The organism is Halobacillus rhizosphaerae (genome assembly GCF_046719735.1).
In the GTDB taxonomy this organism is placed as follows: Bacteria; Bacillota; Bacilli; order Bacillales; family Halobacillaceae; genus Halobacillus_B; species Halobacillus_B rhizosphaerae.
Genome location: NZ_JAUTWQ010000008.1, coordinates 223,891 through 271,791 on the forward strand (window position 1 = coordinate 223,891; position 47,901 = coordinate 271,791).

Consider the following 47,901-nt stretch of genomic DNA (forward strand, 5'->3'; position numbering starts at 1 on the left):
AGAATATTCCTTCTTATCGTGTTATGGAAAAGATAGGGATGAGAAGAGAAGGCTATTTTAAAAAATGTATACCGCATGGAGATCAATGGTGGGATGAGTATTATTACTCGATCTTAGAGGAAGAGTGGGAATGAACCACTGATGAAGAAATTCTGCTGGACTTCTTAAGGAGAGGAGCCGAATGAGAATGCTGTTTCAAAATGAAAAGCTTACCGTACGCCAATTAGAGGAAAAAGATTCTTCCTTATTAGCCAAATGGCTGTCTGATCCAGAGGTTCTTGAGTTTTATGAAGGAAGGGATAACCCATTTGATTTAGAGAAAGTTCAAAACAAATTCTTTGCTTCAGCGGGTCAAACCAGCATGTGTATGGTCGAATATGTGGGAAAAGAAATCGGTTATATTCAATTCTATGAATTAGATGCAGATACAAAAAAGAAATATGGAATTTACACGGAGAACACTTATGGCACTGATCAATTTATTGGAGAGACGGATTATTGGAACAAAGGCATTGGAACCCTGCTGATTTCTAGTATGGTTAGTTACTTAATTGAACATAAAAAAGCAAGTCGCATAGTGATGGATCCTCAAACACAAAATACTCGAGCCATAACATGCTACGAGAAATGCGGCTTTAAGAAAGTGAAACTCCTTCCCAATCATGAATTTCATGAGGGAAAATATCAAGATTGCTGGCTGATGGAGTTTTCGAGACTATCCATCAGTTCTAAACGGAAGGAAGGTGAAAGCTCATGAATTTAGGGACACCAATTGCGACAGGAAACACAGCTGAAGTTTATCGCTGCGAAAACAGAGCCATCAAAGTATTTCACGATCATTTGCCCGATACAGAAGCTGAAAAGGAAGCACGGAAACAGCATGTAGCCTTTGTGAACGGTCTTCCAGTTCCTGAAGTACTGGAAGTGACGGAGATAGCAGGAAGACCAGCGATCATTATGGAATATATAGAAGGAACAACGCTTGGGGAGTTGCTATGTAACAACAAGAGAGATGCCGAATTTTATATGAATCTATCCGTTGAAATGCAGCGCACTGTTCATCAGATAAAAGCTGATTCCATCGAATCCATGTCTGGAAAGTTAGTACGCCAAATCGAATCTGCCCCGCTCGTGGAAGATAGACAGAAGAATGCCTTAATAAAGGCGGTACATGCCATCTCATACGAGCCAAAGTTATGTCATGGAGATTTTCACTTATTTAACTTAATGAAGCTCAAGGATTAACTCACCATTATCGATTGGGTAGATGCCAGTGCCGGAGATATCCGAGCCGACGTTTATCGTACGTACCTTCTCTACTCTCAGTTTTCAGAGGATTGGGCAGACCTTTATCTGCGACTTTACTGTGAGCAAAGCGGATTTCAGAAAGAAGCAATTTTTCAATGGGGACCGATCATCGCAGCGGCAAGATTATCAGAGAACGTGGCCACAGAGCATCCCCAACGTCTGTTAAAGATTATCCAATCATTTCAGTAAAGTCATTGTCCCCTTAGAGTTCCTTGGTCAATTTTTTTAGAAAATGAAAATAAATATCGGCTAGAATTAGGCCAAGTAAATAGGCGATAAATGTATAGAAGATATTCCAGTGATCATCGTACTTTACTTTATTGAATATCACAGCCAATTTCTCTGAGCCAGTTAGAAATATGAGAAATCCTAAGTAAACGATCCAGCGCTTCCACTGCTTAATATAGATTATAAACGTAAATAGAACTGCCATAGCAGGATTAAAGCCAAAATCAATATTAATGGAATTAAAGATGAGATAATTGGTTTCAGGGTAAAGCGTCCAGAACTTCAATGCCATGCCGATTTGATTTAATGTGATCGATAGTAAAGCCACAAAAGGAGCCACCGTTAAAAATAATAAAGGAGTTCTGCGGCAGAAGATAATTGCAATTATCCAAGGAATGAGTAATCCTACAGTTAAATTAAAAAGAATGGGAATCACCACTTTTTGTGCATTTATTGTTATTACTTATTATCATCTGATATAGTAATTTAATGATAAGTAAAAAATGTAAATAAAATAAAGGTTTAAAAAATTTTTCCTTTTCTATAGGTTGATGTATATTTTACTTTCATCGGGCGAATACTTTTAGCAATTCTATTTTTTCAGGAAGAAAGGAGCCTTCCTATGACGGATAAATATCTGATCTATTATCAGACCAAATCAGGCGTTGTTAAAAGAGAGCCGGTATTCGCTACTCACAAGGAAAAAGCGCGGGAAACCTATTTGAAAACGAATCCCAAAGCGAAAATCACTCATATTCTGCTTCATTAGTTATAACAAATCTTTATACGTATGCCGTAACGCAATCCCAGTTTCACAGGAATTGCGTTTTTTGTTGAGAAAAATGAAGCAAGTGAAGATGTGGAAAAAGTGGAAAAATTATGGTTATTTATATAAAATGATAAGGTGAACGGAATCTTCTTAAGCTAAGAGTGGGATAAGAAATAGGAGGGAGAAAAGTATTGAATCTATTTAGAAAAATAAATAAATTCCTTGCTATCGGGATTTTATGCGCTGTTTTTTATCACTTTTTTATCCATCCAATCGATTTATCGATAAATTATCTTTTAGCATGTATATTTTTATTATTTGGGGTAGAAATGGTCATAGAAAAAGAAAGAGATAAAAAATTAGGATATGCCTATCTGTTCACTTCCCTGATTCTTATTTCAGTTATCCTTGTGGATATCTTTAAAAATGTTTATTAACTGAGGTTCAATTAGAATAGCGAGGGTTTTTGTTTTTTTTGCCCATTGCTGTACTTTTCATTATTAATAAAAGTTATTTCTTAGCTAATTTATTGAAATAATTCGCAGCATACTGCTTGTTCCTCCTATGATCATTATCATTATTCAGACATCCTGTACAACTATGAACTTATACTGGAGGAGATAACTTGTTCCTTATAACAGTGGCTCAAGGTGGATTTAATACTGCAGATGCTATTATTCAGGTGGTCATGTTTCTAGTCATGCTCTTGATTCCTGCAGTTTTTGTATTCTTATTCTTGATGTTTAAGAAGCAGCGAGAAAAGACGAAACGATTGGAAGCGAAAGTAGATCAGCTGCTAAACCAGAAAAGTAAAAATACATAAATTTTGTAATGAAATAATGAATCGGAAGTTGGAAGCGACACTTAGGGGGTATCTTAAATGTAAAAAACGAGGACCATGGAAGGATGCCGCATAAGCGACCGACTATCCAATAGGCTATACTATTAAAGAACGCTACTATTAGGAGGGAATTGGATGATAAGTAAAGTGGGACAAGTCATGTTATATGTGAACAACCAGGATGAATCTTTAAGGTTTTGGAAAGAGCATTTAGGGTTTCATGTGATTTCGGATGAGAGTAACGCCGAAGGAATGAGATGGATAGAATTAGCCCCTACAGCGTCTTCAGAAACAAGTATTGTGCTTCATAACAAGGAATTAATTGCTCAAATGCAGCCTGAGTTAAATCTTGGGACCCCATCTTTAATGTTTTATGCAGCCGATCTCGATGCTTTGTATAATGACTTATCAAGTAAGGATGTAACGGTCGGGGAACTAGTGAATATGCCTGGAGGAAGAGTATTTAACTTTGCAGATCATGAAAATAACTACTTTGCAGTGATGGAAAAGAAATAAGCAGCGGCGGCAAGGAAGGAAATCCACATCATGCTGAATTAGTAAAAAATCGAACGGGTAGAATGATCCGCCCGCCATGGCACAAATTGAGGGCCGCAATTGCTCTTGATTTGTGTTTTTTTTTAGTTTATTGCTGTTTAATAATAAGGGGCCGGTTGTCGTCATAGTAGGATGTAACCTGCTTTTTTAGCAATTGGCGAGTAGGAGTTATGATATAAAGATGTTATACATACCAAAGGGGGATTTGCCGTGAAAGCCATTATTCAAAACGAATTTGGAAATGAAAATGTACTGATCTATACCGATATTGAACGACCGAAGCTTGAATCTGAGGAGATTTTAATTAAATTCGCTTACACTAGCGTAAATTATGCCGACATTAAGAAAAGAAAAGGGAACAAAGGAAAGGGAAAGTTCCCCTTCGTTCCAGGGTTAGATGCAGCAGGAATCGTGGAGGAAGTTTTTCCTGGTTCAAAATTTTCAATTGGCGAACGAGTCATTGCATTTCCAACTTCCGGATCTTACGCAGAATATGGTGCAGCACATGAATCGCTTGTGTACCGGATCCCTGACAGCCTCTCATTTGAGCAGGCGGCAGCCATGCCTACTGTATCGATCTTATCTTCTATGTTATTACATGAAATAGGGCAAGTGAAGGAAGCAGATACCATCGTGATCCATAGTGCAGCTGGCGGAGTTGGTTCCATGTTAGTTCAGCTTGCTAAATTGTTTGGTATTCATCAAATCATCGGGACTGTAGGCAGTCTTGAAAAGGAAGATTATGTGAAGTCTTTAGGTGCTGATATCGTATGCACTTATAATCAATTTTCCGAGGAAGTATTGGCTAAGACGAATCAACAGGGAGCCACGGTTATTTTTGACTCGGTAGCGGGAAATATCACGAGGAAGAGCCTGGACTGTTTAAGATTGTATGGAACGCTGGTCCAATTCGGAAATAGCAGCGGCGAGGCAGGATCATTTACTACAAGCGATGTTCACAGCAGCTGCCGAAATATTAAAGGTTTCAGTCTCGGAACAACCAGGAAACATCAGCCAGAGCGATTAGCACCTGTGGCTGCGAGAGTCATTGATTTATTTGCCTCAAATAAGGTAAAGCTGCCAATTGCTAAACAATTCGATTTAAGCAATGCATCTCATGCCCACAAATTAATGGAGAGCCGCAATTATACGGGAAAAATTCTGCTGAAATGTTCGTACGAATAGCGGCACGATAGGGTTGCTTTTTTTAGAGGGGGGAACACCTTAGAGAAAGTTAACTAAAAACTAGATCAAAGCGGGTGAGCCATGAGATTTCCTGAGAGAATTAAGAATTATATTGATCGCCAATATCGAAGCCCTAAAGGAATCATAGGATCGTATATCGGTGAAAAAATGGTCCGTCAGCATCAACCTGAAACTCTGTGGACGATCGAATTATTACAAATTCAAGCAGAGGATAAAGTGTTAGAACTGGGCTGCGGATCTGGTTCAGCTATGAAACGGATTCTGCAGAATACTGAGGCAGGTTATGCATCAGGAGTAGACCTGTCCAAAACGGTTATTCGCTCGGCGAAATTTAGAAATCGAAGAGCGTGGAACGAAGGGAAAGCGGATTTTACACTAGGGGATCTCAAAAACCTGCCTTACCCCGATAGACATTTTCACAAAGTGTACAGCATCCACACATTGTATTTTTGGGAAGATTTACTGAAGTCTTTAACAGAAATATACAGGGTGCTAAAGCCCGGAGCAATCTTCATCATCACACTTAGTGATGGAGCAGACGGAGAGGTATGGGAGGGCGTGAAGGAATTATTAGACGAATTTATTCCGATGGCGAAATCAACAGGATTTCTAGAAGTATCGTTAATTAGAGGATCCAATTCAAGACAGTACCATACCGTTGCTGTCACCGGGAAGAAACCTTCATGATTCCATTACTTTTCAAACCAAGGGGGGATAAGAATGAAAAAGAAACCGATCTATATAACGGCTGCTTTGATCCTTCTATTCATTTCATCGATCCCTCTCATCAATAATGTAACTCCGGAAGATAGCAGAAATTTTGTAGGTGTTCATTGGACTTCTCTTATCCCAGCGGCATTTCTAATGGCTTCAGTACCGGGAGCTAATCAAATTCTCTCTTTGCGTAACGGATTAAGAAAAGGAGCTAAAACAGCAATCATCGCAGTGAGCGGACGATTTACCGCTTTTGCATTGATGATCCTTGCCGTTTCTTTAGGACTGAACGCTATTCTACAAACCTCCACCCTCGTGTTTATGATCATTAAATGGGTTGGAGTCATCTATTTAGCCTGGCTCGGAATTAAGACGATTTTGTCCAGTCAAAAAGAATATGAAGATGAACGAATAGAAAGCAGTGGTTCAGAAGCCACTGAGGATCCACCAAAGGCATGGCAATATGTTAAACAAGAATTTATGGTTGCCGCTGCCAATCCTAAAGCACTACTGTTGTTCACCGTCTTTCTGCCCCAATTTATCTCTTCCGATTCTGGCGGATTCGGCAGGCAGATTTTAGTGGTAGGTGCCGTTTATATTTTGATTGAATTTATTTGTGCCACGGCTTATGCCATGATAGGCGGCCGGCTTAAAAGTATTGGTTTAAGCAGCAAAGTGAAAAAGAATTTAGATCGTATGACTGGCGGAATCATGTTGGGGCTTGCGGTCTGGTTAGCTACGGAAAAAAGCGAGTAATCGATGTGGACATTGAAAAAAAGGAGATAGTGCAGCAGAGACAGAACTGAATAAACAGTCTGTCTTTTTCTTTGACTACTGTGATTCGAATGTATGGAGTGATGTTGCTTTTGTTCTACCATTTATATCCTTAAGATTTTAGTCTATATTTTAGAAATTGGTTGTTACCCTTAATATTAACCGCGAAGGGGAGGCGGAGACATGATTGATTACCGGATAAAAGCGAAACGAGGAAGTTCAGAGAAAATTGGCGAACTGATGTCAATGCTAGAGCATACCCGAGCAGTTACGTTAGAAGAACTTAAAGGATTAAGACAAGAGGATTTAGATTATCTAGCAGATGAAGGAGCGAATACAATTGGTGCGCTATTATTGCATATCGCTTCCATTGAATTTGTTCACCAAGTGATATCTTTTGAAAATCGTGACTTAAATAAAGCAGAATTTCAGAAGTGGAAAACGGCGCTTGAACTTGGAGAACCCGCCAGAAGTACGATTAGAGATTATCCGCTTGAGTACTATTTAAATGAACTCGCTCAGGTCAGACAACAAACCATCATCCAGTTAGAAAAGTATGACGACGATTGGTTAATGGAAGAGGAACAGTGGGAAAACGGGGTTCCTAATAATAATTATTACCTTTGGTTTCACGTCTTGGAAGACGAGATCAATCACCGTGGGCAGATAAGATCCATCAAACGTCTTCTTTCCAAAAGGTAAAAATCCATGATGAATGGGAGATGTAATGACATGGAAATGCGAGAAGAGATTAAATTTATTCCTATGACCAGAGACCACATAAAAGATGTAAATGCCACGAACGATTCGTTTCCTATCTTCGGAAAAATCGTACCCAGTTTCCAGGATGGAAAGTGGTACATTGAGGAGTTACTGTTCAAAGAGACCCGTGAAACCCGCTTTCCTGATGACCAGCTAGATTGGGAGAATTACATGAATAGTGAAGATAAAGTCATTTTATTAGCCTTCCTCGATGATCAATGCATCGGTCAAATTAGAATCATTAGAGATTTCACTCGGTTCGGCTACATCGAGAACATTGCCGTTAAGAAAAATTTCAGAAAGCAGGGTCTTGGGCAGCAGTTACTAGCAGAAGCAGAAGATTGGGCCAAGCAGAAACAGCTGATCGGTCTGTCATTAGAAACGCAGGACGATAATTTAGGGGCATGCAGGTTTTATATCAAGCATGGATTCAAGCTGGGCGGCGTCGATATTTACAGGCATTTATTCAATGACAATATTGATAAGGCATTATTTTGGTACAAACCTTTTGATGGTCCATGGTCTAAATGAGAGGAAGTCGAATATGAAGCAAATCATAGCTTTAGGAGGCGGAGGATTCTCGGAAGAACCGGAGAACCCATTATTAGATGCTTATATTCTAAAGCAATCAGGAAAATCGAATCCAAAAATTTGTTATATTCCAACTGCCAGCGGAGACTCAGATGAATGTATCTCCTGGTTTTATCATTTTTTTGAACAGCAGCTTTGCCAGCCATCTCACTTATCCTTATTTAAACCCCCATCAAGAGATCTTGAAAACTTTCTATTAGAAAAGGATATTCTTTATGTTGGCGGAGGAAACACAAGGAATTTATTAATTTTATGGAAGGAATGGGGATTGGATACGATCATCAGGAAGGCATGGGAGCAAGGGATTATTTTAGCCGGAATTAGTGCAGGCTCCATTTGCTGGTTTGAACAAGGAGTAACGGATTCTTATGGCGGGGAATTAGAGCCATTAAGCTGCTTAGGATTTTTGAAGGGAAGCAACTGTCCCCACTATGACGGAGAAGAAGCCAGAAGACCCACTTACCATCAATTATTAACAGCCTGCCAAATTAATCCCGGAATCGCCGTCGATGATGGAGCTGCTGTCCACTTCATCGATCAGCAAATAATTAACGTAGTGAGCTCACGACCTAAGGCAAAGGCTTATAGGGTTTACTTTGATAGGCAAGTGAAGGAAGTGGAGCTGGAAACGTTGTACCTTGGAGCCAAGTAAACAATAGACCAACCAATACATTAGTACCTGGTTTTATTTGGAAAAAGAAAGTACAATTGAATTACCAAAAAATTGGGAGGGTTGTCTTTGAGTACCTTCGCAGCTTTAATCGTCATCGTTTTAGCGGTAATCGTGGACTTCTTTTGGCTGGATGCAGATCGAAAACGATGGGGATGGATGAAGCATTGGACGAAATTTCAGAAAGGACTATTCTTTTCTGGATTTATCGTCGTTACAATTTTAATTTACGCAGGTTTCAGTCTGGAATTTTTATGAAGATCCAATTCCCTACTAAGGGGCTTACCTTTTAAAAAGGTGAGCTTCTTTTTTTTAGATTTATCCAGTAAGTTGATTACTTTTCTCGATAGGAGAGGCGAAATGTCAGAGGAAATACGAATGTTATAATGAATCAAATGCCAGGTAAAGTGAGGTTGGAAGGTTGAAGAATCAAGTTGTACACACCACAGTATTTTCTTTAGAAAACGGCGGGGGAAATCCGTGTCCGGTTGTTTTAAACGCGGATCTATTAACCACGAATACTATGCAAAGCATGACAAAGGAATTTGGCCACGAATCAGCTTTTGTCCTACAGTCCTCTCGTTCAGATTGTGATATAAAGCTTCGTTTCTTTGTTCCTTTACATGAGATGGAAATGTGTATCCATGCGACCATTGGCAGCATCACAGTTCTTGTTAATCAAGAGATTATTAAATACTCCCCGATTATGGTAGAGACGTTGATAGGACCTGTGAAGGTTGAGTGGGAAGTAAAAGGAACAAACCTGGATATTAGTGTTGAACAATTCTCCCCGCAATTTATGAATGAAACTCCGGATAAAAATGATTTATGTAAAGCATTAAATATCGAGATCGATGAAATTCTTGAATTCCCTATCCAATCCGTTTCCACTTCACGATACAAATTGATGATCCCCTTGAAAAGCGTTGAAACGCTTAATAACCTTAATCCTAATTTTGAATATCTTTGGGAGTTGTGTGATCAATTCCGAACGACTGGGTTCTATCCGTTTGCAATAGAGCCAAACAGTAAGAATTGTGTTCAGGCACGGCAATTTCCGAAAAGAGCGGGATATGACGAAGATCCGGCAACGGGTGTAGCAGCATCTGCATTAGGAGCATATTTAGCAGAAAATAAATATTTTTCCCAGTTAATGGAAGGCTGGAATCGCTATAGGATTATTCAAGGTGTGGCTATGGGGCGGCCAAGTATCATTCAATCCGAAATATTTATACAAAATAACCAGATTATTAAAACCCTTGTGAAAGGCAATGCAAAAGTAGTCTGATCTAACCTAAGAAAGATGGTATGGAAAATCGTGAGTATAACTACTTGGTTTACCACATGTTGGATAGGAGAATCATTGAAGGTGGTTATTTAATGTATGGACTGATTGCTGCATTTGATCAAACAACGGAAAGCTTTATCAAGAACGTATGGAAAGAACTCAAAGAAAAGTCGATTTCATCGTACGCGTATGAAGTAGAAGACAGAATACCTCACATTACATTGGCAAGCTATAACCAATTAAATCGAAGAGACTTTTTCGATCAAATGGACGAGACCTATCGATATCAATCTGTGATTGATGTTAACTTTAAATCAATTGGTTCTTTTCTTAAATCCGGAGCATTGTATTATAGCCCAACGGTTACCAAAGGTTTGTATGAACTTCATTCAAACCATCACAAGGACTTTGAACGTTTTCAAGACGATCCAAATTCTCTTTACTTACCTGATCATTGGATCCCACACTGCACCATAGCCAATAGATTATCTCAGGAAAAATTACAAGAAGCTTTTCATTATTGTTCAAAAAGACATTCCGCCCTATTTGGAAAGATCGTGAAGGTGGCTTTAATCGAGGTTACGGAAAAACACACCGCACCTATCATTTATTCCAAAAAATTAATAGAGTAAGTCTTCTGTATTCTCAATAAGGGGGGAGAATTTCCATGAACATAAAAGGTATTAACCATTTTCTTTTTTCTGTATCCAACTTGGAGAATTCCATTCATTTTTATGAGCAGGTGTTAAATGCCAAATTACTAGTTAAAGGCAATACCACAGCCTATTTCGATGTTAATGGTCTTTGGCTTGCGCTGAATGAAGAAACAGAGGTTCCCCGGAATGAAATATCACAATCCTATACTCATATTGCTTTTTCAATAGACGAAAGTGATTTTGACCAAGCATATCAGGAGTTAAAAGACTTGAAGGTAAATATTTTATCAGGGCGGAACAGAGACAGCCGGGATAAGAAATCGATTTATTTTACTGATCCTGACGGCCATAAGTTTGAGTTTCACACGGGTACCTTGCAAGATCGTATGAATTACTACAAAGAAGCGAAACCTTATATGGATTTTTATGATTAGACAGAAGGGTGTGAATTGAGAAAGTGAGAGTAGTATTTGAACTCCTTCGTATTATTGTAATCGTCGGGTTTCTTGGCGCCTTAGGTTCAACAATACTGGCAAAGATTTATGCTGTTAATGGAGCTGCTGAAACCTATTCGTGGTTGGGAGCCATAGGAATAGTGATCTTACTCTTTGTGTTATATAGAAACAAGCTTCAATTTACAGGCTGGTATAAAGGGAAGAGGGGACATAAATTGAAGAAAAAGCTTACTTTCATCCTTACATTGACCTCTATTCTATTTATTATGTCCCCTTTTTTATTGGGATTAATAAATTGAGATACTTCCCAATATGACGAGCTAATTCATTTCAAAGTGGAGGAGGAAGAAGAGCGAGAAAAGTGAAATTTAAAGAGGGGAGTTTGTTATGGAAGAATCCATTCATTATAAATTCTGGACGATTTGTATGATCCAGGACCAAGAAGAAGTGTTATTGCTTAATAGGCAGCACGATCATCTAAAGGGTTATATTCCTCCGGGAGGAAAAGTGGAATTTCCTGAAAGCTTTGTAGATGCGGCGATTCGAGAGGTGAAAGAGGAGACGGGATTAGAGGTGAGCAACCTTGTATACAAAGGGCTATATGAATTTGTGAATCTCGAAAAAGGGGATCGATATATGATCTTTAATTACATAACTAAAGACTACCGTGGTGAGCTGCTTCAAAACCCGCCTGAAGGAAATCCAGTTTGGGTGAATGTAGAGGAAGCAGAGCAGCTGCCGATGCAAGCCTCCACTCAAATCAGCTTCCCTTATTTTTTTGAAGAAGGTACCTTTGAAATACAGATTATATGGGATAACGAAAAGAATCAAGAAGGAGAAGTTTTCATAAAAAGAACGTAGCTTTACATAAGAAGGAGTGTTAGAAAATGCAAGTGAAATTAGTGGAAATGACTTCAGAGGAATTCCAGAACTTTATAAGTTTTGAGATGGAACATTATGCGGACGAACATATAAAATCGGGGAATTGGAAACCGGAAGAGGCAATGGACAAGGCCAAAGCAGAATTTGAAACACTCCTGCCCGATGGAAAAGACACAGAAAATAATCATCTATATACCATACGAAATGGAGACAAGGAAGTTGGCGTGATTTGGCTCGCGCAAACATCTGCGGAGAAAGGTTTCATCTACAGTATTACCATCTGGGAGGAGAACCAGGGCAAAGGATTTGGCAGAAAGGCGATGGAGGAACTTGAAACCTTAGCCAGGGAATTGGGAATAAAACATCTTGGTCTTCATGTGTTTGCTCATAACACCATTGCCCGCGATTTATATGAAAAGTTAGGGTATAAAGAGAAGAATATAAAAATGGAAAAAACGTTGTAAATGATAGTTAGATTGCATAGCAAGGGTGTAACATACTTTAATATCACAAAATAATATAAATGCCTGTTCAATCATAAATAAGAGACGGGATATAAGAAAATGCCCCAATCTAAAGACGAATCATAGAGAGAAGGGGCGAGGTATACCCTGAATGGCCGCTCCAGAAATACACTCCGCTTTTCGCGGGCGGCTGGTTTGCCTCCTCGTGCTTTCGCACTTCGGGGTCAAACCTATGTCTTCCTCCCGCAAAATCTCCGTGTATTTCCTTCGCTTGAGCGGCTAATTCTCCCTTTTATTCTGCTTTGTTCATCTGTGGAAATGACTAATAAAACGGGAGTCATACTATTTGTGGAAACGCCTAGAAACCTTTAATAATACAGGACGAAAAATAATCCGAACGATGGTCCACCATCGTTCGGATTTTATTATGGAGGGAAACTTCTCCCAGGCTTTTTTGCTAGGATTTCATTAGTAAATAAATAAAATAACTCCCGCCGACCACCGATACGACCAGTCCAACAGGGATTTCTGATGGAGACAGGATATTTCTTCCGATTGTATCGGCAAGGAGCAGCAGCAGCGCTCCCATCATTGCTGTGATGGGAATAAGAGCTCCGTGCATCGGACCGACGATTCTCCTTGCCAAATGGGGCACCACTAGACCAACAAAGGCAATTCCTCCACCCACTGATACGCTGGCTCCGGCAAGAGCAACAGCAATGAAAAGAAGAATTCTCCGTTCTTTTTCTACGTGTGCTCCCAACCCTGCGGCGATATCATCGCCGAGATGGAGGGAGTTGAGGGTGCCTGCTTTCATAATCGCCATCGGAATGAGAATAAGAATCCAGGGGAGCAGAGCGAGTACATACGTCCAGTCCGTACCGGAGATATTTCCTGACAGCCAAACGGTTGCCCGCAGAAAATCTTTTGGATCCATTTTCAGTTGGAAAATAATGATTAACGCGGCAAACGCACTATTAATACCGATCCCTACAAGTACAAGACGCATCGGCGAAATGCCGTTCCGCCATGATATGGCATAAATTAAGATCGCAGCCACCGAGGAGCCTAATAAGGAGGCAATCGGCAAGAGAAAGACAGAGAAGTCTGATACGGCACTAACGGCTCCCTGAAAAAAGAAAATGTAAAGAACGACTGAAAATCCTGCACCTGCGTTAATTCCAATGATTCCTGGATCAGCCAGACCGTTCTGGGTGACACTTTGAAGGATAGCGCCAGATACAGCCATCCCTGCTCCGATAAGTAAGGCAATAAACATTCGCGGCAGTCTGAAAGAGAACAGGACCATATGACTTTGGCTGCTGCCGTTTCCAGTCATGGTTTGAAATACTTCAGAAGGAGAAATGTGCATGACTCCTAAATTTAAGCTTACAAGCATCGTTACGATAATAGCGATGATTAGGCCAATAACCATTGTCCAATTTTTCTTGTAACTGGTCATGCGGCATTCCTCCCATCATTACGGGCTAAATAAAGGAAAAAGGGGACACCGATGAGAGCTGTCACCGTACCTACTGGCGTTTCAAACGGAGGATTAATCATACGAGAAACGGTGTCCGCGATGATCAGCAGAATTCCACCCAGAATACCTGAGCAAGGAATGATAACCCGGTAATCGGAACCTACGAGAAATCGGGTGATATGGGGAATGACGAGGCCGATGAATCCAATGGTTCCGGAGACAGACACGGCCGCACCGGTTAACAGGAGTACCACGATTGTCCCTGTCAGTTTAGTTACCCAGGTTTTTTGACCAAGACTTCTCGCTACATCTTCTCCTAAGCTGAGAGCGGATATGGACTTGGATAGCAACAGAGCAATCAAGGTTCCCAAAATAGCCACCGGTGCAAGTAATTTAATGTGAACCCATTGAATACTTGATAAGCCCCCGGCATACCAAAAGCTAAGGTCTTTGGCGATATTGAAATGAATTGTAATGGCAGTGGAAATAGAAGTGAACAAAGCGGTCACAGCTGTTCCCGCAAGAGCAAGCTTCACCGGTGTAAGGCCGGACTTTGAAATCGATCCGACAAGAAAAACGATGCCTGTACCTAAACCAGCCCCTCCAAAGGCCCACATCATCATCGTGAAGCTGGAAGCGGATGGCATGATCGCAAGCGCTATGGCCATAGTGAACATCGCTCCCGCCGTGACTCCCATAATAGAAGGAGAGGCAAGCGCATTGCGAGTCATTCCCTGCATAATGGCTCCAGACATAGCGAGCGCGGAACCGATTAAAGCAGCTGCCAGCGCTCTAGGGATCCGGAGGTTAACGATAATCTGATGAGAAGAAGAAGAGGGATTATATGCCGTTAAGCTTTTCCAAATCGTCTCCAGATGGATGTCAGCCGCGCCATACATGATGGAAATCGCCATGAATAGCGCCAAGACAAAGAGACCTGTGGTAAGGATCACTGTGGCCAAAATGGTTTGTTTGTTTTTTGACGTTTTATTTGCTGACCGGCGCGGCATCGGCTGCACTCCTCTGTTGAAAAAATAGATGTATAGATAAATAGTTTACGTTTAATTGAAAAACATTATCATTGTATTATACATCCGCAGATTAGGCAATCACCGGCGCACATGACGAAGCTGTAATGAAAATGAAAAGTGCTTGTAATTGAAAATGATAATTGTTATCATCTAGTAAGTTAGTAAGTTACACAACGATTTTTTAGGAGGAGACTAAATGAAATCATTCAAGTTGTTTTACATAGCAGTTGCTTTGCTAACACTATTATTTATGGCTGCTTGTGGTAACGATGAAGGAAGCAAAAGTAAAGATAACGAAAGCCAAGATACTGAAGAAACTGGAAGCAGTGAGAACGGGGAACGGACGGTTACGGATGCTATGGGACATGAAGTGACGATCCCGGAAGAGCCGAAGCGAGTGATTGCATCTTACTTAGAGGACTATCTGGTGGCTCTCGATATTACTCCTGTTGCCCAGTGGTCGGTTTCCGATGGATCTTCTGTCCAAGGGTATCTGCAGGATTCACTTAAGGATGTTCCAACTTTGCCGCATGATCTTCCACTAGAAACGGTTGCTAGCTTTGAACCTGATCTTTTATTGATAGATTCAGCTGGTATGGTTGAAGGAAACAAATACGATCAATACTCTAAGATCGCACCGACGTATGTGGTGGGTGAAGCGGAGAACAACGACTGGAGAGATGAACTGAAGCGTGTAGGCGAAGTCTTCGGTAAGGAAGAGGAAGCAGACCAGGTTCTAAAGGATTACGAGCAGAAAGCGGAAGAAACGAAGCAGCAAGTCCAAGAATCTATCGGCGATGAATCAGTTGCAGCGATCTGGCTTGTCGGAGATACCTTTTATGTAGTAAATGATCAATTATCTGCCGGGGACGTATTGTACAATGACCTTGGGCTGACTAAACCGAACGTCGTGAAAGAAATTGCCGATAAATCAACTGCCAATTGGTCTGAAATCTCTCTAGAGAAATTAGCGGAGCTCGATGCCGATCATATCTTCCTGATTAACAGTGATGGCGATGGCGCTAAGAAGCTGCAGGATAATATTTGGCAAAACATCCCGGCTGTGAAAAACGGAAATATATACGAATATTCTGCTGATAAAACCAGCTGGCTCTACACAGGCCCTGTGGCTAATACAAAGATGCTTGAAGATATCCAAGAAAAGTTAGTGAAATAAATAGGACAAGAATGGTTACCCTGTTAAGCAAAAAACCTCCAATTACCGGTGATTGACATCCGGAAATTGGAGGTTTTTTTTATCCTATATTATGGGTCCAAGCTTTGGTTTCCTTGTTATTAAAGCCTTTGGTCAGAAGGAGTCACTCATCTGCCTGCCCGTACCATTAGGAGATCGTATAGCGACATATTTTTGCAATAATTAGATAAAAGGAAACCTTTGTCTATTTCATTCGTACTATGAATAAGGGAAATATTAGAAGGTCGAGTCGATCGGCCATGAAACTTGTTAGAAAGGCGGATCTATAAATGAAAGTAACGGTTTTGTTTTCGACAATAAGCGGCATTATTATTTGGCTGTTGGTGTGGACAAGCAGTTTGATTTTTAATTTTTCCTTTGAGGATTGGGCATTTTTTATCGGGATTGGCCTATCTGCTCTGTTATTATTCTTCAACAGCTCAGGGGGGCTGCATACGAGAATGACGAATTTCGGCACAGACATCCAACATGGACGGCAGCAGGAAGTCGTTTGGAAGCTGGATGTTGGTGTGATATTCTACGGTTCATTACTATTTACCGCGGTATCCCTGGTCATTATGGTCATCAGTTATCGTAGTTATTTCTAAGGACATTGTATTCTGGATCAAGCTGAGTTGATGACTGTTTAGAAAAATTTTAATCTTTTGGAAGCGGGTGGTTATTTTGGAACAAGTATTACGGGAATATGGATCTTCCTCAAATAATTGGATCTTTTTGATTCTGGGAGGGTTCATTTTACTAGGCGGGATTATCTTCCTGATTGTAATATCCAAGCGGAAAGACGGATGGCGCAAGAATCAAACCGATCTCTTTCGATACACTTCTTGGGGGTGTCTGTTGTTAGGCGCTATGATTGGGGTCTATGGCTTATTAAATGGAGAAATGACGAACTCTCAGGAGGACAGCATGATGAGAAATTGGTCTAGTGAAAGAGGGTATACGGTAGACAATTTCGGTAAGGTAGAAAATCGTCCGGAAGAAAATATTATTAAAGTCCGGTCAGGTGCATCAGTAGAAGAAAAAGAAGTCGACCACGTTATCAAAGGCTGTGACGAAGTAGTCTATGCTGAATTTACCAACGAAGAAGTATGGTTATGTGAGAAAAAGTAATTCTCCCAAAATGAATGGCCCCTTAGATGAAACTTCTTGTTTACCAAGACGCGCTCTTCTGTACAGAGGAGAACAGAGCTCTCCAATGATTGCCTCATTCTATGATAAAATGAAGCCATACTAACCAACCGATATGGATGCACGTCCTTTCATAATGGAAAAAAGGATCGAGAGTACATGGAAATCAAAGTAAATCAAAAAATCATACAAGAATTGTGCGGAATTGTTTCCTTTAAAAAAGGTACTACATATTATCGCTCAAATAAAGTTACCTTCAGTCAATATCGTCCTCATTTCAGCGAAGCCACGGTTCATGGGGCAGAAGACTTTCACGTGACGATTTCAAAGAATACTGCCGGGGAGATCGATCGGAGATGCAGCTGCCCATCATTAGGAAATTTCCAAAAAGACTGCCAGCATATAGCGGCAGTCCTCATAGCGATTCGGGAGTTCCAAAAGCAAAAGATTTCACCTTTTGGCCAGCCTCAGCAACAATCAGAGGAAGGGGAGCTTACGGATCGTTTCATGACACTGTTCGGTGAAAAAAACGTTCAAACCAGCGGCCAGCAGCACTATTTTGAAAATAGAGAGGTGCTTGATCTCCAGTTCACCTGCAGATCGGCGGCGGTGGAGACTGGGCAGGACCTGCTGGAGATGGAGATTAAGCTGAATGGGAGAAACCTGCCGCACATTCGAGACTTTTTAAATGATGTAAAGCGCGGATTGCCTCATTTATTATCCGACCATTTCACTTATGATCCGGTGCTTCATTGTTTTTCCAACGAAGCGGATGAAATCATTCACCAACTCATTCAAGTGATGGATGATGAGAGAATCTTCTTAGAATCCAGCAGTTCCTCCTACACTACATCCCGTCACTCTTTATTGATTCCTCCCTCCTCCTGGATGAGGCTGGTTCCGTTATTGACGAAGCATCCACTCATCAAGCTTGAGCAGGGCGGCCGTTCTTATGAAAGTGTGCGAGTCGTGAAAGGCACGCCGCCGCTTCGATTTAAATTAGAGGAGAACGGCGAGAGCGATGCCCGTCTAACCATCAAAGGCTTCGATCAAATGCTTGTACTGCACGCCTATCGTTCTGTGTGGTGTGATGGGAAGGTGTTTCAGTTAGAAGGAGAAGATAGTGAGCGGTTATTCGCTTTGCAGCAGATGCTGCCAGCGGATGAGATGAACCATGTTCCCATTCCTCATGACCGTATCCAAGATTTTCTTGAAAAGATTGTCCCCGGACTAAAGAAAATCGGGCACGTCCAATTATCGAATGCCTTTTATCAGAAGTACTTAAAAACTCCTCTTAAGGCGAAGCTTTATTTAGATCGGCTGAAAAACCGGCTGCTGGCGGGACTCGAATTTCACTATGGGAACGTAGTGATTCAGCCTTTGGAGAACCGAGAGCTTCCCGCTGGCCCGATTGTAATTAGAGATATCGATAAGGAAGAAGAAATTCTACAGCTTATGGAAGACAGCGGGTTCTCAAAGACCGACGGCGGTTATTATATGCAAAATGATGCACTGGAATATGAATTTCTATATCACATTGTTCCCAAGCTGCAGCAAATGGTTCAGCTCTATGCTACAACGGCAGTGCGAAATCGAATCATCAGAAAGAATGCCCATCCCATTATAAAGGTTAAGCTGAATAAAAAAGAACGGACCAATTGGCTTGAGTTTAAGTTTGAAATGGACGGTATCTCTGACCAGCAGATGAAAGATCTTTTAGCAGCCATTGAAGAAAAGCGAAAATATTACCGCCTTCGTAATGGAAATCTCTTATCTCTTGAGACGAGGGAAATCGAAGAAATACAGCGTTTTCTAAATGAAGTTCCGGGACAGGAAGAAGACTTGGAGGCGAGCCTTCATCTCCCCGTTGAAAAGAGCTTTCCACTGCTGGATAAGGCTGATGAGAGCAAGGTTTTCTCGGTGGAAGAGTCCTTTCGCGAGTTTCTCAATCAAGTAAATCATCCGGGCAGCATAGACTTTAAGGTGCCAGAGTCCCTGGAACAGATTTTACGGGAGTATCAAAAGCACGGATATAAATGGATGAAAATGCTTGCCAGCTATGGGTTTGGCGGTGTGCTGGCAGATGACATGGGACTTGGGAAAACACTGCAAAGCATTTCGTTTATTGTTTCAGAGCTGGCAGAGATCCGCGAGCAGAAGCAACCAGTTCTTATCGTCTGCCCTTCCTCATTAACCCATAACTGGTTCCAGGAAATCGCGAAGTTTTCACCAGAAGTGAAAGCTGTGATCCTGGATGGGAACAAGTCAGATAGAACTCGATTACAGAAGAACAGCCAGAAAGAAGATGTGCTGATTACTTCCTATCCCCTGCTGAGAAGAGATATCCGATGGTATCAGAAGCAGACTTTTCACACGGTATTCTTTGATGAGGCTCAGGCATTTAAAAACCCTGTCACTCAAACCGCCCGTGCGGTGAAAAAACTCACTGCCAAGCACCGTTTTGGTCTGACGGGAACGCCGATAGAAAATGCGGTGGAAGAGCTGTGGTCGATTTATCATGTGATCTTTCCGCAGCTGCTTCAAGGACTGCAGGAATACAGCTTTTTGCCAAGAAAAATAATTGCCCGCCGCGTGCGGCCTTTCTTACTTCGCCGCAAAAAAGAAGATGTGCTTAAGGAGCTGCCTAAAAAACGGGAGTCCCTGGAAAGATCGGAGTTGCTTCCTGAACAGAAAGAGCTTTATGGAGCTTATTTGGCCAAGCTCAGAGAGGATACGCTGAAGCATCTTGACCAAGATACCATACGCAAAAACCGAATACGAATTTTAGCAGGGCTGACCCGTCTTCGGCAGATTTGCTGTCACCCGTCTCTATTTGTAGATGGCTACCAAGGAAGTTCAGCTAAATTTCAGCAGCTGCTTCATATTCTTGAAGAATCAAAAAGAGCCGGCAGAAGAGTCCTGATCTTCTCCCAGTTTACTAAAATGCTCAAGCTTATCGGCAGAGAGCTTGCCATGCAAGGGCAAACGTATTTCTATTTAGACGGTGAAACTCCTTCAGAAGAACGAGTGGAACTCTGCCATCGATTTAACCAAGGAGAAAAAGACATCTTTCTTATCTCCTTAAAAGCAGGCGGAACCGGACTTAATCTGACTGGCGCAGATACAGTCATTCTGTACGACCTATGGTGGAACCCTGCCGTAGAACAGCAGGCTGCCGATCGAACCCACCGTATTGGCCAGAATAAGACAGTCCAAGTTATCAAACTTGTTGCGCGCGGCACCATTGAGGAAAAAATGAACGAACTGCAAGCCAAAAAACGGACCTTGATCACAGAGCTTATTGATCCGGAAAAACAAATTTCAACGACCCTAACAGAAGAAGATATTCGGGAAATTTTACTAGATTAGTATGACTTTGTGTAATAATCGATGTGAAAAATCATCTTTGACGAAATTAACCGTCTCTTCTAACCTAAGGGATGTAAGTTGAAAATGTTTCCTGTAAATATGTCACCTTGAATATAAGTACACTCTCTTTTTCAGTTGCATAGGATACTTTTATAAACTGGAAAGGGATGGGTAAAATGTACTGTGTTCCTTATATGTATCCTTATCAAAATTTTAATTATGGAAATACCCCTATGTACACCTATGGAAGAAGATATTATGAATACGGGGCTCCAAATGAGTTAGTGCATGCAAACCAATTTCAATCTTTTCGATTTCCTGACAGCGATGGCCTTACTTTAAAAGATTATGGACCCAACCCTTTGGTTGTTAATATCAACGAAGCCACGAAGCAAAACGATACGTATCGGACAGCTTTATGGACAGGAACTCATATGCAAGTTACTTTAATGAGTATCAATGTAGGCGAAGATATCGGTCTTGAAATCCATCCTGACGTTGATCAATTTTTACGGATTGAACAAGGGCAGGGATTGGTTCAAATGGGTAAGAGTAAAGAAAATTTAAATTTCAGACGAAATGTTTATGATGATTCCGCGATCATGATACCTGCTGGAACGTGGCATAATGTAACCAACACGGGCAATGTTCCGCTTAAACTTTACTCCATCTATGCTCCACCTAACCATCCATTTGGGACGGTTCACAGGACCAAAGCCGATGCAATGGCTGCCGAAGAAGGGCACGACCACGGTAATGATGGAACCCCGCTTGTTGATGGAAAAACTCCAGATGAATGGGTCCAATTCACGGAATTTTTAGTGAAGAAAGGACTAGAAGATGTTAAAAGAGGGATAAATGCGACACACATCCTTCAAGAATTTATTCTTATGGGAGTGCTGACAGGGAAGGGGTATTCTCCAGAAAAAGCCTATGAAACAGTGGAAGAATGGGAACGGACAGGAGAATCCAAACTTCTTCAGCAAAGTAAAAATAGATAGCGAAAGAGTCAGAGGCAGTCCCCTCGAAATACAAAGGGTCTTGATGATTTGAGGATTTCCTTTATTGATAGATAAAGCAAACCCAAACCACTAATGAGAAACATTGGTTCGGGTTTGCTTGTACATAAATTTCTTTTATTACCTGCCTTTTTATAATCAACGATCAACTTAGGTTCTTAACGGTGAGTGCGAGAGGAGTGATGTCTCTCTGATGTTCTTCTGCGTGTTTCCTTCGTTTTATTTAAATGGTTTGGATCTTTACTTTCTGTGTGAATTTCCTCTTTTAGCGGATTTCGATTTTTGTACTCATCGTGGTTTGCATGAGTACTGTAATGTGAACGATGCTCGTTATCATGATGATGATCGCGTTCATGAACGTCATTAGAATTATGATCCTTTTCTTGATAATGGTCAGGATACATAGATTTGTTTTCGGTTTTATGCGACAGGAAGGTGCGATAAACTTTATCTTGTAATTTGTCTGTTGCTTCAACAATTACAATTATTTTTCCTTCTTTTAAATGGTTTTCATACTGTTTGGCGTCTCTCTCAGGCATTCCGACACCTACAAGAGCGCCGACGATCCCACCGCCTCCTGCTCCAACTCCAGCACCAGTAAGTGCAGCGGCAATTGGACCGGCCGCTGCGATTTGTCCGATTCCAGGGATGGCCAGAAGACCTAACCCAGCAATTAAACCGCCGATTCCACCTAAAGCTCCTCCGGATAAAGCTCCTAACCCCGCTCCTTTTCCAGCATTTTTACCGCGGCCTCCTTTGTTGGAAGTGACCGTTGTATCCATTTCTTCTTCTAAGACATGCACTTTACTTTTATCTTTAGCAAAAACAGACATGTCATTCGAACCATAGCCATGATGCTGCAATTCCGTTATGGCTCTCTCTGCATCTCCTACTTTAGAAAAAACGCCGCCAATAATTTGATGATTCATGAATTCATCCTCCTTAAATTATCTCACAATAGTATTCCGTACCCTGAAATCAGGCAGGTAATCTTTCAATTAAATTACAGGCCGCTTAAATCCTTTTGAAAAGCAGATAGGAGGAGAGGAAATATAAACGTAAAAAAAAAACCACACTCAGTTCTATCTGAGTGTGGATGTTTGATTACGCTCGTTTCACCATATCAATATACAATTGCTGATAGGCTTTGTGCTCCTCTTCCATGCCTACTTCGTGATAAAGCTTCGCCAGCCAGTGCACCGGTTTAGGATCTTCTGTACGAAGTTCCATATCCCAGCTCATGCATTCGATCGCGAGCTTTGGCTGATGAAAGTAGTGATATAGTTCCCCAAGACGCTGCTGGTGATTAGGGTCTTCCGAAATCTCGGCCATTTCATCCACCTTTTGCAGAACAGGCGCTGCTTCCGGCAGATGGCGCAGCGGTTCTGACCATGTCTGAATCGCTGCCAGGTTATGGTCATCCATCAGCGAAGTAATCGCTAGATGAAGGATATCGGCAGCTTCCTCATCGTCTGCTTCCAATAAAGTGAGCGTCAATTTCTGTAAACCATCGGGCGAGATCTCTCCTGCAAGTGATTTATTCTCTTTGACGAGATTGGTGAGCTGCTGCGATTGCTCGGGCTTAAGCTTCAGCTTGTGCTTGTTTATTAACGTTAGCGCATTCTTTAATTTCCCAAGCTTTAAATAGGTGTTCAACACTGTTTGCTTCAATGGATTAACCGCAGGAACCCGCTGGTATAGATCCTCGAGAATCACGAGCGTGTCTTCTTCATTAAATTCATCCACAATGAGGGCATGAAGTGTATGATAATCGTCTGCTTTTTTCGTTTGAGTAATCCGGTTGATGTAAAGAGCAATAAGATCTACGACTCGATCTTCTTTACTGTACAATTTCACAAGCTTGTGAAATGCCTGATCATTATCTTTGTATCCGTACATTTTCTTCTCTACATAGATAGGATCTTTGGCCAGAATGGCAGGATCGCCTTCTTTATAACGTTCTGCATATTTGGTGAAATTCATATCGCCTGAGTAGGAGTGCAGTAAACTGTGATCGGGTGCGACATCTTTAAGAATATGGAGAATACGAAAACAAGACAAGAGTTTGCCATCGCGGCGTTCCTGGTAATAAAGAGACTTAATGAGAGCGGCAATTTTTTCTTTTTTAATAAAGGATTCGAAATAACTAGCAATTAAAGCTGTTTCTTGAAGAGTAGATTGTTTCGGGAGCTTGCGAAAGAGATCGTTAAAACTTTGTTTCTTAAAGTGAGGATGGGAGGATAGGACAGTTTCAATGAACGGATGCGGCGGGTGAAAGACGACTCCTTTTTTAAAAGCCATTGCCACATGAGATTGCTTATTGATTTTCTTGGCGGTGACGAAATTTAAATATTTTTCTTTATAGAAAAAGACAAAGTACGTCTGATGGTCTTCATCTTCGGCTTCGACAATTTTCGTTTGTTTGTAAATCGCCATTCGTTTAACTTCAAGCTGGCGAGTTTCTTGTTTTTCTTTGATTATTATAGTGGGAGTTGGCATAGATCAGCCTCCTAAATTGTTACTTTAACCATACCATTAAATGAAGCTTTCAGCAATTTTGTAAAATTCCCCAATTTCAAGGTCGGCAGCTTTGAGACCGGCGCTGCTACTGCCTTTAAGTTAGCTAATTAGAAATAGACTAGCAGCTCGCTTTGTTTAAGAAGATGAGGAAACAGGTAAATTACTAGGATGACTAACATTTTCTAGAAAAAGGAGAGATCATGTGAAGGTTGCAGAAGGAGTCGCTATGCTGGAGTTAGAGATTCAGGATACGGTCCTGAACCCAACGCTCGTTTGGGATGAAAGTGCGGCAGTCTTAATTGATACCGGGATGCCTGGGCAGTCGGAGCAAATTTTGAAAAAGATGGCTGAAAATGGCGTTTCCTTGGATCAATTAAAAGCAGTCATTTTAACTCATCAAGATCTTGATCATATTGGAAGCCTTCCTGAATTATTAAAAATGGCCGACCATCCGATTGAAGTGTATGCTCACGAAGCGGATAAGCCCTATATTGAAGGTACACGGAGATTAATGAAGGCGGATCCGGAGAACATGAATGAAGAAGTATGGAACAAACTGCCGGACCAAGTTAAGGAATTATACAAGAATCCACCGAAAGCTGAGGTTACGACAGGGCTTAAAGATGGTGATGAACTTCCTGACTTTGGCGGAATGAAAGTCATTTCCACACCAGGGCATACACCTGGCCACATCAGCCTGCTCTTACAAAAAGGGAAAACACTGGTCGCGGGGGATGCCATGGTTTGCTCCAATGAATTTCTGCAGCGGCCAGTTGAGCAGGTTACTCCTGAGATGGATACCGCTCTGCAATCCATGCGGAAACTCCTGGATTATGACATAGACCAAGTCATTTGTTATCACGGCGGTTTAGCGAGTGGGAATATTCATAATCAGATTAAGAGACTGACGGAAGAATAAAGAAAGACTCGTGCCTCTGTGGAGATTAAGAGCGGCACGAGTCTTTTATTTATTCATTTGATTGTTATTTTTTTAGCAATGAGTTGATACTTTCTGTCTCTAAGTAATTGGAAAAATTATAACCATCAAACCCTACTTGAACATTATTGGCTTCAGCTGTGAAAACCGTTTCTCCAATTTTGACACGTTGAGAAGAGGACCTTGCTTCATCCAGTCCTTGTTGTATTTCTGCTTTAGTTAAGCTCAATCCCAATAATTTCATGGCTTTAACAGCGATGTCATCATAAGAAGGATCAATGGAGCCGAAGAAGAGGCGATGGCGGGCGTCATAAAAATTTGAAAAATCGCCCTCAAATACTTTAAAGCCGGTCTCCGTTAATGGCAGAACTTTTAAGTCTAGTTCCTGTTTATATAAATCTTTGACTTTCTTCATGTTTTCATTGGTTGGCAAGTTGCTGTCATCCACTTGATTACTGCTGTACGTGACATTACCAGAGTCAGGCTCTGTTCCTTCGATGGATTGGTAGAAATCTGAGAGGTGCTGGGCAATCGCACCTGGCCCGCCTAGAACGTAGGTTTTCGCGTTATGACTCTCCATATAGAAAGTCAATGAATCTTTCTTAACCTGTGGATCGGATAATAGAACCTTAGCTTTCAATCGTTTGGCAAGACCAGAAGCTACAACTGCATCCGGGTAATCTTGCTTATCGTTATTCGCTGAGGTTCCACGCACAATAAGAAAGGTATCTGCTTTATAATCCTGGGCATACAGCACAGATAAATTAGTTAAATAACGGTCAGGGCCGGCAATTCGCTGCACGTAGAAACCGTCAGATTTTAAATTTTGCTCTACCTGTGGGCTCACGACTCCAGGTCCACCATATATGTATACTTTTTTTATCGTATCAGGCAGGGAGACGGGGAGTTTATTTTCTTTGGTTAAGTAAATGGGAACTCCATTGACTGCAGCTTCTCCTGAAGCAGACAGAGCATCGGCCATCGTATTTCCGTTGGCAATAATCGCTCTATTGCTCTTTGACGTTCCAGCTTCCTTGTTAATAGCTGCAGCAGTTTCGAAGCGATCGGTACCGTGAACGCGTTTGGTGGAATAATTATGCTGATTCAGCGTTTTGACAACTTCCTCTTGGATGGCTCCGGTTCCTCCAAGTACATACACTTTTTCAGTGCCAAGGCGATCCATTTCTTCTAAAACAATGTTGCTAATATGTCCTGGAGCCGTCAGTAATATAGGAGCATCCTTCGCGCCAGCCAGGCTTGCTGCAGATAAAGCATCGGCCGGGTTGTCGGAACGGGCAAGAATGACTGATTTGTCCGTGTTGTCCAAACCATTCGGCCAGCCTTTTTTGGAAACTTCAATGGCCGTTTCCAGACGATTTGTTCCAGCAATGCGCTCAAAATCCGGCGCAGCATGGACTTGTGTTAACGGCACAAGGGATAAAAGTAAAATGAGTATAAATGGGAGTAAAGCTAATTTCTTCATTAAATCCTCCTAAAGTATGTAGTGATAAAACACATCCATCAGCTTACCATTTTAAGGGCAAATTTCCTATAATTCTATAAAATTAAAAGGAATTTCCTCGGTGTGAATGATAGAATAGGGGTAGATATGCATAGCATAACATTATTGGAGGGATAGATAGATGAATGTACTAGTTTGTGGAGGAGCCGGTTATATTGGCAGCCACGCAGCAGCTGAACTAATCAAAGCCGATCACCACGTGGTGGTATTTGATAATATTGAAACGGGACATGAAGGAGCTTTAATAGAAGGGGCCATTCTAGTTAAAGGAGACCTCCGAAACATTGAAGAGATTCGCACACTTTTTGAAGAACAATCTATAGATGCCGTCATGCATTTCGCAGCGAATTCACTGGTAGGAGAAAGTGTGGAGAACCCTTTAAAATATTATGAAAATAATGTCTATGGGACGATGAATCTACTCAAGGTAATGGCAGAATACGGGGTACATAAGATTGTTTTTTCTTCAACAGCGGCTGCTTATGGGGAGCCGGATCAAGTTCCGATCCTGGAAGATTCACCTACGATTCCAGCCAACCCTTATGGGGAAACGAAGCTTGCTGTAGAGAAAATGCTGAAATGGGCCGAACAAGCCCATGGGATCAAGCATGTGGTGCTGCGATACTTTAACGTTGCCGGAGCTCATCCTGAATTTGATATTGGAGAAGATCACCAGCCAGAAACACACCTGGTGCCCATTATATTACAAGTGGCACTTGGACAAAGAGAACATATCTCGATCTTCGGAGATGACTATCCAACTCCGGACGGTACGTGTATACGGGACTACATTCATGTGGTCGATTTAGTTCGTGCCCATATGCTCGCGCTGGATCGTCTGAACGCAGAGAAGCCATCCTCTGTTTATAATTTGGGAAATGGCGAAGGATTTTCGGTCAAAGAAATGATCGATGCGGCACGCGAGGTTACCGGTCACGAAATCCCGGCAGAACTTGCGCCGCGCCGGGCAGGTGATCCTGCTCAGCTCGTAGCTTCTTCTGAAAAAGCGAAGCGGGAGCTCGGCTGGGAGCCTGGCTACACGTCAATGAAAGATATTATAGCAACCGCCTGGGCATGGCATCAGAAGCATCCAAAGGGGTATTAAAGTAAAGCTGGCATCTCATTTGTGAGATGCCAGCTTTTTCTTTAAATGAAAATACCGAGCCATACGGCATTGACCATAGCGAGAATCAAGATGATTTTTTCAAAAGAGGATACTTGCTCATGATTCGTTACATCCATTTTTACGATCAGGAACATGGCTGCAATAACCATAACGACCATCCCTAATGCCCCATAAATCCGCTCTGAGCCGAGCCAAATTCCGCACAATGCAGTAATGCCGAAATAGAGCAGAGCAGGCAGCCGACTGTAAGCAAGTCCGAATTTTTCTACAGCCCAGACAACACTCGTGTTTTTTTTCGGGGAGGCTTGCTGATCGGCTTCCAGATCAGGAATGTGATGGACCATTACCCAGGCAATACAAAACAAGGCGTTAATGATTCCGTTTTGTAATACCCATTCAGGAAAGTGGTCTAAGGCGAGCCATGCACCCGCGAGTCCAAGAAATAATACGGAAGGAAAAGTCGACAGCCATTCCCCGATAAATGGTCGATAGCTGAATTGAAAAGGTGGAAGCGAGTACGAAATTGACCCCCATAGTCCAATCGCAAGAAGTATTGCGAGCTTGTAGTAGCCGAAAATAGCGAGGGCAAGAACGACCATGCCGAGCACAAGCATTAGAATTTTAGCAAACTTCCAGAGGGAACTAGAGGAAATGAGTCCAGTCTGGATCACGCGGCTGCCGCCTGATAGAATACCGGGGCTGTGAGCATCGGTTCCTGACAGGTCATCGACATAATCATTTAACGCGTGGGTCAGCACCCCGTGAATAAGAAAGGCCCCAAAAATAAGCATGAAAAATAAACGGACCCATTCGTAAGTAGGTATGGTGAAATACAAGACTAGAGGAAGGACGGTGGATACGATAGTAGCTACACTGGAGGAAATTACAGCAATCGAGCGTAGTAATACCCAGCCTCCTTTGAGTCTGGCGAGTGCGTGATTGGTCATTTATCTTCGCTCCTTTTCTGGATGATATTTACATTATCTCATGCTCAGGTCTATCTAACTATGGTTTTTGGAAAATTTACCAAATTGTTTTTTGTCGACGAGAGAGAAGGAAATAAGCAGAAAGATATCGAAATAGTTGCTGAGTACGAAGAGAGGAGAAATAAGATGAAATATTTAAGATATCGTAAAGACGGTGCCGTTTGTTTTGGAATTCTGGAAGGAAAAACGGTAACGAAACTGGATGGAGATTACATACAAGGGAGCGTGAATAAACTTGAGGAAAGCTTCCCGCTTGGCGAAGTGCAAATTCTGCCTCCAGCGCTGCCTGGCCAGCTGATCGCGATTGGTCTGAATTATGAACTTCATGCAGAAGAAACCGGCAAACCTATACCAGAGGAACCGATGATGTTTATGGCTTCTCCAACGGCCGTTATTGGGGAAGGCGATACGATCCAGCTGCCAAATCGTGATCACCGAATTGATTACGAAGCAGAACTCGTCATCGTAATAGGGAAAGAAGCGAAGAATTTGAGTCGAGAAAACGCTTTGGATCACGTGTTCGGCTACACATGCGGCAACGATGTGTCCGACCGTCATCTCCAAAAGAAAGACGGCCAATTCACCCGTGCTAAGTCTTTCGCCACTTATAAACCGCTCGGCCCTGTCATCGAAACGGACCTTGACCCTAACCACGTATCGATCAAAAGTGTAGTGAACGGAGAAGCCAAGCAAGATTCCAATACCAATGATTTAATCCACGACATCGAGCAGCTGCTCGTGAAAGTAACCGAGGTCATGACACTGAACCCAGGAGACGTTATTTATACCGGCACCCCATCAGGCGTCGGCCCCCTGTCTCCAGGTGATAAGGTGGTTGTCGAAGTAGAAGGAATTGGGAAGCTGACGAACAAGGTGGAAGGATAGAAATATATGATGGTGTCTCGCTCTGATTGAGCGGGGCATTTTTCTTGTTGTTGAGGGGAGGTTTATTTGCGGTAATGTGCATTTATTTGCTGAAATCGAGATTTATTTGCGTAAACAGAAATATATTTGCGGAAATCATCCTTTTATTTGCTAAAACAAGAATTTATTTTGCAAACCTCTTAATCTTCATAAATGAGTTGGTAGCAGCTCCCTTTGTTTTTACCGCTGCGCCGTGCTTTTAAAGAAGTTAATATGCGACTAGCAATGTAAATGGAGTCAATGAGCAAAAAATCTCTTAATTTAGCATTAGTAATTTCCGGTCCAAAAAGAAGGTAGTAATCTCTAATGGCAATTTCATGAGCGATTCTCGAGCGATGGCCACACTTCATGCATTTCCAATAACCTCTTTTCCTGTTCATAGGAAGACGCGAGCATTCTTCGCAAAAGACACCTCGACGTATATCAAGAGGATTTATTTTTAACTGAGAGAGAAAGATGAAGTTTCCTGGAGTATGTTTAGTGAGGAGGGCAGAGGTGAGCAAGTGGATTTGTTCTTCAGTGAGATGCTCTTCGGAAAATTGACTGGTAAGCTCGTTAATTTTCTCAGGAAGATTGTCTGTTCGAACGACGATATCCAGTTCGGGGTCATCAGAAGAGAGGATGGACCTGGGGTTGCTGCTGGCGACCAAGGTAAGAATCGGCAGCGAGGGAAGATGATGATGAGAAAGCCATTTCGCTAGCTGAAGTTTATGCCGTCTAACTTGTATGACGGGATTAGCGAAAGCTTCCTGCGCCTCATTAAGGGTGCGGAGAAGCTGATTGAAATGCTGATCAAAATGAAGTCTGCCTGCGATATTTTTGGCTTCAATAATAAGAATCCACTTTGAGGTTAAGATGAGTGCATCGATTTGAAAAAAGTGGCTGCCGTCAGTTAAGCGAAGATCGTGGAAAATAAGATGATTACTGGGGAGAAAGCTGAGGGGATAAGAGAGGGAAAGTTCTCCCTTATAGCCAGCGAGTCTTCTGGTTAAGTTCTCATTCGCCTCTTCATAACTAGGGTGAGAAGGGTTAAGTCTTCGTACGAGAGCTTGAAGTTGCTGGATCTCCTGCGGGAATTCTAATTTTTTTACAATCATGAAATCACACCTTTCCAGCTATTGAATTAGACATGTTCCTAGCAAAATCCTGCTGAGAAGGCGTGATATTTATATGAGCGGTTAGGCGTTATTTGCGGGATAGATAGATTTACTTGCGGTAAATGAGTTTTATTTGCGAAAAACAGAATATATTTGCGCTAAATCTGAAATATTTGCAAAAATGCTCATTTATTTGCGAATCAACCACACCCACAAAAATCAGTCCCCTGCATCCCCACGCACCCACTTCAAATAAGCAAAGACCTCCTCCTCAACCGGCCGCTCATAATCAAGCGCATCCCCTACTACAGAGCCTAGCTCACAGAACAGTTCAACCATCGCAAACAGACCGTCCCACATCGATTCATAGTCACCGCCAGCATAAGTCGCAGCATACCGAGTCCAAACGTCATCCTCAAGATAATGTTCAAAATATTTCCCTTCACTGCCGACGCTCACGCTGAAATCAGTTCGGACGCCGATATACCAGCTGACCATTCGCTTAAGGGCAGAACGGACGGGACCTTCCATCATCGATTTTGCATAAGGAAGCTCGCGGCGCCACAGTCCTTTGGCGACATAGGTGCTGACCCACCAGAATTCATTGGCATGACCGGAAAACTCTTTCCGAGAAGGTTTTTTTACAAGGTAATCTGCATCACTGGGCTCGGGCAGGTCAGGCAGGCGGTCGTCTTTATCTAATAGAATGCGGCTGAGGCTGTCGAAGGTTTCCGGCAGTTGATCGACCAGCGTGAGGTCAAGTCGGTTCCCGTCGGTAAACTTCATTAAATAAGCGAACCGGTGCGGATTATCCTTATCTTCCGGATACAGCTGCATTTCATCCGGCATCTGCATGATCAGGCGTTCCCCGAAAATGTCCACCCAGGAGTGATCGGCCGTAAATGAGGCCAGGTCCGTGACAAAACAAACTATGTCATAATCCTGAAACTTATCGCGGGGAGCCTTTGAATTGACGCGGGACCCGTTCATCATGACGGCGCGAATCCTTTCATCGTCCCGGGCAGCAGTTAAAATTAATTCCATCATCTCTTGGTCTGAGCGCATTTTATTCACCTCTTAACGAATATATTTTTCAGCCACTTCCATGGACCATTTTGAATCGTAAGCAACATATGTACCGGCAATCAAATCATGAATCGAGCGGCGGTCGTAGCGAATTCCTACCATAAACGCGCTGACAATCAAACCAATGCCAATCGTCACCCCATAAACCAGTCCGCCGACCCCGCAGCGCAGAAGCATCGTCCAAATCGTTACATTGTCTCCGGATGTTTTCACAATACGGATGCCTAACAACTTCTTCCCTATCAAATATCCGTTCCAAAACACTGGAACAAGAAGGACATATAAAAGACTTAGAATGTCTGTGAAATTGTACTCATCCCTATGAAATTCTCCATAAACGGCCAGCGTCATCAAGCCGAATACAGTACCGACAATAATCGCGTCTAATAAATTTGCGACTGCTCTCACCCAGAATCCGGGCCTTTCTTCCATGTGAATCCTCCTCTCCATTTTTAATTAGCTTACTAAAAAATGGTTAAAGTTGTACAATATTATCTTGCTCTTTACGTTAAGGTCAATGATAAACTAGAAGCATAATGAACGAAAAGGGAGGCATCTCGATTGAAGACGATTTCTGAAGCGGCGCGCGAATTTGCTGTTTCCAGCCGCACTATTCGTTACTACGAGGAAATCGGTCTGCTCAAGCCGGTCAGGTCGAGCACGAATCGACGGCTGTATTCGAAGAGTGAGATGGCCAGACTGAAGCTGATTTTTCGCGGGAAAAGGTATGGGTTTTCTTTAGATGAGATCAAAGAAATGGTGCTGTTATTCGAATCCGATCATTCAGGAAAAAAACAGCTGGAGCGGACGGTGGAATATGGGACGAAGCGTATTGCTGAGATCGAAAGCACGATTGCTGAATTTGAAGCGTTAAAGTCAGAAATGGAAGGTTTAATGGAACAATTTCAGGCAAAGCTCCAACAATTTGAGGGGGAATAAGAGTATGAATCGTTCGCAGCTTCTGTCAGGAAACGTCTCGGGAAAAATAATAAACCACTCACGTCGGGAAGGGAGACGAGGGTAATGAAAGTGCTGCAGGAGAAGGAACAACGTGGGAGCCGAAACTTCTTTGAGGAAGATGAAATACTTCAGACGATATTAGAAGAGCAGCTTACCGGTGGTTTTCTTGACTATGCAAAACGAGAACTGATGATTTTCGGTAAACAATGCGCCAATGAGATCGACGAACGTGCGAAGCATACAGACAGAGAGGGTCAGCCGCATCTAATCTCCTATAACAAATTTGGTGAGGAAGTATCCGAGGTCTGGGTAAATGAAGGGTATAAACAAACGGTTAAAGAGACTTATAATACCGGCATTGTCGGTTATATTCATAAAGAAATTCCCGAGCTCGGCCACTCCGGTACCTACACGTACAGCTTTGCCCAGGGGTATTTGCTTTCCCAGACCGAACCCGGATTTTACTGCCCGGTCACACTCACGATGGCGACCGCTTACTTATTGGAACATTATGCGGATCGGGAATTGAAAGACAAATTTTTGCCGCATGTGTGCTCTACTGGTGAAACCCCCCTGTATGAAGGCGCCACTTTTCTAACTGAGCGGCAAGGCGGATCAGATGTGGGGGCGAACGTTGTAAAAGCTGTCCAGAATGGCGATCATTTTCGCTTATATGGAGAGAAATATTTTGCTTCCAACGCCGGCATGTGCGGGGTCGCTATGGTGCTTGCGAGAAAAGAAGGAGCACCTGTGGGTTCAAAAGGGCTCACTCTCTTCGCTGTCCCATGGCGTAAAGAAGAGGATGATACTCTTAACAACCTGCGAATTCGCCGCTTGAAGGATAAGCTCGGTGTCCGTGCAGTTCCTTCGGCGGAGGTGGAATTTGATGGTGCAGAAGCTTATGTTGTTGGTGATCCTGACCGTGGGTTTTACTATATGATGGAAGCTCTCAATCTCTCGAGGATCTGCAATGCGACAGCATCGCTTGGCATTATGCGCCGCGCTTACACAGAGGCGCTAGAGTATGCGGGACGAAGAGATGCATTTGGGAAGCGGCTGACTGAGTATCCCATGATTAAAGATACCCTTGTCAGGTTGAAAGCGAAGCTGCATGCCGAAACGGCTGCCACTTTCGATTTGATTAAGCTTTTTGAAATAGTGACAGACGGCTTTGCCACCGAGGAACAGGTCATTCTCAACCGTTTGTATATTGCCATTATGAAAAAAGAAACAGCTGAGCAGGCGATCAATTTTTCACATGAAGCAATCGAAATGCACGGCGGCAATGGCTACATCGAAGATTTTGTTACACCCCGGCTGCTGCGGGATGCGCAAGTGCTGACCGTCTGGGAAGGAACCGCAAATATTCTCGGACTCGAACTCGTGCGTCTCGTTCATAAATACAACGCTCATCAGCTCTTCGCTAAAGAAATGCATCAGCGCTTGAAACGGCTGCCAGATTTTGATTTAAAGGAAGTTATCAAGGATCAACTGGATTTGCTGGAAGCGGATCTGCAGGCATTTGCGGGATTTGACGAAGCGTTACAAACCTTTGAATCAAAAGCGATGGCGAGAAAGATGGCGCTCGTTTATGAAAGCGTCGTCGCTGTTGAATGGGCAGAGAAGTACGGCGGGAAATTTACACAGCTGGCGGAGATTTTTTTAGAAGATGCCTGGTCGCTGAGACCAGTCGGAGGGAAAATGAAGACGGTTGAATATTTCGATTCAATAGGAATCTAAAAGCCATGCAGCAGGAGCGCTGTATGGCTTTTTTCTAAACAAACAGAAACCGGACCCAATAACCGATCAGTTTCACATATTCTGTGAAAACAGTCCGGTTCTCGTGCTTGTTCAGTCCGTCTTCCGGATGGAAATAAGAGGAGCTGAACGAGTAGGATAAATCAAAATCGTCGCCATATACCTGTTCGAAGGTATATTTACTGCGGCGGGAGTGGTAATCACTGGTTACGATAATGGCAGAATGTAAATCCTGTTCCTGCATAATTTTTTTGGAAAATAAGGCATTTTCATATGTACTGGTGGCATTCGGCTCTTCTAGCAATGCGCTCCTGGGTATGCCGGCCTCCATCGCGGCTTGTGGGGTAGTCGCAGGCTCATTGGAATTGGTGAGAACCACTTGATCAGCCATTCCTTCGTGGTAAAGTTCAGCTGCCTGCTGCAGCCGATCATCAGCTCCACTTAAGAGAATGATGGCATCAGAAGGCTTGGGATTACTATCCGCGATTAGAAATCCGGGACCTAAAATAAACAAGGTCACTACTCCGGAAAGGCCGAGTAGGAACACAGCTGCCAAAATAGATAGAATAATTTTCTTAGTCTTAGAAATGGTCAAAATGATAGATCCTTTCGGTGGAAAATAGGTAAAGGGATGTTGATCGTTACATTTCCTATTTATACCCTTTTCAAACCGGAAAGTAAATCTTCCTATTAACATTAATTGGATATGAGTAGTTTTATAGACATTTCAATCGCGGGCAGCTGGTGTGTTATTCCCCCGTAGAAGTCTCTGTGTATTTCCTGCTTTAGAATGGTGTGTATTTTTCTGTTCATCAGTAGTGAAAGCTTAATAAAATTAAAAGTCTATACCTTATGAGAAGGGAAATGCTGCCTTATGAAGGACAAAAAAATCCGAATGATGTTGGAAAATTCATCATTCGGATTTAATATTGGCTAAAGGACTTCAGTCCCTGTCTCGTTTTTATGTTTTGTAACCTCGTTGCCTAATTCACCGCTCTTTTTGCCCTGTCCGCTTTTCGTTACTTTTTCAACTCGAATATCTGAGATTGAAGGTTTTTACTGTCCGGCCCAGCAAAGACTTCAAATTTTCCTGCATCGCTCTCATAAGTAAGATCTCCATGATAATAGCGCAGCTGTTCCTCGCTAATCGTAAATTCTACCAGAGACGATTTGCCAGGCTGCAGCTTAATTTTAGCAAAATCTTTTAACTCTTTTAATGGGCGTACCACATCTCCAACCAAGTCTCTGATATAGAGTTGTACAATTTCTTCACCTGCTGTATCGCCAGTATTCGTCACCTTAACGGATACCTTCAAGTGATCTTCAGGTGTCAAAGTCGTCTGGGAAAGGGACAGGTCACTGTAGTGGTAGGTCGTATAACTGAGTCCGTAACCAAATGGAAACAGTGCTTCATTCGGCGCATCCAAATACTGAGAAACGAATCGGATTTGAGCATCTGGAGCATCTTTCGGCCGTCCGGTATTATAGTTGTTGTAATAAACCGGTACTTGACCGACAGAGTAAGGGAAAGACATGGAAAGCTTAGCGGAGGGATTCACGTCTCCGAATAAAATGTCTGCCAGTGCGTGTCCGCCTTCGGTCCCTGGGTACCATGCTTCTAAAACGGCGTCCGCATGCTTGATCACATCGGTAAGGTCAAGCGGCCGTCCGTTAAACAGAACTGTGACCACAGGCTTGCCGAGTGATTTGATTTCTTTCAAGAGCTCTAATTGAACCTCTGGCAGCTTAATATTGGAGCGTGATCCAGCTTCCCCGCTCATATCAGAATGCTCGCCAAGGCCTAATACAATCACTTCTGCTTGCTTTGCTTTTTCCAATGCCTCGTTCAACTGCTGTTGAGAACCGCTCTCTATTCCGCAGCCTTCAGAAATAAGGACCTGTTCTTGTTGAATTTTCGTTTTGATCCCTTCCTCGAAAGTGATCGTATCTGCGTCAGACCCTCCCCATGACCAGGGACCCAGGATATCCTTGCTAGCAGCAAATGGGCCAATTAAGGCGATTTTTTCATCTTTTTTCAATGGAAGAACGCTTTCATTTTTTAGCAGCACCATGGATTTTCCTGCGAGTTCGCGAGCTGTACTGCGGTGTTCTGCGGAAAGGATAAATTCATTTTCTTTTTCTTCGCTGGCATGACGGTACGGATTTTCAAATAACCCCAGCTTGTTTTTCAGCTTTAAAATTCTGAGCACGGCTTCATCAAGCATCTCTTCCTTAATGGTTCCTTCTTCAATTAATTCACTTAGGTGATTGGTGTAGCAGGTGGTCATCATTTCAATATCAACACCAGCCTCGATTGTCTTTCTAGCGGCCTCCTTTTCATCTTCGGCGACGCCATGAGGAATGAGTTCCTTCACAGCTCCCCAGTCGGAAATTAATACCCCGTCGAAATTCCACTCCTCTCTGAGCAGATCTCTCATCAGTTTTTTATTACCGGTGGAAGGCAAGCCATTCAAAATGTTAAAGGCGGTCATGACCATTTCGCATCCTTCATCGAGCGCTGCTTTGTAGGCAGGCAGATAAGATTCGCGCAGCATCCACTCGGACATATCTACCGTGTTGTAATCTCTCCCGCCTTCTGCGGCACCATAAGCAGCGAAGTGTTTGACGCAGGATGCTACCTTGTAGGAGTCACTGGCTAATTTTCCTTGAAACCCTCGAACTAGAGATCGAGCGAATTTACTGTTTAAGTAGGTGTCTTCACCAGTGGATTCCATCACTCGTCCCCAGCGCGGGTCTCGTGATAAATCTACCATAGGGGAAAAAGAAACATGAACGCCGGAAACAGCTGCCTCTTTTGCGGCCAAAGCTGCACTTTTCTCAGCAAGCGGCAAATCCCAGGAACAGCCGATTGCTAACGGAACAGGGAAAATGGTTTTAAAGCCATGAACAATATCAGACATGATCAACAGGGGGATGCCGAGCCGGTTTTCTTCCATATGGGTCTTCTGGATATTTATGATTTCGTTCGCTCCAGAAGCACCAAGCACGGAACCAGTATTGCGGATATCTTCCTCTTTAATTCCCATCTCTTGCATTGGCCCTGTAATTTGGCCGCGGTCAGATGCGCCCTTAAAGAAAGGAGTCGCGAGCTGCACAAGCTGGCCGACTTTTTCATTTAGAGTCATTTGGTTTAATAAATTCATTAATTGATCATTCTTCATGTATTTACCTCCGAATATTGATTGTATTGAAACGTTTCGATGTATTGTAGGTAGAAGTATAAGCGTATTTAATTATTCAGTCAACAGTTATTCCTTGATTTAATTAGGTTTTAATTGAAATTAACGAAAAATCAAAAAAGTTCTTGAAAGCGGATTCAATATTAAGTACAATGTGTTTATCGAAACGTTTCAACTAACAAAATTAAGGGGGTATATTGTGAAATCTAAATTATTGGCTTTATTCGCTGTTGTAATTCTATCGAGTGTGCTTGCAGGGTGTTCAGATAGTAAATCTTCCTCTGGTGAAGATGACAATACTATCACTGTATGGGCAATGGGTGAAGAAGGAAAGAAACTTCAGGATTTCAGTAAGAACTTTGAAAAGGAAAACCCTGATTTAAAAGTAGAGGTGCAAGCGATTCCTTGGGATACTGCACATGACAAGCTGCTTACTGCAGTCGCTTCTGGAAATGGTCCTGATGTTTTGCAATTAGGTACGACTTGGGTGCCGGAATTTGCAGAAGCCGGGGCATTATTGGATTTGACGAAGTATATGGACGATCACCCGTCTTTTGCTAAGGATAATTACTTTGATGGTTCTGTTACGACTATGGAATATGGTGATCAAGTCGTTGGGATTCCCTGGTATGTAGATACACGTGTACTTTATTATCGGAAAGATCTGCTCAAAGAAGCAGGATACGACGAGGCTCCGAAAACGTGGGATGAACTTAAGGATGCAGCAAGTAAGCTGGCAGATCGCGGAGAGAAGGATTTTGGACTGGATATTGACCGCAATGATCAGATCACACCCTTTATCTTCGCCTGGGAAAACGGTTATAAAGCAAACTTAGACAAAAATGAATTAAACTTTGATACCCCTGAATTTAAGGAAGCGATCCAATATTATATTAGCTACTTTAAAGAAGGCATCAGCCAGAAGCAGGAGGGTGTAGATATTGTCCAGGCCTTTAAGAATGGAACGAAACCGATGTTCTTCAGTGGTCCTTGGATGATCAATATTATTAATGACCAGGCTCCTGATTTAAAAGGGAAGTGGGCTACGGCTGTTATGCCGAAGAAAAAGTCTAATACTTCAAGCATGGGCGGCGCTAACTTCTCTGTCTTTCACACTTCCGATAATGTGGAGGGTGCCTTGAAATATATTTCGTATATGACGAAAGTGGATACTCAAATGGATTGGTTGAAAGCTTCTAATACGCTGCCTTCCAGAAAAGAAGCATGGGATAAGCCAATAATGAAAGAAGACCCAATGTACGCTACGTTTGGTGAACAGCTGAAGGATACAAATCCAGGACTGCAAACACCACAATTTGAACGTATTGCTCAAGAGTTCTTAAGTTCAATTGAACGTGTAGTCGTAGGAGGAGCAGATCTCGATAAAGAGCTAGAACAATTTAATGAGAAAGCACAAAGTCTCCTCAATAAATAAAGTTGATCATACAAGGCGGTGGTGTGAAATGAATGACGTATTTCATGCCATCTTCCTTGTTTTATAAGGATTTATTTTCTTTATACCATGTAACGATTCAGATAGGTGGGTTTTCATGAACAAATTTAAATTTAAAAATCGACACCCTTATATGTTCATAGCACCAGCAGTCATCCTGTTAACGATTTTCAGCATCATTCCGATCCTTATTGCCTTTGTGATCAGTTTCACGGATTTAAATTTAAAAGGACTCGCTGACTGGTCCGCCATCTCCTTTATTGGTGTTGAGAACTATGCCTCGCTCCTTTCCGATCCAACATTTTTAAAGTCCATCTTTAATACAGGGTTTTATGTCGTTATCGGGGTTCCGCTTGTAATCATTTGTTCGCTTTCGATTGCTCTTTTGCTAAACTATGGAACGAGCTGGATTTTCAATACATTCCGGGCGGTTTACTACATGCCGTCGATTACCAACATCATCGCTGTGGCCGTCATTTGGGGATACCTTTATAACACTCAGTATGGTTTATTTAATTACTTGCTCTCCCTGATGTCAGTCGACAATATCCCCTGGCTTCAAGAGCCGACGATTGCTAAATTATCGTTGATTATTTTAGCAGTTTGGAAAGGGATAGGCATCAACATGATTATTTTTCTCGCTGCTTTGCAGGGGATACCGAAATCCTACTATGAAGCGGCAAGAATGGATGGGGCAAATCGGCTGCAGGTATTGTTTAATGTGACTCTGCCGTTACTGCGCTATGCTACGTTTTTTGTTACCATTACGACTTTGATCGGCTGGATGCAATTTTTCGAAGAACCGTTTGTCATGACGGATGGTGGACCGCTTGATGGAACGATTTCTGTTGCGTTATTTATTTATAAAGAAGGCTTCCAATTTAGTGAATTTGGCTACGCCGCTGCCGGTTCGTTCATATTATTTACGATGATTATTATCGTAACAATGATTCAGTTTAAACTTAGAAAATCGGATACAGAGTATTAAAAGATTGGAGTTGAAATCAATTGGCTGCTTCCACAAAAAAAAGTAAACTTGAACAAACGGTCGTCATTCTATTGCTGATTCTTGGCGGAATCGTCGTTTCCGTTCCGTTTATATGGATGATTTCCAGTTCCTTTAAACCGGAAAGCGAAGTACTGGCAATTCCTCCAACCTTATTTCCGAAGAATCCTACTTTGGAAAACTATATCAACTTGTTTACGAACATGAACTTTCTACTCTATTTGAAAAATACTTTGATTGTCGTGATCTTCTCCTTTTTAGGGTTACTCTTTAATGCGATGGCCGGATATGGATTTGCGAAATTCAATTTTAAAGGACGGGAGAAAATCTTTTATCTGGTCCTTGCCACCATGATGATTCCTGGACAAGTTACCATGATTCCTGTCTATTTATTACTGAATTCAATGGGATTAACGAATACGATGGCCGGGATCGTTCTGCCTGGACTTGCGGTCGCCTTCAGTATCTTCTTGTTCCGGCAGTTTATGACCACGATTCCGACCGATTTAATAGAAGCGGCAAGACTTGATGGTGCAGGAGAATTTTATATTTTCTTCAGGTTAGTGATGCCAATTGCCAAGCCAATCTTTGCGGTACAAGGGATCTTGACGTTTATTGCCGGCTGGAACAGTTTCTTATGGCCGCTGATTATTGCCAATGACCAGAGCTTATACACTTTATCCGTAGGACTCTCCTTGTTAAAAGGGCAGTATGCGAATAACTTTGCGCTGCAAATGGCCGGAGCCGCCTTTATGGTCGTTCCGATTGTGATCATTTTCTCTTTATTTCAGAAATACATTGTGGAAGGTTTTACAATGTCGGGAATTAAATAGCGTGTTTGTTACAATAGAAGCACAGAATTGCTTAGATGGAGGAGTAGGATGGCGACAATTAAGGACGTTGCAAAAAAAGCAGGCGTAGCAGTATCTACTGCTTCCTATGCTCTTAACGGGATCGAAAAGGTCAGTGCAGCTACAGTAGAGAAAGTACTGCGGGCCGCTGAGGAATTAAATTATCAGAAGAACGGGTTTGCTTCTGATTTAAAACGGACGAAAACCAATACCATCGCTTTAATTTTAAGTGACATGTCCGGTCCATATTATTCGGAATTGATCAAAGGCGTTCAGGAGGTCACTGCTTCCAACGGGTTTGACTTGATTGCCTGCAGTTCAGTAGGCGGGGAGAAATCGACCGCTTCTAAATTTTTGAGAGAGAAACGAGTGGATGGAGCCATTGTACTGGCCCAGAACATTAGTACAGAAGTGATCAAAGCTTCAGCGAGAAAAGATTTTCCTATCGTTGTGCTGGATCGTTCCGTTGACCACCCGTTTGTCATTCATGTAGAAGTTAATAACCGGCAGGGCGGGTATGAAGCAACCGAATATTTAATAAACAAAGGCCATCAATCCGTGGGCTACGTCAGCGGGCCAAGGAACTCTCACGATAATGAAGAGAGGTTTCAAGGGTATTTAACTGCGCTTAAAGAACATGGACTTACCTACCAGTCCAGACTGAAAATCAGTGGAGATTTCACTAGGGAAGGCGGTTATCGGGCAACGAAAATGCTAGTTGCTCAACAGGACCTTCCTGACGCTATTTTTTACGCCAACGATGAGATGGCAATCGGAGGTCTGCAAGCATTTACAGAGAAGAAAGTCTCTATTCCTGAAGATGTTTCAGTTATAGGGTTTGATGATATTCAGCTTTCCGAGTATGTGAACCCGCCGCTCACTACCGTTAAGCAGCCGAAATATGAAGCGGGGGCCCTGGCTGTCCACTTGATCTTTCAAATGCTTGCTGGTGAGAAAGTTGAACAGACCTATAATCTTCCAACAGAGTTTGTGGAAAGACAGTCCGTCATATTGAATAAAAAGTGAGGAAATCAGCTCTACATCAGAGCTGGTTTTTTTGTTCCCACCCTTTCATTCCTAAACCTGATGCATGGTGCATAGGGTAATAAAGACAAGGGGGAGGTTGGATGAGTAAAGGATTGGCTGTCTTTATAGCGATTTTGCTCCTGGCTGGTGGAATCCTGCTATTTATGCTTTTCATTACTAATCCTGGCCATCGAGCTGCCGTTACAGTTAGAAATTTTTATCAATATGAGCAAAAAGCGGAGTTCTCTGATTCCTGGCAGCTGCTTCATTCACAGATGAAAGATAAATTCACACGAAACCAATATATTCAAGAACGATCAGACGTTATGCTAAAGCATTTCGGCGGGGAAAAGTTCACCTTTACCATTAATCATAAGAAGAAGTTGAAAGGTTGGAAAATGGCGGATGGAGCAAAGCCTATTGGTACGGTGTATTCGATGAGAGTAACCCAGGATTTTCATGGTGAATTTGGAAACTTCACTTTATATCAAGATGTGTTTGCGGCAAAGGAAAACGGAAAGTGGACGATCCTTTGGGACTATAAAAATTAGCTGGTCGCTTTTGAATTAGATCCGTTATAATAAAAAGTAAATGGTTTTGAGGTGCCTATGAAACTTACATCTTACGTAGATATAACTCCTGCTCTAATGAAAGAAATACGCCAGCTGGAAGAAACGGTCCAGTCTGCGGATCATTTTGAAAGCGAACTATACTTAGCTGAAAATCTGAATTTTGATCCATCACTTGCCTGGGTGTTTACCATCCATGACGCCAATCAGCTTGTTTCAGCTTTACAGATTTTCGCTCCTGCAAAAACAGAAATGGAAATCATGGGCTTTACTCACCCGGATTATCGCAACCGGGGGTATTTCGCTTCTCTGGTGGAAACGGCAAAGGGAGTTTGGAAACAGCATAAACTTCCTTCTCTTTTGTACGTCGTTAACGGTATATCTAAGAGTGGTCAAGCTTATGCTCTTGGAAAAGGTGCCATTCATGAATTTACCGAGTATTTAATGGAATGGAGATCGGAGCAGGATGATGCTTCAAAAGAACGTGGACAATTAAGCACCCTGCCGGCAAAGCGGGATCAGCTGGAAGTATTGGCTGATATTCAGCATCAAACCTTTGGAATTGAGTACGAAGGCGCTAAGAATTTTATTAAAGGCGCGTTTGACAGCGAACAACGGCACACATTTATCAGCTATTATCAAGACCGGCCTGTGGGCATGGGAGCTATTGGGGTGGAATCGGCCATGCTATCCATTTATGGTGTTTGTATTCTGCCTGAATTTCAAGGGCTTGGACTAGGCAAAGAGCTTATGCAGCATTTACTGAAAGAATCGAGACGTTTATCCGATCAAAAGATCACACTTGAAGTAAAGAGCTCCAATGGGCGAGCGTTCGAGCTTTATAGAAAGCTTGGATTTGAAGTGGTATTTTCGAATGAATATTACCGGGAATTTCTATAGGGATCATTAAAACTGGATCAGCAATTGGATACGTCCGCTCATTTAGTGTTTCGGATGAAAGGGTTAAGTATATGGCTGAGTACCTTCAATATGCTCATATTAGGTTTAGTTATTAAGTTTTCTATCGTTTGAACATGAAGGGATTTTGCTACAAGATCCAATTGTTCGTTGTTCAAGCGCTCGATGGCTCTTCGCAACGTCAATGAATCCTCATAATCCTTGTATAAGGGGGCTGAAAGTTCTTCATAGTCTCCCAGACCACAAATATCCTGGGCTGCATAAATTCCACTTAGCATGGAACTCGATTGGCCAAAGCCTAAAAATGGGGTAATGGCTCCCATGCAGTTTCCGACAAAGAAAGTATTTCCGATTCGCGGATATTTACTTTTTCCGACGATATAGTCTGTTAATGAAAATTCTTCTTCTATGATTAAATTCTGGTTGAGCGTCTGGGATGCCTGGACCAATGTCTCTTTCCAAAGCGTCTTTTTATCCTTCACCATTTCTTCTTCGTATTGTGGATATACCAATACAAGAGTTCCTTGGTTTTTGGAGTGAGGAAGAAAGTAGATCATCCCTTTAGGAGCAAATCTGTTATCGAACCAGGTATGGACTTCATTGGGAATGAAATCTCCCTGAACGATCGCGCCTGCAAATGTGGAAGCGAGTGATATTTCAATGGGCTGAATTTGTTGAGTGTCCATGACGTCGCCAGTTGCAACGACTACGTGAGTATATTCTTTTGAGATTTCATTATAATTTATATTTTGATTACAGTGAATTTTCGTGTTCACCAGCTGTTCAGCTAATTGTTTTTCATAAGCTTCCGCATGATCTCCTCTCATATTGATAAAACCTAAATTTCCTTCTACGAATGCCGATTCACTTTGGGAATGGACGAATATTTTTTGGACATTGGTGGTAGGTTTTAAGTGAATATCGTACTTTTCAGAGAAAAATTTCACAGCATCATCAATAGGTCTATGAAGAATCGGGGTCATCAATTCTGCAAGTTTATATTGGAAGCAAATGTCTGAGTGTTTTTCAAATACATCAGCAGAATGTCCGTGTTTTTCCAATGTCAACGCGCAAGAAAGTCCAGCGAGTCCAGCTCCAATGATCGCTATATTCATATGGGTGCCCCCTTTTTTATAGTGTTAGTAAGGAAAAGATTTTTATTCTGGGCTCTATTATGCTTTGAGTGATGATCGACCATTTATTTAAGAAGGAAGTTTCTCCTGGTTTTTTCCCATACAAGTATTCATGATAAAATGGTAGAAAACAGGAAGGGGTACAGTTATGGTCATATCCGGAACGATCCATTATAAAGATTACAAAATAAATTTTGAAGTGAAACAGAACAAAGAGAATATCAATGAAGAAAACGTCAATAACGAGGAAATCAAACAGCCTCTCATTCATGCCATTAATCAAAAGTACCGCGTTAAGTATCCGCAGTCCAGCACCATCGATTCATTGAGAGTGAGTACTATATAGATAACCAGTAACGCCAGCCGGGAAGCAGACCAGGCTGGTTTTTTTATGTCCAAAAAAATATTAAATGACGAATAAAGTTCCGAGTTGTCATAGGAAGAAGATCCTGACGATAGGATAAATAAGGCTCGTTTATAAGAAGGGAGGAAGAAGAACAAAAGTCCACGTGCCCTTCCATCATAGAAAGGAAAGTGATCAGCATTGTTATGTCCTCAATGTGGTTCCATCATTGAAAAGCAAGCGAAGTTTTGCGGTGAGTGCGGCGTTTATGTGAATCAATCTGGTGCTCAGCCGGCGGTGCAACGTTCAGGCGCCGTAGTTGCGGTTCAAAAAAATAGCGGGGAGTACATACAAAAAGGTAAGGAGGTAGGTAAACGGTTCTATTCCTTTGCTTTAACAGCGGCTGCTGCACCAATGAACGCGAGTAGAAAGGTAATCGAAACGGATTATTTGAACGGGTTAATGGCCAATCTACTCCTCGCCTTTTTACTTCCCTTATTTTCTTATTTTACCGCTCGAAGCTTAAATAACGGCTGGATGGAAGTTAATATTCCATTTGGTCAAGTGGTCATCCAGCCCTTTTTCTACATTCTTATTTTCATGGCGGTATTTACAGTTGTGAATTTTGCCGCAGCTAAACTAATGAAAGCCGAGGTTACGTTTAAGGAAGTGGTAACGAGGTATGGGGTCTTCAATGTACTGCCGCTGTTTCTAGTAACGCTTGCGATTGTGTTCGCCCTGTTATCAGCGACGGTATTCAGCACCTTTATCTTTGGGGTGGGGGCTGGATTATTTGCTTTATCCAGCTTGTTCCTCATCTTTTCGCTTAAGGAAAATTCCGATGGCGGACTGGACGTTTATTACGCCCTGATTCTGGTGAATTTCGTTATGTTTCTTGTCTTTGCGATGTTCGGTATCAATCTAGTTAAACATATCTTGGAACAATTATCTTACTGGCCATTCAGTTTCTAACCGCCAACATATGAATTCAATAAATATCAGCCAACCCGAACCTCATGGTTCGGGTTGGCTGTGTTTTCCGGTATAGTGGCAGCTTCGTCCAATGGTTTTTCCATGAACCTTTCTATTCGATAGGTCTTCATTTGCGATAATCCTTGGTTTAGTACCAGTCTCCGTGACATGCTCTTTATGGACAGGGAATTGGCAGATCAAATTGAACTATTTTTATTCCCTCAAAATTGAACCTTTCCTTGATTTCACGCGGTTTTATCCTGAATCGTTTAGTGCTTAAAAGTGTTCTCACGTTAAATGACATTCTTGATGGAAGATTTTGATAAATCTAAAATATAAGAGAGGCACAATTTTTTCATATTCGATTGATTATTGAAATGGAGGAGGAATATCCTATGGTCCGACCGCGTCCGCAAATTGATACTATTGCCATGTACTCTCCAGGGAAACCTGTTGAAGAATTAAAGCGGGAGAAAGGGCTTTCGAGGATTATTAAGATGGCATCCAACGAAAACCCATTCGGCTTCTCCCCTTTAGCAGAAGAAGCGATGCAAAATGAAATGAAGGAAATAACGCTTTACCCGGAGGTCACTTCCCCGTTACTTGCTGAAAAATTAGCGAATAAACTTCAGATTTCCAAGGACCAGGTTCTATTTGGTAACGGATCCGACGAAGTTATCCGGCTGTTAACACGCACTTTCATCAATGAAGGAGACGAAGTGGTGATGGCGGGTGTCACTTTTCCCCGTTACAAAACGAACGTCATCATTGAAGGAGGCGTGCCGGTCGAAATCGATATGCAAAACGGCACTCACGATTTAGCCGCAATGGCAGAAGCAATTGGCGAGAAAACGAAGATGGTGTTTGTGTGCAATCCGAATAACCCCACCGGAACCATTGTGGAAAAGGAAGCGCTGCGTGAGTTTATCAGTCAAGTTCCCTCGCACGTCATGCTGGTCATGGATGAAGCGTATTATGAATATGCCGACGCCCCTCAATACCTGGAGACATTACCCTTGCTTCCTCAGTATAAAAATATGGTCATTCTCCGCACCTTTTCAAAAGTATATGGGCTCGCCGGCCTGCGCATTGGATATGGCCTGATGGATCCTGAGCTAGTCGGACATTTACATAAAGTGAAGGAACCTTTTAATGTGAATCGGCTGGCCCATGCCGCTGCGTCTGCTTCTCTCGATGATGATGACTTTCTCTATGAAAGCATACGTCTTAATCGTGAAGGGCGAGAGTATTTGAATGCCCGATTTTCTGACATGGACTTAACCTATTTTCCTACCCAGACGAACTTCATTATGGTGGATGTGGGAGTGGCGGCTGAGGATGTGTATGAATACCTGCTTAACGAAGGAATTATTATCCGTCCCGGTCACTTAATGGGCTATCCAACAATGATTCGAGTAACTATCGGTCAGCGTGAGGATAACGAGCGATTTATTGATTGTCTTCAAGCATTTATTAAAGACTACAGCAGACAATCTTGATCGCTAATATTGATGATCAAATCAGCCACAGGAAGGATGTTGAACTTTGGATATGCTTACCCAATTTCCTATTATTCAATATATCAGCGAAGATGGCCAGTTACTGAAAAAGGAGATCGAGCCTGAGCTGACGGAAGACCTGGTGAAACTTTTTTATGAAAAAATGCTTCGTGCCCGTTTGATGGATAAGAAATGTGTCAATTTGCAGCGCCAGGGACGCATGGGCACGTATGTCCAATATGAAGGCCAAGAGGCGGCACAAGTAGGAAGTGCTCTGGCATTGGAGAATGGCGACTGGATGTTTCCTACTTATCGGGACCATGCGGCAACGATGACATTTGGTCATTCGCTTAGAAACCTGCTCTTGTACTGGGTAGGCAGGATCGAGGGAAGCCTTCCGCCAGAAGGAAAAAATATCTTCCCGCCAGCCGTACCTATTGCCTCGCAATTGCTTCATGCTACGGGAGCTGCCTGGGCAGAAAAGAAAAAAAACACCGATCGAGTGTCCATCGCTTACTTTGGAGACGGAGCCACTTCCGAGGGAGATTTTCATGAGGCGCTTAATTTTGCAAGCGTTTTCAAAACTCCGGTTGTCTTTTTTAATCA

The 47,901-nt window shown here is 42.3% G+C and carries 52 protein-coding genes and 1 pseudogene (1 of these 53 only partly in view); 40 read left to right on the forward strand and 13 right to left on the reverse strand.

Annotated elements, in window-relative coordinates:
- The 3 genes and pseudogenes from Q7A53_RS10955 to Q7A53_RS10965 all read left to right on the forward strand — a co-directional run.
- Nucleotides 1–134, forward strand: partial view of a GNAT family N-acetyltransferase gene (locus tag Q7A53_RS10955; RefSeq protein ID WP_411789205.1) — the end only. Its footprint begins 379 nt before the window's first position; 134 of the gene's 513 nt are visible here — the last part of the coding sequence; the start codon falls outside the window, past its left edge; its stop codon occupies nt 132–134.
- A 53-nt stretch (nt 135–187) separates the two neighbouring features.
- Complete coding sequence (locus Q7A53_RS10960; RefSeq protein ID WP_411789259.1) at nt 188–757, forward strand: GNAT family N-acetyltransferase; 570 nt, start codon at nt 188–190, stop codon at nt 755–757.
- Nucleotides 754–1,497 (forward strand): annotated as a pseudogene (locus Q7A53_RS10965) (phosphotransferase family protein). The gene Q7A53_RS10960 and the pseudogene Q7A53_RS10965 overlap by 4 nt, the downstream one beginning before the upstream one ends.
- A gap of 13 nt (nt 1,498–1,510) precedes the next feature.
- Here the strand turns inward: Q7A53_RS10965 and Q7A53_RS10970 are convergent.
- Nucleotides 1,511–1,975, reverse strand: coding sequence for a CBO0543 family protein (locus tag Q7A53_RS10970; protein ID WP_411789206.1), 465 nt, complete (start codon nt 1,973–1,975; stop codon nt 1,511–1,513).
- Between the two features lie 183 nt (nt 1,976–2,158).
- Here Q7A53_RS10970 and Q7A53_RS10975 point away from each other — a divergent pair, with 183 nt between their 5' ends.
- The 17 genes from Q7A53_RS10975 (at nt 2,159) to Q7A53_RS11055 (ending at nt 12,163) form a co-directional block, all read left to right on the forward strand.
- Nucleotides 2,159–2,305 (forward strand): hypothetical protein, encoded by a 147-nt coding sequence (locus Q7A53_RS10975; RefSeq protein ID WP_411789207.1) that lies wholly within the window; start codon nt 2,159–2,161, stop codon nt 2,303–2,305.
- A gap of 191 nt (nt 2,306–2,496) precedes the next feature.
- Nucleotides 2,497–2,742: a hypothetical protein gene (locus Q7A53_RS10980; RefSeq protein ID WP_411789208.1), complete on the forward strand. Its 246-nt coding sequence runs from the start codon at nt 2,497–2,499 to the stop codon at nt 2,740–2,742.
- A 188-nt stretch (nt 2,743–2,930) separates the two neighbouring features.
- A complete protein-coding gene (locus Q7A53_RS10985) occupies nt 2,931–3,128 on the forward strand; it encodes a hypothetical protein (protein WP_411789209.1) in 198 nt (65 codons plus the stop codon).
- A 153-nt stretch (nt 3,129–3,281) separates the two neighbouring features.
- On the forward strand, nt 3,282–3,662 hold the full coding sequence (locus Q7A53_RS10990; RefSeq protein WP_411789210.1) for a VOC family protein: 381 nt from the start codon (nt 3,282–3,284) through the stop codon (nt 3,660–3,662).
- A 249-nt stretch (nt 3,663–3,911) separates the two neighbouring features.
- Nucleotides 3,912–4,886 (forward strand): quinone oxidoreductase family protein, encoded by a 975-nt coding sequence (locus tag Q7A53_RS10995; protein ID WP_411789211.1) that lies wholly within the window; start codon nt 3,912–3,914, stop codon nt 4,884–4,886.
- Nucleotides 4,887–4,967: 81 nt separating this feature from the next.
- On the forward strand, nt 4,968–5,594 hold the full coding sequence (locus Q7A53_RS11000; RefSeq protein ID WP_411789212.1) for a class I SAM-dependent methyltransferase: 627 nt from the start codon (nt 4,968–4,970) through the stop codon (nt 5,592–5,594).
- A 33-nt stretch (nt 5,595–5,627) separates the two neighbouring features.
- Complete coding sequence (locus tag Q7A53_RS11005; protein ID WP_411789213.1) at nt 5,628–6,377, forward strand: LysE family translocator; 750 nt, start codon at nt 5,628–5,630, stop codon at nt 6,375–6,377.
- A gap of 201 nt (nt 6,378–6,578) precedes the next feature.
- Entirely contained in the window at nt 6,579–7,097 is a 519-nt protein-coding gene (locus Q7A53_RS11010) for a DinB family protein (protein ID WP_411789214.1), read from the forward strand.
- A 30-nt stretch (nt 7,098–7,127) separates the two neighbouring features.
- Complete coding sequence (locus tag Q7A53_RS11015; RefSeq protein ID WP_411789215.1) at nt 7,128–7,688, forward strand: GNAT family N-acetyltransferase; 561 nt, start codon at nt 7,128–7,130, stop codon at nt 7,686–7,688.
- 13 nt (nt 7,689–7,701) lie between these two features.
- Entirely contained in the window at nt 7,702–8,400 is a 699-nt protein-coding gene (locus Q7A53_RS11020) for a Type 1 glutamine amidotransferase-like domain-containing protein (protein ID WP_411789216.1), read from the forward strand.
- A gap of 87 nt (nt 8,401–8,487) precedes the next feature.
- On the forward strand, nt 8,488–8,676 hold the full coding sequence (locus tag Q7A53_RS11025) for a hypothetical protein (protein WP_411789217.1): 189 nt from the start codon (nt 8,488–8,490) through the stop codon (nt 8,674–8,676).
- 163 nt (nt 8,677–8,839) lie between these two features.
- Nucleotides 8,840–9,706 carry a PhzF family phenazine biosynthesis protein gene (locus tag Q7A53_RS11030; protein WP_411789218.1) on the forward strand — a complete coding sequence of 289 codons (867 nt, stop codon included), beginning with the start codon at nt 8,840–8,842 and terminating at the stop codon, nt 9,704–9,706.
- 92 nt (nt 9,707–9,798) lie between these two features.
- A complete protein-coding gene (locus tag Q7A53_RS11035; RefSeq protein WP_411789219.1) occupies nt 9,799–10,338 on the forward strand; it encodes a 2'-5' RNA ligase family protein in 540 nt (179 codons plus the stop codon).
- Between the two features lie 35 nt (nt 10,339–10,373).
- Nucleotides 10,374–10,796: a FosM family fosfomycin resistance protein gene (gene fosM, locus Q7A53_RS11040; RefSeq protein WP_411789220.1), complete on the forward strand. Its 423-nt coding sequence runs from the start codon at nt 10,374–10,376 to the stop codon at nt 10,794–10,796.
- Between the two features lie 23 nt (nt 10,797–10,819).
- Complete coding sequence (locus Q7A53_RS11045) at nt 10,820–11,116, forward strand: hypothetical protein (RefSeq protein WP_411789221.1); 297 nt, start codon at nt 10,820–10,822, stop codon at nt 11,114–11,116.
- A gap of 88 nt (nt 11,117–11,204) precedes the next feature.
- Nucleotides 11,205–11,678 (forward strand): 8-oxo-dGTP diphosphatase, encoded by a 474-nt coding sequence (locus tag Q7A53_RS11050; protein WP_411789222.1) that lies wholly within the window; start codon nt 11,205–11,207, stop codon nt 11,676–11,678.
- 26 nt (nt 11,679–11,704) lie between these two features.
- A complete protein-coding gene (locus tag Q7A53_RS11055; RefSeq protein ID WP_411789223.1) occupies nt 11,705–12,163 on the forward strand; it encodes a GNAT family N-acetyltransferase in 459 nt (152 codons plus the stop codon).
- A 457-nt stretch (nt 12,164–12,620) separates the two neighbouring features.
- Here the strand turns inward: Q7A53_RS11055 and Q7A53_RS11060 are convergent, their stop codons facing one another.
- Both Q7A53_RS11060 and Q7A53_RS11065 read right to left on the reverse strand, forming a co-directional pair.
- The gene (locus Q7A53_RS11060) at nt 12,621–13,625 is read right to left on the reverse strand and encodes a FecCD family ABC transporter permease (RefSeq protein ID WP_411789224.1); all 1,005 of its coding nucleotides are present in this window, start codon (nt 13,623–13,625) and stop codon (nt 12,621–12,623) included.
- Nucleotides 13,622–14,656 (reverse strand): FecCD family ABC transporter permease, encoded by a 1,035-nt coding sequence (locus tag Q7A53_RS11065; protein ID WP_411789225.1) that lies wholly within the window; start codon nt 14,654–14,656, stop codon nt 13,622–13,624. The genes Q7A53_RS11060 and Q7A53_RS11065 overlap by 4 nt, the downstream gene beginning before the upstream one ends.
- Before the next feature lie 217 nt (nt 14,657–14,873).
- Here Q7A53_RS11065 and Q7A53_RS11070 point away from each other — a divergent pair, with 217 nt between their 5' ends.
- The 5 genes from Q7A53_RS11070 to Q7A53_RS11090 all read left to right on the forward strand — a co-directional run bounded on the left by Q7A53_RS11070 (nt 14,874) and on the right by Q7A53_RS11090 (nt 21,391).
- Nucleotides 14,874–15,854, forward strand: coding sequence for an iron-hydroxamate ABC transporter substrate-binding protein (locus Q7A53_RS11070; protein ID WP_411789226.1), 981 nt, complete (start codon nt 14,874–14,876; stop codon nt 15,852–15,854).
- Nucleotides 15,855–16,162: 308 nt separating this feature from the next.
- A complete protein-coding gene (locus Q7A53_RS11075) occupies nt 16,163–16,480 on the forward strand; it encodes a hypothetical protein (protein WP_411789227.1) in 318 nt (105 codons plus the stop codon).
- A gap of 76 nt (nt 16,481–16,556) precedes the next feature.
- Nucleotides 16,557–17,003 carry an LPXTG cell wall anchor domain-containing protein gene (locus Q7A53_RS11080; protein ID WP_411789228.1) on the forward strand — a complete coding sequence of 149 codons (447 nt, stop codon included), beginning with the start codon at nt 16,557–16,559 and terminating at the stop codon, nt 17,001–17,003.
- Nucleotides 17,004–17,180: 177 nt separating this feature from the next.
- Complete coding sequence (locus tag Q7A53_RS11085; protein ID WP_411789229.1) at nt 17,181–20,390, forward strand: DEAD/DEAH box helicase; 3,210 nt, start codon at nt 17,181–17,183, stop codon at nt 20,388–20,390.
- Between the two features lie 233 nt (nt 20,391–20,623).
- Nucleotides 20,624–21,391 carry a cupin domain-containing protein gene (locus tag Q7A53_RS11090; protein ID WP_411789230.1) on the forward strand — a complete coding sequence of 256 codons (768 nt, stop codon included), beginning with the start codon at nt 20,624–20,626 and terminating at the stop codon, nt 21,389–21,391.
- 176 nt (nt 21,392–21,567) lie between these two features.
- Here the strand turns inward: Q7A53_RS11090 and Q7A53_RS11095 are convergent, their stop codons facing one another.
- Together Q7A53_RS11095 and Q7A53_RS11100 are read right to left on the reverse strand one after the other, a co-directional pair.
- Complete coding sequence (locus tag Q7A53_RS11095; RefSeq protein WP_411789231.1) at nt 21,568–22,338, reverse strand: hypothetical protein; 771 nt, start codon at nt 22,336–22,338, stop codon at nt 21,568–21,570.
- A gap of 175 nt (nt 22,339–22,513) precedes the next feature.
- The gene (locus Q7A53_RS11100) at nt 22,514–23,908 is read right to left on the reverse strand and encodes a hypothetical protein (protein ID WP_411789232.1); all 1,395 of its coding nucleotides are present in this window, start codon (nt 23,906–23,908) and stop codon (nt 22,514–22,516) included.
- 223 nt (nt 23,909–24,131) lie between these two features.
- Between Q7A53_RS11100 and Q7A53_RS11105 the strand changes: the two genes are divergently transcribed.
- Nucleotides 24,132–24,848, forward strand: a complete 717-nt coding sequence (locus Q7A53_RS11105; protein ID WP_411789233.1) for an MBL fold metallo-hydrolase — start codon at nt 24,132–24,134, stop codon at nt 24,846–24,848.
- Between the two features lie 64 nt (nt 24,849–24,912).
- Here the strand turns inward: Q7A53_RS11105 and Q7A53_RS11110 are convergent, their stop codons facing one another.
- Nucleotides 24,913–26,349 carry a cell wall-binding repeat-containing protein gene (locus Q7A53_RS11110; RefSeq protein ID WP_411789234.1) on the reverse strand — a complete coding sequence of 479 codons (1,437 nt, stop codon included), beginning with the start codon at nt 26,347–26,349 and terminating at the stop codon, nt 24,913–24,915.
- A gap of 160 nt (nt 26,350–26,509) precedes the next feature.
- Between Q7A53_RS11110 and galE the strand changes: the two genes are divergently transcribed.
- Nucleotides 26,510–27,493 (forward strand): UDP-glucose 4-epimerase GalE, encoded by a 984-nt coding sequence (galE, locus tag Q7A53_RS11115; RefSeq protein WP_411789235.1) that lies wholly within the window; start codon nt 26,510–26,512, stop codon nt 27,491–27,493.
- 41 nt (nt 27,494–27,534) lie between these two features.
- Here the strand turns inward: galE and Q7A53_RS11120 are convergent, their stop codons facing one another.
- A complete protein-coding gene (locus Q7A53_RS11120) occupies nt 27,535–28,461 on the reverse strand; it encodes a prenyltransferase (RefSeq protein ID WP_411789236.1) in 927 nt (308 codons plus the stop codon).
- 165 nt (nt 28,462–28,626) lie between these two features.
- On the opposite strand from Q7A53_RS11120, the gene Q7A53_RS11125 reads away from it, so the two are divergent.
- The gene (locus Q7A53_RS11125; protein ID WP_411789237.1) at nt 28,627–29,385 is read left to right on the forward strand and encodes a fumarylacetoacetate hydrolase family protein; all 759 of its coding nucleotides are present in this window, start codon (nt 28,627–28,629) and stop codon (nt 29,383–29,385) included.
- A 179-nt stretch (nt 29,386–29,564) separates the two neighbouring features.
- Here the strand turns inward: Q7A53_RS11125 and Q7A53_RS11130 are convergent, their stop codons facing one another.
- The 3 genes from Q7A53_RS11130 to Q7A53_RS11140 all read right to left on the reverse strand — a co-directional run bounded on the left by Q7A53_RS11130 (nt 29,565) and on the right by Q7A53_RS11140 (nt 32,039).
- On the reverse strand, nt 29,565–30,521 hold the full coding sequence (locus tag Q7A53_RS11130; protein WP_411789238.1) for an NERD domain-containing protein: 957 nt from the start codon (nt 30,519–30,521) through the stop codon (nt 29,565–29,567).
- 219 nt (nt 30,522–30,740) lie between these two features.
- Nucleotides 30,741–31,586: an aminoglycoside 6-adenylyltransferase gene (locus tag Q7A53_RS11135; protein WP_411789239.1), complete on the reverse strand. Its 846-nt coding sequence runs from the start codon at nt 31,584–31,586 to the stop codon at nt 30,741–30,743.
- 12 nt (nt 31,587–31,598) lie between these two features.
- Nucleotides 31,599–32,039 carry an RDD family protein gene (locus Q7A53_RS11140; protein ID WP_411789240.1) on the reverse strand — a complete coding sequence of 147 codons (441 nt, stop codon included), beginning with the start codon at nt 32,037–32,039 and terminating at the stop codon, nt 31,599–31,601.
- 129 nt (nt 32,040–32,168) lie between these two features.
- On the opposite strand from Q7A53_RS11140, the gene Q7A53_RS11145 reads away from it, so the two are divergent.
- Both Q7A53_RS11145 and Q7A53_RS11150 read left to right on the forward strand, forming a co-directional pair.
- Nucleotides 32,169–32,546, forward strand: a complete 378-nt coding sequence (locus Q7A53_RS11145) for a MerR family transcriptional regulator (protein ID WP_411789241.1) — start codon at nt 32,169–32,171, stop codon at nt 32,544–32,546.
- Between the two features lie 84 nt (nt 32,547–32,630).
- Nucleotides 32,631–34,307 carry an acyl-CoA dehydrogenase family protein gene (locus Q7A53_RS11150; protein WP_411789242.1) on the forward strand — a complete coding sequence of 559 codons (1,677 nt, stop codon included), beginning with the start codon at nt 32,631–32,633 and terminating at the stop codon, nt 34,305–34,307.
- Between the two features lie 34 nt (nt 34,308–34,341).
- Here the strand turns inward: Q7A53_RS11150 and Q7A53_RS11155 are convergent, their stop codons facing one another.
- The gene (locus Q7A53_RS11155) at nt 34,342–34,920 is read right to left on the reverse strand and encodes a YdcF family protein (protein ID WP_411789243.1); all 579 of its coding nucleotides are present in this window, start codon (nt 34,918–34,920) and stop codon (nt 34,342–34,344) included.
- Between the two features lie 424 nt (nt 34,921–35,344).
- Nucleotides 35,345–37,507: a glycoside hydrolase family 3 N-terminal domain-containing protein gene (locus tag Q7A53_RS11160; protein WP_411789244.1), complete on the reverse strand. Its 2,163-nt coding sequence runs from the start codon at nt 37,505–37,507 to the stop codon at nt 35,345–35,347.
- 217 nt (nt 37,508–37,724) lie between these two features.
- Between Q7A53_RS11160 and Q7A53_RS11165 the strand changes: the two genes are divergently transcribed.
- From Q7A53_RS11165 to Q7A53_RS11190, 6 genes are all read left to right on the forward strand, one after another.
- Nucleotides 37,725–38,960 carry an extracellular solute-binding protein gene (locus Q7A53_RS11165; protein WP_411789245.1) on the forward strand — a complete coding sequence of 412 codons (1,236 nt, stop codon included), beginning with the start codon at nt 37,725–37,727 and terminating at the stop codon, nt 38,958–38,960.
- A 115-nt stretch (nt 38,961–39,075) separates the two neighbouring features.
- Nucleotides 39,076–39,966 (forward strand): carbohydrate ABC transporter permease, encoded by an 891-nt coding sequence (locus Q7A53_RS11170; protein WP_411789246.1) that lies wholly within the window; start codon nt 39,076–39,078, stop codon nt 39,964–39,966.
- A gap of 20 nt (nt 39,967–39,986) precedes the next feature.
- Nucleotides 39,987–40,817 carry a carbohydrate ABC transporter permease gene (locus Q7A53_RS11175; protein ID WP_411789247.1) on the forward strand — a complete coding sequence of 277 codons (831 nt, stop codon included), beginning with the start codon at nt 39,987–39,989 and terminating at the stop codon, nt 40,815–40,817.
- Nucleotides 40,818–40,865: 48 nt separating this feature from the next.
- Nucleotides 40,866–41,861, forward strand: a complete 996-nt coding sequence (locus Q7A53_RS11180; protein WP_411789248.1) for a LacI family DNA-binding transcriptional regulator — start codon at nt 40,866–40,868, stop codon at nt 41,859–41,861.
- Nucleotides 41,862–41,962: 101 nt separating this feature from the next.
- Nucleotides 41,963–42,412 (forward strand): hypothetical protein, encoded by a 450-nt coding sequence (locus tag Q7A53_RS11185; RefSeq protein ID WP_411789249.1) that lies wholly within the window; start codon nt 41,963–41,965, stop codon nt 42,410–42,412.
- A 57-nt stretch (nt 42,413–42,469) separates the two neighbouring features.
- Complete coding sequence (locus tag Q7A53_RS11190) at nt 42,470–43,330, forward strand: GNAT family N-acetyltransferase (protein ID WP_411789250.1); 861 nt, start codon at nt 42,470–42,472, stop codon at nt 43,328–43,330.
- Nucleotides 43,331–43,368: 38 nt separating this feature from the next.
- On the opposite strand, the gene Q7A53_RS11195 is transcribed toward Q7A53_RS11190, so the two are convergent.
- On the reverse strand, nt 43,369–44,463 hold the full coding sequence (locus Q7A53_RS11195) for an NAD(P)/FAD-dependent oxidoreductase (protein WP_411789251.1): 1,095 nt from the start codon (nt 44,461–44,463) through the stop codon (nt 43,369–43,371).
- A gap of 166 nt (nt 44,464–44,629) precedes the next feature.
- Here Q7A53_RS11195 and Q7A53_RS11200 point away from each other — a divergent pair, with 166 nt between their 5' ends.
- The 4 genes from Q7A53_RS11200 to Q7A53_RS11215 all read left to right on the forward strand — a co-directional run.
- Nucleotides 44,630–44,827 carry a hypothetical protein gene (locus Q7A53_RS11200; RefSeq protein WP_411789252.1) on the forward strand — a complete coding sequence of 66 codons (198 nt, stop codon included), beginning with the start codon at nt 44,630–44,632 and terminating at the stop codon, nt 44,825–44,827.
- A gap of 198 nt (nt 44,828–45,025) precedes the next feature.
- Nucleotides 45,026–45,796 (forward strand): zinc ribbon domain-containing protein, encoded by a 771-nt coding sequence (locus Q7A53_RS11205; protein ID WP_411789253.1) that lies wholly within the window; start codon nt 45,026–45,028, stop codon nt 45,794–45,796.
- 395 nt (nt 45,797–46,191) lie between these two features.
- Nucleotides 46,192–47,295 (forward strand): histidinol-phosphate transaminase, encoded by a 1,104-nt coding sequence (hisC, locus tag Q7A53_RS11210; protein ID WP_411789254.1) that lies wholly within the window; start codon nt 46,192–46,194, stop codon nt 47,293–47,295.
- Between the two features lie 52 nt (nt 47,296–47,347).
- On the forward strand, nt 47,348–47,901 hold a 554-nt coding region (locus Q7A53_RS11215; RefSeq protein WP_411789260.1), incomplete at its 3' end, for a thiamine pyrophosphate-dependent enzyme.

Bases quoted from the DNA above. Each gene is read 5' to 3' on its own strand.
- Q7A53_RS11055 (WP_411789223.1), top strand. From the start codon at position 11,705: ATGCAAGTGAAATTAGTGGAAATGACTTCAGAGGAATTCCAGAACTTT.
- Q7A53_RS10975 (WP_411789207.1), top strand. From the start codon at position 2,159: ATGACGGATAAATATCTGATCTATTATCAGACCAAATCAGGCGTTGTT.
- hisC (WP_411789254.1), top strand. From the start codon at position 46,192: ATGGTCCGACCGCGTCCGCAAATTGATACTATTGCCATGTACTCTCCA.
- Q7A53_RS11130 (WP_411789238.1), bottom strand. From the start codon at position 30,521: ATGATTGTAAAAAAATTAGAATTCCCGCAGGAGATCCAGCAACTTCAA.
- Q7A53_RS11090 (WP_411789230.1), top strand. From the start codon at position 20,624: ATGTACACCTATGGAAGAAGATATTATGAATACGGGGCTCCAAATGAG.
- Q7A53_RS11065 (WP_411789225.1), bottom strand. From the start codon at position 14,656: ATGCCGCGCCGGTCAGCAAATAAAACGTCAAAAAACAAACAAACCATT.
- Q7A53_RS10990 (WP_411789210.1), top strand. From the start codon at position 3,282: ATGATAAGTAAAGTGGGACAAGTCATGTTATATGTGAACAACCAGGAT.
- Q7A53_RS11185 (WP_411789249.1), top strand. From the start codon at position 41,963: ATGAGTAAAGGATTGGCTGTCTTTATAGCGATTTTGCTCCTGGCTGGT.
- Q7A53_RS11150 (WP_411789242.1), top strand. From the start codon at position 32,631: ATGAAAGTGCTGCAGGAGAAGGAACAACGTGGGAGCCGAAACTTCTTT.
- Q7A53_RS11100 (WP_411789232.1), bottom strand. From the start codon at position 23,908: ATGCCAACTCCCACTATAATAATCAAAGAAAAACAAGAAACTCGCCAG.
- Q7A53_RS11010 (WP_411789214.1), top strand. From the start codon at position 6,579: ATGATTGATTACCGGATAAAAGCGAAACGAGGAAGTTCAGAGAAAATT.
- Q7A53_RS11035 (WP_411789219.1), top strand. From the start codon at position 9,799: ATGTATGGACTGATTGCTGCATTTGATCAAACAACGGAAAGCTTTATC.
- Q7A53_RS11170 (WP_411789246.1), top strand. From the start codon at position 39,076: ATGAACAAATTTAAATTTAAAAATCGACACCCTTATATGTTCATAGCA.
- Q7A53_RS11005 (WP_411789213.1), top strand. From the start codon at position 5,628: ATGAAAAAGAAACCGATCTATATAACGGCTGCTTTGATCCTTCTATTC.
- Q7A53_RS11190 (WP_411789250.1), top strand. From the start codon at position 42,470: ATGAAACTTACATCTTACGTAGATATAACTCCTGCTCTAATGAAAGAA.
- Q7A53_RS11140 (WP_411789240.1), bottom strand. From the start codon at position 32,039: ATGGAAGAAAGGCCCGGATTCTGGGTGAGAGCAGTCGCAAATTTATTA.
- Q7A53_RS11200 (WP_411789252.1), top strand. From the start codon at position 44,630: ATGGTCATATCCGGAACGATCCATTATAAAGATTACAAAATAAATTTT.
- galE (WP_411789235.1), top strand. From the start codon at position 26,510: ATGAATGTACTAGTTTGTGGAGGAGCCGGTTATATTGGCAGCCACGCA.
- Q7A53_RS10960 (WP_411789259.1), top strand. From the start codon at position 188: ATGCTGTTTCAAAATGAAAAGCTTACCGTACGCCAATTAGAGGAAAAA.
- Q7A53_RS11000 (WP_411789212.1), top strand. From the start codon at position 4,968: ATGAGATTTCCTGAGAGAATTAAGAATTATATTGATCGCCAATATCGA.
- Q7A53_RS11060 (WP_411789224.1), bottom strand. From the start codon at position 13,625: ATGACCAGTTACAAGAAAAATTGGACAATGGTTATTGGCCTAATCATC.
- Q7A53_RS11110 (WP_411789234.1), bottom strand. From the start codon at position 26,349: ATGAAGAAATTAGCTTTACTCCCATTTATACTCATTTTACTTTTATCC.
- fosM (WP_411789220.1), top strand. From the start codon at position 10,374: ATGAACATAAAAGGTATTAACCATTTTCTTTTTTCTGTATCCAACTTG.
- Q7A53_RS11195 (WP_411789251.1), bottom strand. From the start codon at position 44,463: ATGAATATAGCGATCATTGGAGCTGGACTCGCTGGACTTTCTTGCGCG.
- Q7A53_RS11125 (WP_411789237.1), top strand. From the start codon at position 28,627: ATGAAATATTTAAGATATCGTAAAGACGGTGCCGTTTGTTTTGGAATT.
- Q7A53_RS11120 (WP_411789236.1), bottom strand. From the start codon at position 28,461: ATGACCAATCACGCACTCGCCAGACTCAAAGGAGGCTGGGTATTACTA.
- Q7A53_RS11070 (WP_411789226.1), top strand. From the start codon at position 14,874: ATGAAATCATTCAAGTTGTTTTACATAGCAGTTGCTTTGCTAACACTA.
- Q7A53_RS11160 (WP_411789244.1), bottom strand. From the start codon at position 37,507: ATGAAGAATGATCAATTAATGAATTTATTAAACCAAATGACTCTAAAT.
- Q7A53_RS11085 (WP_411789229.1), top strand. From the start codon at position 17,181: ATGGAAATCAAAGTAAATCAAAAAATCATACAAGAATTGTGCGGAATT.
- Q7A53_RS11180 (WP_411789248.1), top strand. From the start codon at position 40,866: ATGGCGACAATTAAGGACGTTGCAAAAAAAGCAGGCGTAGCAGTATCT.
- Q7A53_RS11075 (WP_411789227.1), top strand. From the start codon at position 16,163: ATGAAAGTAACGGTTTTGTTTTCGACAATAAGCGGCATTATTATTTGG.
- Q7A53_RS11050 (WP_411789222.1), top strand. From the start codon at position 11,205: ATGGAAGAATCCATTCATTATAAATTCTGGACGATTTGTATGATCCAG.
- Q7A53_RS11015 (WP_411789215.1), top strand. From the start codon at position 7,128: ATGGAAATGCGAGAAGAGATTAAATTTATTCCTATGACCAGAGACCAC.
- Q7A53_RS11020 (WP_411789216.1), top strand. From the start codon at position 7,702: ATGAAGCAAATCATAGCTTTAGGAGGCGGAGGATTCTCGGAAGAACCG.
- Q7A53_RS11135 (WP_411789239.1), bottom strand. From the start codon at position 31,586: ATGCGCTCAGACCAAGAGATGATGGAATTAATTTTAACTGCTGCCCGG.
- Q7A53_RS11095 (WP_411789231.1), bottom strand. From the start codon at position 22,338: ATGAATCATCAAATTATTGGCGGCGTTTTTTCTAAAGTAGGAGATGCA.